Source organism: Streptomyces sp. NPDC052079 (assembly GCF_040680275.1).
Classification (GTDB): domain Bacteria; phylum Actinomycetota; class Actinomycetes; order Streptomycetales; family Streptomycetaceae; genus Streptomyces.
The window spans coordinates 472249-527990 of sequence record NZ_JBFAWL010000001.1; the positions used below are offsets into that span (position 1 = coordinate 472249).

General features: G+C 70.7%; 53 protein-coding genes and 2 pseudogenes (2 of these 55 only partly in view). 32 read left to right on the forward strand and 23 right to left on the reverse strand.

Annotation, left to right across the window (positions count from 1 at the left end; translation table 11 throughout):
* Together AB0L56_RS02350 and AB0L56_RS02355 are read left to right on the forward strand one after the other, a co-directional pair.
* A protein-coding gene (locus AB0L56_RS02350) for a gluconate:H+ symporter (RefSeq protein ID WP_365418020.1) crosses the window boundary here: on the forward strand, positions 1–285 show its 3' end. Its footprint begins 1203 nt before the window's first position; only the last 285 of its 1488 coding nucleotides appear in the window; its start codon lies off the left edge, out of view; its stop codon occupies positions 283–285.
* 83 nt (positions 286–368) lie between these two features.
* Positions 369–1013, forward strand: coding sequence for a hypothetical protein (locus AB0L56_RS02355; RefSeq protein ID WP_365418023.1), 645 nt, complete (start codon positions 369–371; stop codon positions 1011–1013).
* A gap of 31 nt (positions 1014–1044) precedes the next feature.
* Here AB0L56_RS02355 and AB0L56_RS02360 read toward each other — a convergent pair.
* The 3 genes and pseudogenes from AB0L56_RS02360 to AB0L56_RS02370 all read right to left on the reverse strand — a co-directional run.
* Positions 1045–1536, reverse strand: a pseudogene (locus AB0L56_RS02360) (aldehyde dehydrogenase family protein); the annotation flags it as partial.
* Positions 1529–1933, reverse strand: a complete 405-nt coding sequence (locus AB0L56_RS02365) for a nuclear transport factor 2 family protein (protein ID WP_365418025.1) — start codon at positions 1931–1933, stop codon at positions 1529–1531. The gene AB0L56_RS02365 and the pseudogene AB0L56_RS02360, both read right to left, overlap by 8 nt.
* 74 nt (positions 1934–2007) lie before the next feature.
* Positions 2008–3543, reverse strand: coding sequence for a cytosine permease (locus AB0L56_RS02370; RefSeq protein ID WP_365418027.1), 1536 nt, complete (start codon positions 3541–3543; stop codon positions 2008–2010).
* Positions 3544–3642: 99 nt separating this feature from the next.
* Between AB0L56_RS02370 and AB0L56_RS02375 the strand changes: the two genes are divergently transcribed.
* Entirely contained in the window at positions 3643–5094 is a 1452-nt protein-coding gene (locus AB0L56_RS02375; RefSeq protein ID WP_365418030.1) for a PucR family transcriptional regulator ligand-binding domain-containing protein, read from the forward strand.
* A gap of 45 nt (positions 5095–5139) precedes the next feature.
* On the opposite strand, the pseudogene AB0L56_RS02380 reads toward AB0L56_RS02375, so the two are convergent.
* Positions 5140–5287, reverse strand: a pseudogene (locus tag AB0L56_RS02380) (anti-sigma factor); the annotation flags it as partial.
* Between the two features lie 96 nt (positions 5288–5383).
* On the opposite strand from AB0L56_RS02380, the gene AB0L56_RS02385 reads away from it, so the two are divergent.
* The gene (locus tag AB0L56_RS02385) at positions 5384–6706 is read left to right on the forward strand and encodes an Nramp family divalent metal transporter (protein ID WP_361022015.1); all 1323 of its coding nucleotides are present in this window, start codon (positions 5384–5386) and stop codon (positions 6704–6706) included.
* Positions 6707–6782: 76 nt separating this feature from the next.
* On the opposite strand, the gene AB0L56_RS02390 is transcribed toward AB0L56_RS02385, so the two are convergent.
* Positions 6783–8492 (reverse strand): glycoside hydrolase family 18 protein, encoded by a 1710-nt coding sequence (locus AB0L56_RS02390; protein ID WP_365418032.1) that lies wholly within the window; start codon positions 8490–8492, stop codon positions 6783–6785.
* Positions 8493–8930: 438 nt separating this feature from the next.
* On the opposite strand from AB0L56_RS02390, the gene AB0L56_RS02395 reads away from it, so the two are divergent.
* The 8 genes from AB0L56_RS02395 to AB0L56_RS02430 all read left to right on the forward strand — a co-directional run bounded on the left by AB0L56_RS02395 (position 8931) and on the right by AB0L56_RS02430 (position 15832).
* Positions 8931–9764 carry a hypothetical protein gene (locus AB0L56_RS02395; RefSeq protein ID WP_365418826.1) on the forward strand — a complete coding sequence of 278 codons (834 nt, stop codon included), beginning with the start codon at positions 8931–8933 and terminating at the stop codon, positions 9762–9764.
* A gap of 72 nt (positions 9765–9836) precedes the next feature.
* Positions 9837–10544 (forward strand): Flp pilus assembly protein CpaB, encoded by a 708-nt coding sequence (gene cpaB, locus AB0L56_RS02400; RefSeq protein WP_365418034.1) that lies wholly within the window; start codon positions 9837–9839, stop codon positions 10542–10544.
* A 9-nt stretch (positions 10545–10553) separates the two neighbouring features.
* The gene (locus AB0L56_RS02405) at positions 10554–11807 is read left to right on the forward strand and encodes an AAA family ATPase (RefSeq protein WP_365418037.1); all 1254 of its coding nucleotides are present in this window, start codon (positions 10554–10556) and stop codon (positions 11805–11807) included.
* Between the two features lie 14 nt (positions 11808–11821).
* Positions 11822–12217 (forward strand): pilus assembly protein, encoded by a 396-nt coding sequence (locus AB0L56_RS02410; protein ID WP_365418039.1) that lies wholly within the window; start codon positions 11822–11824, stop codon positions 12215–12217.
* 1 nt (position 12218) lies between these two features.
* The gene (locus AB0L56_RS02415) at positions 12219–12596 is read left to right on the forward strand and encodes a TadE/TadG family type IV pilus assembly protein (RefSeq protein ID WP_365418829.1); all 378 of its coding nucleotides are present in this window, start codon (positions 12219–12221) and stop codon (positions 12594–12596) included.
* Between the two features lie 33 nt (positions 12597–12629).
* Complete coding sequence (locus tag AB0L56_RS02420; protein ID WP_365418042.1) at positions 12630–13967, forward strand: CpaF family protein; 1338 nt, start codon at positions 12630–12632, stop codon at positions 13965–13967.
* 11 nt (positions 13968–13978) lie between these two features.
* Positions 13979–14923: a type II secretion system F family protein gene (locus AB0L56_RS02425; RefSeq protein WP_365418045.1), complete on the forward strand. Its 945-nt coding sequence runs from the start codon at positions 13979–13981 to the stop codon at positions 14921–14923.
* Positions 14924–14944: 21 nt separating this feature from the next.
* Positions 14945–15832, forward strand: coding sequence for a DUF5936 domain-containing protein (locus AB0L56_RS02430; protein ID WP_190161366.1), 888 nt, complete (start codon positions 14945–14947; stop codon positions 15830–15832).
* Here the strand turns inward: AB0L56_RS02430 and AB0L56_RS02435 are convergent.
* Positions 15819–16049 carry a hypothetical protein gene (locus AB0L56_RS02435; protein WP_361022034.1) on the reverse strand — a complete coding sequence of 77 codons (231 nt, stop codon included), beginning with the start codon at positions 16047–16049 and terminating at the stop codon, positions 15819–15821. The genes AB0L56_RS02430 and AB0L56_RS02435 overlap by 14 nt on opposite strands.
* Between AB0L56_RS02435 and AB0L56_RS02440 the strand changes: the two genes are divergently transcribed.
* The 6 genes from AB0L56_RS02440 to AB0L56_RS02465 all read left to right on the forward strand — a co-directional run bounded on the left by AB0L56_RS02440 (position 16048) and on the right by AB0L56_RS02465 (position 20459).
* A complete protein-coding gene (locus tag AB0L56_RS02440; protein WP_365418832.1) occupies positions 16048–17445 on the forward strand; it encodes a histidine kinase in 1398 nt (465 codons plus the stop codon). The genes AB0L56_RS02435 and AB0L56_RS02440 overlap by 2 nt on opposite strands.
* Positions 17442–18266, forward strand: a complete 825-nt coding sequence (locus AB0L56_RS02445; protein ID WP_365418047.1) for a response regulator transcription factor — start codon at positions 17442–17444, stop codon at positions 18264–18266. Before AB0L56_RS02440 ends, AB0L56_RS02445 begins: the two co-directional genes overlap by 4 nt.
* A gap of 157 nt (positions 18267–18423) precedes the next feature.
* The gene (locus tag AB0L56_RS02450; RefSeq protein WP_365418050.1) at positions 18424–18621 is read left to right on the forward strand and encodes a hypothetical protein; all 198 of its coding nucleotides are present in this window, start codon (positions 18424–18426) and stop codon (positions 18619–18621) included.
* Positions 18621–19223 carry a pilus assembly protein TadG-related protein gene (locus AB0L56_RS02455; protein WP_365418053.1) on the forward strand — a complete coding sequence of 201 codons (603 nt, stop codon included), beginning with the start codon at positions 18621–18623 and terminating at the stop codon, positions 19221–19223. The genes AB0L56_RS02450 and AB0L56_RS02455 overlap by 1 nt, the downstream gene beginning before the upstream one ends.
* A gap of 34 nt (positions 19224–19257) precedes the next feature.
* Entirely contained in the window at positions 19258–19836 is a 579-nt protein-coding gene (locus tag AB0L56_RS02460) for a hypothetical protein (RefSeq protein ID WP_365418056.1), read from the forward strand.
* A 23-nt stretch (positions 19837–19859) separates the two neighbouring features.
* Entirely contained in the window at positions 19860–20459 is a 600-nt protein-coding gene (locus tag AB0L56_RS02465; protein ID WP_365418059.1) for an OmpA family protein, read from the forward strand.
* Here AB0L56_RS02465 and AB0L56_RS02470 read toward each other — a convergent pair whose 3' ends face one another.
* Complete coding sequence (locus tag AB0L56_RS02470) at positions 20460–20831, reverse strand: DUF192 domain-containing protein (RefSeq protein ID WP_365418062.1); 372 nt, start codon at positions 20829–20831, stop codon at positions 20460–20462.
* Between the two features lie 149 nt (positions 20832–20980).
* Here AB0L56_RS02470 and AB0L56_RS02475 point away from each other — a divergent pair, with 149 nt between their 5' ends.
* The 3 genes from AB0L56_RS02475 to AB0L56_RS02485 all read left to right on the forward strand — a co-directional run bounded on the left by AB0L56_RS02475 (position 20981) and on the right by AB0L56_RS02485 (position 24676).
* On the forward strand, positions 20981–23332 hold the full coding sequence (locus AB0L56_RS02475; protein ID WP_365418065.1) for a Tox-REase-5 domain-containing protein: 2352 nt from the start codon (positions 20981–20983) through the stop codon (positions 23330–23332).
* 100 nt (positions 23333–23432) lie between these two features.
* A complete protein-coding gene (locus AB0L56_RS02480) occupies positions 23433–24167 on the forward strand; it encodes a hypothetical protein (protein ID WP_365418068.1) in 735 nt (244 codons plus the stop codon).
* Complete coding sequence (locus AB0L56_RS02485) at positions 24164–24676, forward strand: hypothetical protein (protein WP_365418070.1); 513 nt, start codon at positions 24164–24166, stop codon at positions 24674–24676. The genes AB0L56_RS02480 and AB0L56_RS02485 overlap by 4 nt, the downstream gene beginning before the upstream one ends.
* 20 nt (positions 24677–24696) lie before the next feature.
* Here AB0L56_RS02485 and AB0L56_RS02490 read toward each other — a convergent pair whose 3' ends face one another.
* On the reverse strand, positions 24697–24876 hold the full coding sequence (locus tag AB0L56_RS02490; RefSeq protein WP_365418892.1) for a hypothetical protein: 180 nt from the start codon (positions 24874–24876) through the stop codon (positions 24697–24699).
* Between AB0L56_RS02490 and AB0L56_RS02495 the strand changes: the two genes are divergently transcribed.
* The 5 genes from AB0L56_RS02495 to AB0L56_RS02515 all read left to right on the forward strand — a co-directional run bounded on the left by AB0L56_RS02495 (position 24875) and on the right by AB0L56_RS02515 (position 31636).
* Positions 24875–25750 carry an LLM class flavin-dependent oxidoreductase gene (locus tag AB0L56_RS02495; RefSeq protein ID WP_365418073.1) on the forward strand — a complete coding sequence of 292 codons (876 nt, stop codon included), beginning with the start codon at positions 24875–24877 and terminating at the stop codon, positions 25748–25750. The two genes, AB0L56_RS02490 and AB0L56_RS02495, sit on opposite strands and share 2 nt — an antisense overlap.
* Before the next feature lie 796 nt (positions 25751–26546).
* Positions 26547–27320 (forward strand): isoprenyl transferase, encoded by a 774-nt coding sequence (locus AB0L56_RS02500; RefSeq protein ID WP_365418076.1) that lies wholly within the window; start codon positions 26547–26549, stop codon positions 27318–27320.
* A gap of 339 nt (positions 27321–27659) precedes the next feature.
* Positions 27660–28985 (forward strand): PhoH family protein, encoded by a 1326-nt coding sequence (locus AB0L56_RS02505; protein ID WP_365418079.1) that lies wholly within the window; start codon positions 27660–27662, stop codon positions 28983–28985.
* Positions 28986–29438: 453 nt separating this feature from the next.
* The gene (locus tag AB0L56_RS02510) at positions 29439–30137 is read left to right on the forward strand and encodes a transglycosylase SLT domain-containing protein (RefSeq protein ID WP_365418082.1); all 699 of its coding nucleotides are present in this window, start codon (positions 29439–29441) and stop codon (positions 30135–30137) included.
* Between the two features lie 146 nt (positions 30138–30283).
* Positions 30284–31636 (forward strand): AI-2E family transporter, encoded by a 1353-nt coding sequence (locus tag AB0L56_RS02515; protein WP_365418085.1) that lies wholly within the window; start codon positions 30284–30286, stop codon positions 31634–31636.
* A gap of 346 nt (positions 31637–31982) precedes the next feature.
* Here the strand turns inward: AB0L56_RS02515 and AB0L56_RS02520 are convergent, their stop codons facing one another.
* Positions 31983–32516, reverse strand: coding sequence for an alkyl hydroperoxide reductase (locus AB0L56_RS02520; RefSeq protein ID WP_361022079.1), 534 nt, complete (start codon positions 32514–32516; stop codon positions 31983–31985).
* A 6-nt stretch (positions 32517–32522) separates the two neighbouring features.
* A complete protein-coding gene (locus AB0L56_RS02525) occupies positions 32523–33077 on the reverse strand; it encodes a peroxiredoxin (RefSeq protein ID WP_365418089.1) in 555 nt (184 codons plus the stop codon).
* 139 nt (positions 33078–33216) lie between these two features.
* On the opposite strand from AB0L56_RS02525, the gene AB0L56_RS02530 reads away from it, so the two are divergent.
* A complete protein-coding gene (locus tag AB0L56_RS02530) occupies positions 33217–34155 on the forward strand; it encodes a hydrogen peroxide-inducible genes activator (protein WP_365418092.1) in 939 nt (312 codons plus the stop codon).
* A gap of 81 nt (positions 34156–34236) precedes the next feature.
* Here the strand turns inward: AB0L56_RS02530 and AB0L56_RS02535 are convergent, their stop codons facing one another.
* The 5 genes from AB0L56_RS02535 to AB0L56_RS02555 form a co-directional block, all read right to left on the reverse strand.
* Entirely contained in the window at positions 34237–36573 is a 2337-nt protein-coding gene (locus tag AB0L56_RS02535) for an FtsX-like permease family protein (RefSeq protein ID WP_365418095.1), read from the reverse strand.
* On the reverse strand, positions 36570–37265 hold the full coding sequence (locus AB0L56_RS02540; protein WP_361022086.1) for an ABC transporter ATP-binding protein: 696 nt from the start codon (positions 37263–37265) through the stop codon (positions 36570–36572). Before AB0L56_RS02540 ends, AB0L56_RS02535 begins: the two co-directional genes overlap by 4 nt.
* Complete coding sequence (locus AB0L56_RS02545; RefSeq protein WP_361022090.1) at positions 37262–37786, reverse strand: PadR family transcriptional regulator; 525 nt, start codon at positions 37784–37786, stop codon at positions 37262–37264. The genes AB0L56_RS02540 and AB0L56_RS02545 overlap by 4 nt, the downstream gene beginning before the upstream one ends.
* A gap of 105 nt (positions 37787–37891) precedes the next feature.
* Positions 37892–38137 carry a hypothetical protein gene (locus AB0L56_RS02550; protein ID WP_365418099.1) on the reverse strand — a complete coding sequence of 82 codons (246 nt, stop codon included), beginning with the start codon at positions 38135–38137 and terminating at the stop codon, positions 37892–37894.
* Positions 38134–39069 carry an SPFH domain-containing protein gene (locus AB0L56_RS02555; protein WP_361022096.1) on the reverse strand — a complete coding sequence of 312 codons (936 nt, stop codon included), beginning with the start codon at positions 39067–39069 and terminating at the stop codon, positions 38134–38136. Before AB0L56_RS02555 ends, AB0L56_RS02550 begins: the two co-directional genes overlap by 4 nt.
* Positions 39070–39343: 274 nt before the next feature.
* On the opposite strand from AB0L56_RS02555, the gene AB0L56_RS02560 reads away from it, so the two are divergent.
* Complete coding sequence (locus AB0L56_RS02560; protein ID WP_365418102.1) at positions 39344–41638, forward strand: transglycosylase domain-containing protein; 2295 nt, start codon at positions 39344–39346, stop codon at positions 41636–41638.
* 81 nt (positions 41639–41719) lie between these two features.
* On the opposite strand, the gene AB0L56_RS02565 is transcribed toward AB0L56_RS02560, so the two are convergent.
* The 5 genes from AB0L56_RS02565 to AB0L56_RS02585 form a co-directional block, all read right to left on the reverse strand.
* A complete protein-coding gene (locus AB0L56_RS02565; RefSeq protein WP_365418105.1) occupies positions 41720–43867 on the reverse strand; it encodes a SpoIIE family protein phosphatase in 2148 nt (715 codons plus the stop codon).
* 275 nt (positions 43868–44142) lie between these two features.
* On the reverse strand, positions 44143–44835 hold the full coding sequence (locus AB0L56_RS02570; protein ID WP_365418108.1) for a DUF402 domain-containing protein: 693 nt from the start codon (positions 44833–44835) through the stop codon (positions 44143–44145).
* Between the two features lie 72 nt (positions 44836–44907).
* Positions 44908–46311 carry a class II fumarate hydratase gene (locus tag AB0L56_RS02575; protein WP_365418111.1) on the reverse strand — a complete coding sequence of 468 codons (1404 nt, stop codon included), beginning with the start codon at positions 46309–46311 and terminating at the stop codon, positions 44908–44910.
* Positions 46312–46423: 112 nt separating this feature from the next.
* Complete coding sequence (locus AB0L56_RS02580; RefSeq protein WP_365418114.1) at positions 46424–47848, reverse strand: M20/M25/M40 family metallo-hydrolase; 1425 nt, start codon at positions 47846–47848, stop codon at positions 46424–46426.
* Between the two features lie 247 nt (positions 47849–48095).
* Positions 48096–49766 carry a fumarate hydratase gene (locus tag AB0L56_RS02585; RefSeq protein WP_365418116.1) on the reverse strand — a complete coding sequence of 557 codons (1671 nt, stop codon included), beginning with the start codon at positions 49764–49766 and terminating at the stop codon, positions 48096–48098.
* A 155-nt stretch (positions 49767–49921) separates the two neighbouring features.
* Here AB0L56_RS02585 and AB0L56_RS02590 point away from each other — a divergent pair, with 155 nt between their 5' ends.
* Entirely contained in the window at positions 49922–50629 is a 708-nt protein-coding gene (locus AB0L56_RS02590) for a DUF1707 domain-containing protein (protein WP_365418118.1), read from the forward strand.
* A gap of 108 nt (positions 50630–50737) precedes the next feature.
* Positions 50738–51109 (forward strand): WhiB family transcriptional regulator, encoded by a 372-nt coding sequence (locus tag AB0L56_RS02595; protein WP_361022120.1) that lies wholly within the window; start codon positions 50738–50740, stop codon positions 51107–51109.
* A gap of 432 nt (positions 51110–51541) precedes the next feature.
* Here the strand turns inward: AB0L56_RS02595 and glpX are convergent, their stop codons facing one another.
* Positions 51542–52576 carry a class II fructose-bisphosphatase gene (gene glpX, locus AB0L56_RS02600; RefSeq protein WP_361022123.1) on the reverse strand — a complete coding sequence of 345 codons (1035 nt, stop codon included), beginning with the start codon at positions 52574–52576 and terminating at the stop codon, positions 51542–51544.
* Positions 52577–52720: 144 nt separating this feature from the next.
* Here glpX and AB0L56_RS02605 point away from each other — a divergent pair, with 144 nt between their 5' ends.
* Positions 52721–53227 carry a DUF4245 domain-containing protein gene (locus AB0L56_RS02605; protein ID WP_365418122.1) on the forward strand — a complete coding sequence of 169 codons (507 nt, stop codon included), beginning with the start codon at positions 52721–52723 and terminating at the stop codon, positions 53225–53227.
* Between the two features lie 30 nt (positions 53228–53257).
* Here AB0L56_RS02605 and AB0L56_RS02610 read toward each other — a convergent pair whose 3' ends face one another.
* Positions 53258–53530: an exodeoxyribonuclease VII small subunit gene (locus AB0L56_RS02610; RefSeq protein WP_365418125.1), complete on the reverse strand. Its 273-nt coding sequence runs from the start codon at positions 53528–53530 to the stop codon at positions 53258–53260.
* A gap of 9 nt (positions 53531–53539) precedes the next feature.
* Positions 53540–54748 carry an exodeoxyribonuclease VII large subunit gene (xseA, locus tag AB0L56_RS02615; protein WP_365418128.1) on the reverse strand — a complete coding sequence of 403 codons (1209 nt, stop codon included), beginning with the start codon at positions 54746–54748 and terminating at the stop codon, positions 53540–53542.
* Positions 54749–54814: 66 nt separating this feature from the next.
* On the opposite strand from xseA, the gene AB0L56_RS02620 reads away from it, so the two are divergent.
* On the forward strand, positions 54815–55742 hold the 5' portion of the coding sequence (locus AB0L56_RS02620; RefSeq protein WP_365418131.1) for a 4-hydroxy-3-methylbut-2-enyl diphosphate reductase. 98 nt of this gene lie beyond the right edge of the window; 928 of the gene's 1026 nt are visible here — the first part of the coding sequence; the start codon lies at positions 54815–54817; its stop codon lies beyond the right edge, outside the window.

A 55742-nucleotide genomic window follows, 5' to 3' on the forward strand; every position in this document is an offset into this window, starting at 1 on the left:
CGGGTCGCGCAGGGCTCGGCGACGGTGGCGATCGTGACGACGGCGGGCATCGTGGCGCCGCTGCTGGCGGAGGGGGACCATTCCCAGGCGTTCGTGGCGCTGGTCATCATGGCCATCTCGGCAGGCTCGATCTTCGCCTCCCACGTCAACGACGGCGGGTTCTGGATGGTCGCCAAGTACTTCGGCATCAGCGAGCGGGACACGCTCAAGACCTGGACGGTGCTGGAGAGCGTGCTGTCCGTGGCCGGCTTCGCGGTCGCCGCGGCGCTCAGCCTGGCGGTGTGAGCCATGGTGCCCGTGTAGGCGTCTGATAACGAAGTTGGGGCTGGCTGTGACCGGCACAGGTTTGTCGACCATACTCCTGCGGTGTGGAGCAGCGCATAGGTTCGAGCAGCCAGCCCCTGGAAGGCGCCGGATTCGACCCGGCATTCATCCCCGGGCTCACCGCGCCCGCGTCCGGCCGGGAGGAGGACGCGAAGGCGAAGGCGGACGGTCCCGAGGAGGACACGGCGCCGGAGGCGGACGCCGGGACGGAACCCGAGGAGGAGGCCGTCGAGGCCGCCGAGGAGCCCCAGGCGTCCGAGGACGGCTCCGAGGCTTCCGAGGAGGACCCGGAGCCCGCCCCCGAAGGCCCCGTCTTCGAGGCGTCCGACCGCCGCGCGAGAATCGTCGCCGACCACAGCGGGGTACGCCTGCGCCTGGACGACCAGGAGTGCGAGTTCCGCTGGGACGAGATCGGGGCGGTGGAGACGGAGACCCCGCGCTTCGGCAAGCGCTACACGGTCACCGTCCACACCCCCGACCGGCGTTGGTACTTCCTCGAGATCGAGGCCGACTCCCGGAACCGGTTCACCGAGTGGGACGCCGGACTGGACGCGGTCCTGGACGAGTACTTCGACGACGAGGCGGACAGGACGGCGGACGACGCGGAGACGGCCGCCGACGACTCCGAGGAGGCGAAGGATTCCCAGGACTCCAAGGACTCCGAGGACTTCAAGGAGCCGGCGTCCTGAGCGGTAGCGGCCCCCCGTCGCCCGCCGGGCCTCAGAGCGAGGTCATGACGTGCTTGATCCGGGTGTAGTCCTCGAAGCCGTACGCGGACAGGTCCTTGCCGTAGCCGGACTTCTTGAACCCGCCGTGCGGCATCTCGGCGACGAGTGCCATGTGGGTGTTGATCCACACACAGCCGAAGTCGAGGTTCTTCGACATCCGCATCGCCCGCGCGTGGTCCTTGGTCCACACCGAGGAAGCGAGCGCGTAGTCGACGCCGTTGGCGTACCGCACGGCCTCGGCCTCGTCCGTGAAGGACTGGACCGTGATGACCGGGCCGAAGACCTCGTTCTGGATGATCTCGTCGTCCTGATGGAGGCCGGAGACCACGGTCGGGGCGTAGAAGTAGCCGCGCTCGCCGACCCGGTGGCCGCCGGTCTCGATCCTCGCGTGCTCGGGCAGGCGCTCGATGAAGCCGCTGACCTGGGCGAGCTGGGCCGCGTTGTTGGGCGGTCCGTACAGCACGCCCTCGTCGCCGTCAGGCTGCTGCGGTACGGGCGGACAGGTGCTCGTGGACGGCGAGCCACCGGCCGTTGCCGGCCCGGCGGAAGACGATGGTCTCCCGTTCGTGGACCGTCTCCTCGCCGGTGTGGGTGGCGACCCGGGTCTCGACGTCGTGGCTGAAGACAGCCGTGTCGCCGAAGGGCTGGATCAGCTGTGCGGACGAGGTGCAGCCGAGGATCCGGAAGCCGTCCTGGTCCACCCACTGCTGCCACAGCGCCCGGTACTCGGCCGTGGAGCCGAGCCGCCGCGGGGTGGTGTGGAAGACGAAGGTCGCGTCGGGCGCGAAGGCGCCGAAGTAGTCGTCGAGGCGGCCCTCGGCGAAGGCGGCGATCAGCGCGTCCGCGGCGGTTCGGACCTCCTGGACGGTGGTGGTGCTCAATGTACGGCTCCTGGTCATGGGCGCTCGGTGGTCGGGCCGCAGCCCGTGTGTCGGGCTGCGGTGGGTGACGGGCGTCAGCGGGCCACGGCGGGCTCGGTCGCGCTCTCCTCGGCGTCGCCGGTGATCGGCGGCACCGGGGCGTCTGAGGCGCGCACGAACCGGGGTCCGGCCGGTCCGTACACGGCGCGCGGTTCGGGGAACAGCGCGAGCAGGGCGAGGTAGAGCACGGTCGCCAGGGTGAGGCCGACCAGCAGCGAGATGTCCGTGCCGCCCGCGAGATCGCCGAGCGGGCCGACGAACTGGCCGGGCAGGTTGGTGAAGAGGACCGCCACGATGGCGGAGACCAGCCAGGTGGCCAAGCCACGCCAGTTCCAGCCGTGCGTGAACCAGTAGCGGCCACCGCGCTGGCGGCGGTTGAAGACCTGCAGCGCCTCCGCGTCGTACCAGCCGCGCCGGGTGACGTAGCCGAGAGCCATGACGATCATCCACGGTGCGGTGCAGGTGATGATCAGCGTGGCGAACGTCGAGATGGACTGGGCGAGGTTGAGCGCGAAGCGGCCGGCGAAGATGAACGCGATGGACAGCACACCGATGAAGACGGTGGCCTGGACGCGGCTGAAACGCGGGAAGACGCTGGAGAAGTCCAGCCCCGTGCCGTACAGGGACGTCGTGCCGGTGGACAGGCCGCCGATCAGGGCGATCAGGCAGAGCGGCAGGAAGTACCAGCCCGGGGAGATCGCGAGCAGACCGCCCACGTAGTTGGGGGCGGCCGGGTCGACGTACTTCTCGGCCTTCGAGGCGATGATCGACGCGGTCGCCAGGCCGAAGAGGAACGGCAGCAGGGTGGCGATCTGGGCGAAGAAGGCGGCCCCCATCACCCGGCGGCGCGACGCCCCGGCCGGGATGTAGCGGGACCAGTCACCGAGGAACGCGCCGAAGGAGACCGGGTTGGAGAGCACGATCAGCGCGGAACCGAAGAACGAGGGCCAGAACAGCGGGTCGGCCGTGGAGGCGAAGGCCCCCGCGTAACCGGCGTCGAAATCGCCGGCGAAGGCGAAGGCGCCGAGCACGAAGAGGGCCGACGCCGCCAGGACCGCGATCTTGTTGACCAGCAGCATGAACCGGAACCCGTACACGCAGACCACCAGGACCAGCCCGGCGAAGATCGCGTACGCGACGGCGTAGGTCAGATTCGACTCGGGGACGTCGGCGAGCCGGTGCGCGCCGCCGACGAGCGCGTCCCCCGAGGACCACACCGAGATCGAGAAGAACGCGATGGCGGTGAGCAGGGACAGGAACGAGCCGACGACCCGGCCGTGGACACCCAGGTGCGCGGAGGACGAGACGGCGTTGTTGGTGCCGTTGGCAGGGCCGAACAGCGCCATCGGGGCCAGGAGCAGCGCACCCGCCAGCAGACCGAGGACGGTCGCCGCGACGCCCTGCCAGAAGGACAGGCCGAAGAGGATCGGGAAGGCGCCCAGCACACAGGTCGCGAACGTGTTGGCACCACCGAAGGCGAGCCGGAACAGATCGATCGGACGGGCCGTGCGGTCCTGGTCCGGGATCCGCTCCACGCCATAGGTCTCGATCTCGGTTATCGACGCCGTCATGGCATCACCTTTCGGTCATACAGGAGGAGGCGTCACAGTCTCATCCACCCGGATGAGCAGCCACAATTGTGTATGTCACAGAGACGTACGCTGTTTTATGTGGCCGAAAACAAACTCACCGTCGGTGATCTGCTGTCCTTCCCCGCGCTCCGGCTCTCCGTGAAGGCCGGCAGCGCCGGTCTCGACCGGTCCGTGTCCTGGGCGCACGCCAGCGAGCTCGCCGATCCCACGCCCTGGCTCCTCGGTGGCGAGGTGATCATGACGGCGGGTCTGGCCGTCCCCCGTACCGCCGCCGGGCAGCGCGCCTACCTGGAGCGGCTGGACGACGCGGGGGTGTCGGCTCTCGCCCTCTCCGCACAGCTGCACATGCCCCCGCTGCACGACACGTTCTTCCAGGCGGCGGACGAGCGGGGCTTCCCGGTCCTCGAGGTGCCGCTCGCCGTCCCGTTCATCGCGGTCGCCCAGGAAGTCGCGGCCGCCGCCAAGGAGGACGCCCGGCACCGGCTGGGCGCGCAGCTCCAGGTCTTCGACGCGCTGCGCTGGCTGGTCGCCGAGGACCTCGACACGCCGTCGCTGCTGCGCCGTCTGGAAGGCCTGTCGGGTTACGAGGTCCATCTGTGCACACCGCAGGGCCGCCCGCTGCTGCCCGGCGTTCCCGTGCCGGATCCGGCCGTCCTGCCCGCTTCCGTCGACGCCCCGCCGACGATTCCCGGCGGATTCGTCCTCCCGGTGCCCGCGCCCGGCGGCCCGGCGGGCTTTCTGGTCGCCTACGAGCGTCAGGGTGCCCAGCCCGGGGGACTCGCCGTCGCCCAGCACATCGCCACCGTGGCGGCGCTGCGGCTGGCGATGGTGCGCACCGAGCGGGAGACGATGCGCCGCGAGGGCGCGGAGACGCTGGCCGAACTGCTGCAGGAGGTGCTCGATCCGGAGACGGCCCGCCGCCGGCTCGCCCGGCACGCGATCGAGGGCGACACCGTGCTCCTCGTGGTGCGCCACACCACCGACGAGGCGCTGCTGCGCTGTCTGGAGGACCAGCCCCATCTGCTGCTCACCCGCGGCGAGGACCGCTACGTCCTCGGGCCGTCGGAGCTGGCGGAGGCCGTCGGTGAGCTGCCGGGCGTGACAGCGGGGGTCAGCCGCCCGTTCCAGCCGGGCGCACCGCTGAAGGTCGCCCAGCGCGAGGCGCTCTGGGCGGTCGCCAAGGCCGGGGAGTCCGGCCGCCCCGTCGTCCGGTACGGCGACGACTCGACCGGGCTGTGGCTGCCCGACGACCCTGCCGTCCTGACCGCGCTGGTCGAGCACGTGCTCGGCGAGGTCCTGCGCTATGACGAGGCCCATGGCTCGCAACTGCTGGTGTCCGCCCGTACCTGGATGGAGCGCGAGCGCCGGACCGAGACGGCCGCGGCGGCGCTCCACATCCACCCCAACACCCTCGCCTACCGGCTGCGCCGGTTCGGCGCGCTCACCGGCCGTGACCTGACCTCGACGGGGGCGCTGGCCGAGGTCTGGCTGGCCATCCAGGCAGCGGGAGCGCTGGGCCTGACCGATTGAGCACGCCGGTGGCCGGCCGGAAGCGGGAAGGTGCGGGAGCCGCGAGCTGGTCGGCTGCTTCGATCCCCATCGGGTTCGACGGTCACGGCCAGGGACGTGGCGGACCGGGCAGCTGCCGTACGCGTCCCCCCGGCGGGTTGCCGTATCCGCTGAGGGTGACGACGGCCCGCCCCTCCTGGGCGGAAGCGATCACTTAGGGTTTTCGCGTCGGGGACCGGTCCATGGGCATCTCGTGAAGATCCCCGCACGCCCTCTTGTCCGGCCGTCACCCATCCGCTTTCTTGACCCCATGGCGGACACCACGGGAAAGACCCAGGACACCGGCGCGGCGAGCGACCCCGGCCCCGACCCGCGCAAGTCCGGTTGGCGCTACATCGGCCCCGGAATCGTCGTCGCCGCGACCGGTGTGGGCGCCGGTGACCTGGTGGCCACGCTCATCGCCGGCAGCAACTTCGGATACACCCTGCTGTGGGCCGCGGTCCTCGGCTGTCTGGTGAAGATCTCCCTCGCCGAGGCGTGCGGCCGGTGGCATCTCGCCACCGGCCGCACCCTCTTCGACGGCTGGGCCGGCATCGGCCGCTGGACGACGTGGTTCTTCGGCGTCTACGCCGTCATCTGGGGCTTCGTCTACGGCGCGGCGGCGATGTCGTCCAGCGGCCTGCCGCTGCAGGCGCTGTTCCCTGACGTGATGGACCTCGAGTACTGGGCCATCGCCTGCGGTCTGGTGGGCCTGGTCTTCGTCTGGTTCAACAAGTACGCCGTCTTCGAGAAGGTCATGACGGTCCTGGTGGGCGTCATGTTCGTGGTGACCGTCTATCTGGCGGTCCGGGTCACCCCGAACCTCGGCGAGGCCTTCGCCGGCCTGCTCCCGGTCCTCCCGGACGAGAAGGACTCGGTCCTCAACACCCTCGGCCTGATCGGCGGCGTCGGCGGCACCATCACGCTGGCCGCGTACGGCTACTGGGTCAACGCCAAGGGCTGGACCGGCACCGGCTGGATGCGGATCATGCGGCTGGACAACCGGGTCGCCTACGCCACCACCGGCATCTTCGTCGTCGCGATGCTCATCGTCGGCGCGGAGCTGCTGCACTCGGCGAACATCGCGATCGCCGGCGGCGACAAGGGCCTGATACAGCTCGGCGACATCCTGGAGGAGGAGTACGGCACGGCCACCGGCAAACTCTTCCTCATCGGCTTCTTCGCCACCTCCTTCACCTCCCTGATCGGTGTCTGGCACGGCGTCAGCCTGATGTTCGCCGACTTCCTCGCCCGGCAGCGGGGCGAGCGCGAGGCGCGGGGCGACGAGCTGGCCTCCGGGCGCCGCGAACGCTCCTGGGCCTTCCGCGCCTATCTCCTCTGGCTCACCTTCCCGCCCATGGTCCTGCTCTTCGAGGACGAACCCTTCCGCCTGATCATCATCTACGGCGTCCTGGGCGCCGCCTTCATGCCGTTCCTCGCCCTGACTCTGATGTGGCTCCTCAACTCCTCCCGTACACCACGCGAATGGCGCAACGGACCCCTGAGCAACACCATGCTCACCATCGCGGGCCTGCTGTTCCTGGTGCTGTGCGTGAAGCAGATCTGGGACCAGCCGTGGTCGGAGTTCTTCTGACGCGCGGCTACCGCAAGAAGGGGCCCCGCCCGCAGTGCTGTGGACGGGGCCCGGGAACCGGGAGCCGGACGACCGGCTACGGCAGGGCGTGCACGTGCGGGCCGACCGCGTTGGACCAGGCGTTGTTCGCCGTGGCGTCCCAGTTGGTGGACCAGGTCATCGCGCCCCGCAGGGACGGGTAGGTCCGGGACGGCTTGAAGCTGCCGCAGCCGGTGCCCCTCGTCAGGCAGTCCAGGGCGTTGTTCACCACGGACGGAGAGACGTAGCCGCTGCCCGCGCCCCGGGTGGAGGCCGGGAGGCCCAGGCCGACCTGGGACGGGTCGAGGCCGCCCTCGAGCTGGATGCAGGCCAGCGCGGTGAGGAAGTCCACCGAGCCCTGGCTGTAGACCTTGCCGTCGCAGCCCAGCATGGAACCGCTGTTGTAGTACTGCATGTTGACGACCGTGAGGATGTCCTTCACGTTCAGCGCGGTGCGGAAGTACGCGTTGGACGTCGACTGCATGTCGATGGTCTGCGGGGCCATCGTCAGGATCATCGACGGGCCCGCCTTCGCCGACAGGGAGCGCAGCGCCTGCGTCATATAGGTCGCGTTGAGGCCGTTCTCCAGGTCGATGTCGACGCCGTCGAAGCCGTACTCCCGCATCAGCGCGTACACCGAGTCGGCGAAGTTCGCCGCGGAGGCAGGGTCGTTCACCGAGACGGTGCCCTTCTCGCCGCCGACCGAGATGATGACCTTCTTCCCGGCCGCCTGCTTGGCGCGGATGTCCGCCTTGAACTGGGCGACGGTGTAGCCGTTCAGGCCCGCCGAGTCCAGGTTGAAGGTCACGGCACCGGGAGTGCCGGTGGCGTCGGCGAAGGCGACCGCGATGATGTCGTACGCGGACGGGACGTCCGAGATCCGCTGGACCGCCGCCCCGTTGTTGAAGTTCTGCCAGTAGCCGGTCACCGCGTGCCGGGGCAGGTCACCGCCGCCGCCCCCGCCGTCGTCCTTCGTCCGCGCGGACACCGCCGTCGACTTCGGCGACTCGCCGGCCGCGTTGGCCGCCGCGACCTGGAAGGAGTACGACGTCGAGGCCGCGAGCCCGGTCACCGTCGCGGACGTGCCCGAGACCGCCGTCACCTTGGTGCCGTCGCGGTAGATCGTGTAGCCCGTGGCCCCCGGCACCGCGTTCCACGCCAGGGACACCGACGACGCCGTCGTACCGGAGACGCTGAGGCCGCCCGGGGTGCCCGGGACCGTGGGGTCCGGGTCACCGCTGCCGCCCCCGTCGGGGCCGAACACCGACAGGTCGTCGGCGTAGTAGGGCTGCTGGCCGTACCAGCCGTGGGTGTAGACCGTCACCGAGGTGGTGTTCGAGCCGGTGGTGAAGGTGGTCGACAGCTGCTTCCAGCTGCCGCTGTCCGGGGTCCAGGTGGACACGTCCGTCGTACCGGTGCCGGTCACGCCCAGGTAGGCGTACCCGCCCCGCACCCAGCCGCTCAGCTTGTACGTCGAGCCGGGCTTCACCGCGACCGTCTGGGTGCAGCGGGCGTTGTCCTGCCCTGCCGGGGTGGCTTTGAGCGCGGCCGTGCCGCCGTGCGCGGGGGAGGAGACGGTGCTGCCGCTGTTCGCGGAGCAGGTCCAGTTGCTCAGGCCCGCCTCGAAACCCGCGTTCTTGGCGTTGTTGACGTCCGCGGCGGACGCCGGGCCCGCGCCGGTGAGGGGCAGGGCGACGGCGAGGGCGGAGACGAGAGCTCCGGCCCGGACGCGTCTGCCGCGGCCGGGCGTTCGGGGTGCGCGGTCCACTTGGGGCCTCCGGTGGGGGAGTTGGGGAAGGCTGGGACGACGGTGGCCACCGTTGGAGACAACGTGGTCCAGACCAATCTTCTTGTCAATAGGTCCAGACCAGAAAGGTCGGCATTCAGGACGGGAGTAGGCCCGGCGCTCGGAGGGAAGCGTGGGCCCAAGGGCCCGGGGTCGGGTCCGGCGTCAAGTCGCGTGCACAGGACTCACACCACTGGGTCCGTATCGAGACCGGCGAGATGCTCAACCTGCCCCGATTTGACGCATCTTGTGCACCAGTAGTTGCTGTACGGCTACACAAACGCTGTTCTCCGGTCACAGGCCCGCGGTTACAGTGCTCACGTAGTCACGCAGTGAAGTCGCCGGGGTGCGTCGGAGTGACGCCCGGCGGGCTGCCGGGATGGGGAGAACGGGGAGCCGCGCGTGCCAACTGCCATTGCCGTGACCGGCGCCGACATGGCGTTGCCGGCCCAGGACGAACGGACCCTGCCCGCCGTCGTGCTGCGGGACGTCGAGACCCGCCCGCTGGACCAGGTGCTGACCGAACTGCAGATGATCCTCGAGCAGCACGGCCATCTCATCGTCGTCTGCTCCCAGGCCGCCCCCACCCCGGTCCAGCGGCGGCTGCACACCCTGCGCTCCCTCCTGGAGAGCGACCGGATAGCCCTCTTCCGGCCCGATCTGCCCCCGCTCGGACTGGCCGTCCTGGCCCGCCAGTTGCGCCAGCTCGCCTCCTGCGACCTCAGCCCCGGCGTCCTCGCCTCGGCCGGCCGCCTGCTGATCCACTACATCCACTCCGGGGCCCTGCTCGGCTCCGTCGCCCGGCTCGACCGCGTCCCGGTGAACCTCAAGCAGCACGCCAAGTCGTGGATGCCCGGCAGCCAGTTCGCCGTACTCGCCCACCCCCAGCCCCAACTCGTCCGCCTCGGCCCCGAAGCCGCCCTCGACGGCCCCGAGTTCGGCACCTGGATGCTGGTCGCCAGAGGACAGCTCCAGTCCGACTGGGTCACCACGACCCTGGCCCCCGCCTGGAAGGTCCAGGGCCTGCGGGAGACACCACTGCCCGCCGCGTCCCCGGGCTGGTGGGGGACCGGCAAGCTCGTCGAGTTCTGCACCTATCTGCCCGACCTGTCCGTCCTGTATCAGCTGGTCACGTCCGTACGTCGGGGCACCTGCCACTGGTGCGGCATCGACGTCATCGGCGACCGCTGCGTGTTCTGCTCCGCCGTACCACCCGCCCCCGAGGGCACACCCGCCCTCGCCCGGCGCACCTGACCCGTCCGCCACCGCACCATCCCGACCGCCCGAGTCCGCTCGACCGCTATCCCCGATGAGGTTGTACGGTTCATGAACTCCCGTCAGCGCCGCGGCGTGATACTCCTGCTCCTGTCGGTCCTGTGCGCCCTCGGCGCGTTCGCCGGCGTGCTCTCCGTCATCAGCGACGTGAAGTCCAAGGTCGGCCCCGAAGTGACCGCCTACCGGCTGAAGTCCGACATCGCGCCCTACACCGCGCTCGGCACGGATCAGTTCGAGAAGATCGAGATGCCCGAGCGGTGGCTGTCCCAGAACGCCGTCACCGACCTCGACGACATCCGCGGCAAGATCGCCGTCACCACCCTGCAGAAGGGCTCCCTGCTGCAGAGCGACATGATCGTGGACCAGCCCGCCCTGCAGCCGGGACAGCAGGAGGTCGCCATCATGATCGACGCGGCCACCGGCGTCGCCGGCAAGATCACCCCCGGCTCGACGGTCAATGTCTACGCCACCTTCGAGGGCGAGGGGGAGGGCGACCCCGCCCAGTCCAAGATCATCGTGACCAACGCCAAGGTCCTGGACGTGGGCCGGCTCACCGCCCTCCAGCCCGACGAGAACGACCGCGGCCGGCAGCCCACCGACGCCGTACCGATCACCTTCGCCCTGTCCGCCATCGACGCCCAGCGCATCACCTACGCCGAGTCGTTCGCCCAGCGGGTCCGGCTCGCGCTGGTCGCACCCGGGGGCGACACCACCGTCCCCGAAGAGGACCGGACGTACGAACTCGCGAAGGACAAGTGAGAGGCCCGCATGCCCACCAGGATCCTCCCGGCAGTCGGCGACGCGGACGCGGTCCGGTCCATCACCACACTGCTCAGCCAGCTCCCGGACGCCGAGCCGGTGGCCCCGGTGGTCGACTCCACCCAGCTCATCGACACCCTCGCGCGCCTGGCCGCCGAGTCCGTCGACGAACTGCCCGAGGTCGTGGTCGTGCATGAGCGGATCGGCCCCGTCCCCGCCCTGGAGCTGATCCGCGAAGTCGCCCTGCGCTTCCCCTCCGTCGGCGTCATCCTCGTCACCTCCGACGCGAGCCCCGGCCTCTTCCAGGCCGCCATGGACTACGGCGCCCGCGGACTGGTGGCCCTCCCGCTCAGCTACGAGGAACTCGCCAGCCGCGTCCAGGCCGTCGCCCAGTGGTCGGTCGGCGTACGCCGCCATCTGGGCGCGGGCGTCGACGTGTTCACCGGCGTCGGCGGCACCGTCGTCACCGTCAGCGGCGCCAAGGGCGGGGTGGGCGCCACCCTGACCGCCATCCAGCTCGCCCTCGCCGCCCAGGCGTCCGGCCGTACCACCGCCCTGGTCGACATGGACCTCCAGACCGGTGACATCGCCTCCTACCTGGACGTCCAGTTCCGGCGGTCCGTCGTCGACCTCGCCGCGGTCGGCGACATCTCACCGCGCGTCCTGGCCGACGCCGTCTTCCGCCACGACACCGGCGTCGCCCTGCTGCTCGCCCCCGCCGAGGGCGAACGCGGCGAGGACGTCACCGACCGCGCCACCCGCCAGATCGTCAGCGCCCTGCGCTCCCGCTACGAGGTCGTCGTCATCGACTGCGGCGCCCAGCTCGGCGGCGCCGGCGCCGCGGCCGTGGAGATGGCCGACCGGGCCCTGCTGGTCACCACCCCCGACGTCATCGCCGTACGCGGCGCGAAGCGGGCGGTGCGGATGTGGGACCGGCTGCAGATCCGCAAGGCCGAGGAGACCACGGTGGTGGTCAACCGCCACACCCGGGCCACGGAGATCCAGCCCCCGCTCATCCAGAAGATCACCGGCACCACGGTGGCGGCCACCACGGTCCCCGCCCACTTCAAGGAGCTCCAGTCGGTCGTGGACGCCGGCCGCGTCCACGAACTGGAGGCCAAGAGCACCGTGAAACAGGCCCTGTGGGGCCTGGCCGGCGAACTCGGCCTGGTCAAGGCCACCGAGGGCGCCCACAGGAGCGGCCGGCTGCGCGGCGACCGGGGGTCGGTGAGCTTCCGGCGGAAGAGGGACGACGGGGGATGAGGGGAGCGAGGGGCATGCGCATGAAGGGCTTACGCGAGCACCGCGACCGGGGCCAGGTCACCGTCGAGTTCCTCGGCATGACCCCGACGATCCTGGTCACGCTGGTGGTGCTGTGGCAGCTCGTCCTCGTGGGATACACGTTCACGCTCGCGGGGAATGCTGCGGACGAGGCGGTACGGGCGGCTACGGCGACGGCACCGGGCGCCCGCCAGGGCGCCTGCCAGCAGGCCGGCCTGGACAAGCTGTCGGGAGCGTGGGCGGGGGGAGCGACCGTGAACTGTGCGACGGCGGGCGGCTTCGTCACCGCCGACGTGGAGCTGGACGTCCCCCTCCTCTTCCCGGGCACCGTCTCCTTCCCCTTCGAGGTGACGGGGCACGCGGGAGCGGTCGAGGAGGAGAAGGGTGACTGAGATGCGGATGCCCTGTCGGCGAAGCCGGCACCTTCCGAAGGAACGGGACCACGGCCAGGCGGCCCTGGAATACCTGGGCTTCCTGCCCATCCTGCTCATCGTCGCCATGGCCGCCGTACAGCTCGGCCTGATCGCCTACACCGCCCAGCAGGCCGGCACCGCCGCGCGGGCGGGAGCGCGCAGCGCGTCGCTGGACGAGGGCGCCCAGGGAGCCTGCACGGCCGCCGTCAGCGCCTGGCTGGCCGACGGCACCGACTGCGGGGAGGCGCAGGGCGGCGACGAGGTCACCGTCACCGCCACGATCGACATCCCCTCGATCGTCCCCGGCTGGGACTTCGACCCCGCCAGCAAGAGCGCCACGATGCCGATGGACCACTGAGGGACCGGGACAAGGACGAGGAGCGCGCGACTCATGAGCCTGCGGGCACGCATCAACTCCCCCGAGGAGACGGCCGGCCGGGGCGAGGACGGCCACCTGGTCGCCTCCTACCGGGCCAAGCTCCTCGAGGAGATCGACCTCGCGGAGATGAGCTCGCTGGCCGCGGCCGAACGCCGGGTCCGGCTGGAGCGCGTCCTGGGCCACATCATCAGCCGCGAGGGCCCGGTCCTGTCGACCGTCGAACGCTCCCAGCTGATCCGCCGCGTGGTCGACGAGGCACTGGGCCTCGGCATCCTGGAGCCCCTGCTGGAGGACGCGTCGATCACCGAGATCATGGTGAACGGGCCCGACGCGATCTTCGTCGAGCGCGGCGGCCGGGTGGAGCAACTCCCCCTGCGGTTCGCCTCCCACGACCAGCTGATGCAGACGATCGAACGCATCGTCTCCACCGTCAACCGCCGCGTCGACGAGTCCAACCCCATGGTCGACGCCCGCCTCCCCTCCGGCGAACGCGTCAACGTCATCATCCCGCCGCTCTCCCTGACCGGCGCCACCCTCACCATCCGCCGCTTCCCGCGGTCCTTCACCCTCCAGGAACTCATCGGCCTGGGCTCGCTCGACGAACACATGCTGTATCTGCTCGCCGGGCTGGTGCAGGCGCGCTTCAACGTCATCGTGTCGGGCGCGACCGGCACCGGCAAGACGACCCTCCTCAACGCCCTCTCCGGCCTGATCCCCGAGGGCGAACGCATCATCACCATCGAGGACTCCGCCGAACTCCAGCTCCAGCAGCCGCACGTCATCCGCCTGGAGTCCCGCCCGCCGAACGTCGAGGGCAAGGGCAAGGTCACCATCCGCGACCTCGTCCGCAACTCCCTGCGCATGCGCCCCGACCGCATCGTCGTCGGTGAGGTCCGCGGCGGGGAGTCGCTGGACATGCTCCAGGCGATGTCGACCGGCCACGACGGCTCCCTCGCCACCGTCCACGCCAACAGCGCCGAGGACGCGCTGATGCGCCTGCAGACCCTCGCCTCCATGTCCGACGTGGAGATCCCCTTCGTCGCCCTGCACGACCAGATCAACAGCGCCGTCGACGTGATCGTCCAGCTCACCCGCTTCGCCGACGGCGCCCGCCGCATCACCGAGATCGCCCTGCTGGAGAGCCACGGCGGCGAACCGTACCGGCTGGCCACGGTCGCCCGCTTCCACGCGCAGCCGATGGCAGCCGACGGACGCGTCCACGGCGTCTTCGACCATTACCCGCTGCCGCGCCGCACCGCCGACCGCCTCTACATGGCGAGCCAGCCCATCCCGCAGGCGTTCGGCATCGCCCAGTCCGCCGACCAGCTCGCCACCAGAGAAGCCAGGTAGGAACCGTCCCCATGGATCTGCAGAACCTGATCACGCTGACCACCGGCATCACACTGCTGACCTGCGTCCTCGCGGTCATCGGGGTGCATTCCTACGCCTCCGGCAGGGCGCAGCGCCAGGCACTGGTGGACCGCCTGACGGCCACCGGTCAGATCCCCGTCGTCGGCCGCCGCCGCCACTTCCCGGCCCTGGACCGCCGCCTGCGCCGCACCGGGCTCGGCCGCAAACTGGAACTCCGCCTGCTGGCCACCGGCCTGGACATCACCCCCGGCGAGTTCTTCGCCGCCATGCTCGCCGCCGTCGCCGGCCTCTGGCTCGTCGGCCAGGCCACCCTCGCCCCGTTCTTCGGCCCGATCGCCGGGCTGCTCGGCATCTGGGCGGCGCTGCAGTTCCTCAACTGGCAGCGCCAGAAACGCATCGAGAAGTTCATCAACCAGCTCCCGGAGCTGGCCCGCATCCTGGCCAACGCCACCCAGGCCGGCCTGGCCCTGCGCACGGCCATCGGCATGGCGGCGGAGGAACTGGAGGCCCCGGCCGGCGAGGAACTGGCCAAGGTCGCCAACCAACTCGCCGTGGGCGCCTCCATGGACGACGCCCTCGGCGAACTCGCCGACCGCCTCCCCTCCCGCGAACTCGTCGTCCTGGTCACCACACTGGTGCTGTCCAACCGGGCGGGCGGCCAGGTGGTGAGCGCGCTCAGGAACCTCACCGAGACCCTGGAGGAGCGGAAGGAGACCCGGCGCGAGGTCCGCACCCAGCTCTCCCAGGTCAGCATGACGTCGTACGCCGTTCCCGTCCTCGGCATCGGCTCGTTGTTCCTGATGAACGGCGTGAAGGACGGCGCCCTGGAACGCATGACCGGCTCCCCGGCCGGACAGGCCGCGGTGATCATCGCCTTCGGGCTGTACGCCGTCGGCTTCGTCCTCATCCGCCGACTGTCCCGCATCGACGTCTGAGCGGCGAGGAGGCTGACTGACATGGGACTCCTGCTCGCCCTGCTGATGGGCCTCGGCGTCTGGGGCATCTTCGCCGGCATCCGCATGTACCGCGCGGAGGCCAAGCTCCCCGGCGACCTGATGCTCGCCCTGGAGGTCGGCTCCACCCGCACCGGCGCGGTCGACTCCCTCGTCGACCGCATGGGCATGCGCTACGCCCCCGCCGTGCTGCGCCTCATGGGCCCCAAGCAGGTCGCCAAGTACCGCCGCAAAATCGACCTGGCGGGCAACCCCGGCGGCCTCACGATCGACCGCTACGCCGCCCGCCGCGCGGTGTACGGCGCGCTCGGCGGGATCGGCTTCCTGGTCTTCCTCATGCGCGGCCAGCTCTTCGTGGCGCTGCTGCTCCTGGCGTTCGGCGCCTTCTGGACGGAGGTCGGCATCTGGTCGGCGATCCGCATCCGCAAGGACGTCATCGAACGCACCCTGCCCGACTTCCTGGACGTACTGGCGGTGGTGGTGAGCGCGGGCCTGGGCTTCCGCCAGGCACTGGACCGGGTGTCGTCGAAGTACGAGGGCCCGTGGGCGGACGAACTGCGCATCACGCTGCGCCAGATGGACCTGGGCATGAGCCGCAGGCAGGCATTCGCGGAACTGCGCCGCCGCAACGACTCCGAGCAGGTGGCGATGTTCGTCACCGCGTTGCAGCAGGGGGAGGAGCTGGGCGCGCCGATCGTCGACACGCTGGTGTCGCTGGCCAAGGACATGCGCCGCACGGACGCGCAGAACGCCCGCCGGAAGGCGGCCCGCGCGGTCCCCAAGGCCACCATGATGATCACCACCTTCATGGTTCCGGCCACGATGATCCTCCTCGGCGCCGGCCTGATCCTCGGCTCCGGCACCGACTTCGGCTCCATCACGGGCGAGTAGGACGGGGGCAGGGTGCGATGACGACGACCAGGGAACGCACGGGGCTGCTGCGCCGCCCGGCGAAGCCGTCCGAGATCACCACACCGCCGGCGGGCACGGTCCTCCCGCCCGACGTGAGGACGGGCGCCCCGGACATCCCGGTGACCTCGGCGACCCCGGCGCTGCCGCCGGGGTGGGAACCGGTGAGGGGTGTTCCGGCGAGGGGACCGGATGCCATCCACGGACGGGATGCCGCCGACGGCGCGGAAGCCCCACAGGGGCCACCCGCACCCGACAACGAATCCCGCATGAGTGGTGCGGGTGGGAACCCCCATCCGGCCGAAGGCCGGATGCACCCCCCACAACCCGCACCGGCACGGGCAACCGCCCCGGACGTCCAAATCCAGGTGAACGCCCTACAAGCCCTGTGCCGGCAGGCCTTCGGCTTCAGACTGGCGATGATCGCCCTGGCGTCCCCCGCCGCACTCCTCAACGCCGGCCCCGGCTGGGGCACCCGACTCGTCGCGACAGCCGTCGTGGTCACCTTCATGGCGTCCTACGTCCTCTTCCGCGACTGGGAACGCTTCGGCCCCCTTCTCCTGCGCCACCCCGCCCTCCTGGCGGTGGACACCCTTTTCGGAGCCCTGCTCCTCGTCTCGGCGGGCCCGGACACCACCCTCGCCTACGTCAGCGTCTGCACCCCCCTCCTCGCCGGCCTGATCTACGGCTGGCGCGGCGCCGCGGTCTTCGCCTCCCTCCAGGGCCTGATCCTCCTGCTGGTCTACGCGACCCTGGAGAACCCGCACGCGGAACTCGCGCAGACGCTGCTCCTGCCGGGCCTGTGCGTCATCGCCGGGGCGGTCGGCTCGAGCCTGCGCAACCTGATGCTCCGCCTCGGCTCGGCGACCCAGGCCCTGACGACGGTCCGGGCCAAGCTGGCCGTCACGGAAGCCGTCAGCGCCGAGCGGGCCCGCCTCGCCCGCGAGATGCACGACTCGGTGGCCAAAACCCTGCACGGGGTGGCCCTGGCGGCGGACGGTCTTGCGGCCACGGCCGGCGCACCCCATATGGACCCGGCCCGGGTGACACAGCAGGCGGAACTGGTGGCCCGCTCGGCCCGCAGAGCCGCTGCCGAATCCCGGGAACTCCTGACCGACCTGCGCAGGGAGTCCGACCCGGGCCAGGGCACGGACGTACTCGTGGAACTCGCGGCCCGCACCAAGAACTTCAGCAAGCGCACCGGCCTGCCGGCGTCCTACAACCCGACCGGCGAGGACACGGTCCCGCCCGTCCCCCCGGCGGTGGCACGCCAACTCCTCACCATCGCCTCCGAGGCGATGGAGAACGCCCACCGCCACGCGAAACCGACCCGCGTCGACGTCCAGGCCGGCGTCCACGGCGACCTGCTCCGCATCAGCGTGTACGACGACGGCACCGGACTCCCCCCGGGCACGAACCTCGCCCACCTGCGCAAGGCCGGCCACTTCGGCCTGGTCGGCATGGTCGAGAGGGCGGCCTCGGTCGGCGCCCGCATCCGCATAGGCCGGGGCACACGGGCCCGGGGCACGGAGGTCCGCCTGGAACTCCCGCTCGCGGCAGTGACACCGGCAATCCCCACGGAGGCCACCCCATGACGACACCGCCGAACCCCTTCGCGAACGTCCCGCCGCCGTCCCCCCTCCGCGTGGTGGTGGCGGACGACAACCCGGTGGTCCGCGCCGGCCTGACCGCCCTCCTCACCGGCCGGGAGGACATCACGGTCGTGGCGGAGGCGGCGGACGGCAGGGAAGCGTACGAGGCGGCCCACAATCACCGCCCCGACGTCGTCCTCCTGGACGTCCGCATGCCCGGCGTGGACGGCATCTCGGCACTGCCGCACCTGGTCGGCATCGCCCCGGTCGTGATGCTGACGTACAGCAGGGAATCGGAGATCGTCCAGGAGGCGCTGCGGCGCGGGGCGGGCGGCTACCTGGTCCATGGCGAGTTCACGGCGGACCAACTCGTATCGGCGGTACGGGACATCAAGGACGGCCGCCCGCACTTCACGCCGACGGCAGCCGGGGCGTTGCTGTCGCAACTGAGGCAAGAGCCACCGGGCGGACACCCACTACCGGACGGACTGGGCGCAACTCAGGCAACACGCCCACCTGCTTCTGCAGAAAACCTTTCGCGACTGCAACCGGATATGGCACAGTCGTCGTCTGGGTGGACAAGCGGCCGCCCGGCCGCTCCCGACAGGTCGAGGTTCCAACTCAGCGCGAGGGAGGCGGAGATCATGGACCTCATCGCATCCGGCATGAACAACCAGCAGATCGCCGCCACGTGCTTCATCAGCGAGAAGACGGTCAAGAACCACATCAACCGCATCTTCGCGAAGCTCCACAGCACGAGCCGCTCCGAGGCCGCGGCAAAGTGGCTCGGCACGGCACCGGCTTCGGACCGGGGAGTGGGGTGACCTGAGATGAGGTCAGGAGGGAAGACGCGGTGGGCCTTGGTTTGGGCCCGGAATTGGGCCCTGGGACCCTCCGACGGACGGGGCACCCGGCCGTACGTTGCTCGTGTCGAAAGCGGCCCCACGAGGAAGGCCGCCACCGCGCCAGAGGGGGAGCCCCATGAGCAACTGGATCAACACGACCGCCCGTTACCTCCAGTCCCGCGCCGCCCGCAACGACAAGGGCCAGACCGCGGTGGAGTACCTGGGCATCATCGCGGTGGTCGTGGCAATCGTGCTGGCGATCACGGGGACGGACATCGGTCAGTCGATCTACGACGCGATCGTGGAGCAGATCGACGAAGTCACCGGTGGTTGATGCGGCAACCCCGTAGGTACGGCGACGCAGGGCAGGCCTTCCCCATCTACATCACGGTGGTGGGGGGCCTGCTCTTTCTCGCGTTCGCGTACTTTGCGGTCGGCCAGGCCGCAGCGAATCGAAACGACGGGCAGACAGCCGCTGACGCGGCCGCCCTTGCAGCTGCTCAGGACAGGCGGGACCAGCTCGCCGGCGCGTGGGTGAAGAACCTGCTCGAGCCGGACAAATGGCAGGCGATCTTCGAGGGCAATGCGGATGGGCTCAGCCCGTCGTGTTGGCGGGCGGACCAACTCGCGGCGCAGAATGACGCTGTTGTTCTGAGCTGCCTTCCTGACGGGCCGCTGGGCTACACGGTGGTGGCCGAAACGAACGACACCGTGGGTGAATCCATCGTGCCTGGCACCGAGGACAAGAAGTCCCAAGAGAAGGCCACTGCCGTGATCGAGCCTGTCTGTGAGTTCGACCTTCCGGTAGAGGAAGCTGCGGAGGACACGCTGCCTCTGCTCACCTGCGAGGGTGCCGAGTGGAAACTGGACCCAAAGGCTCCTGAGGAGCTACTTCCGAAGCCGGAAGACCTCTTCGACGTTCATCTGGCCGACTGACAAGCGAACGACGAGTGATGAAGGAATCAGAGGCATGAGCATGCGGTTCACTACGAAGGCCCGCAGGGGGATGGTCGTGCTGACCGTTGCGGCCGCATTGGCCACCAGTGTGGCAGGGTGCGGCGGGGACGGTGACGACGACAAGAAGCCGAAGACGTCAGCCTCTGCTTCCAAAGGCGGCGGCTCCAACCCGAGTGCTCAGGAAGGATCCGACGATGCCTTGGTAGAACTCAAGGGCGAGGATGGACTGATGCTCAAGATCACCTCCGCCGCAAGGGACGCCGGCGGTTTTGTGACTGTAAGTGGTGAGTTGAAGAACGACGGCTCGGAATCCGTGCGGGTCTCAGTCCGTACCGCGGGTGACGAGACGGAAATCATCAGGCATGGATCATCGCTCGGCGGCGCCACGCTCGTCGACTCGAAGACCAAGAAGCGCTATTACGTTCTGCGGGACACAGACGGGCGCCCCCTGACAACTACGAACATGCCGAGGATCAAGGCCGGGGCATCGATTCCCGTATTCATGCAATTTCCGTCGCCCCCACAGGGGAGCACTGAAGTCACCTTCCAACTGCCCACCTTCGCCAGCGGCACCATCCAGATCTCTGGGTGAGGCAGAAGATGACGCATACGCGCATGATCCTCATCGGAACCGTCGCCTCCCTCCTCGCCGTCACCCCGGGCGTGGTCCACGCGGTCGACGGCCCCAGCGTCCCCCCAGGCACCGAAGCCACCGCCTCGGCTCCCGTGGAACTCGACGCCAACGACCCCGACCTCAAGCTCCCGGACGGCGCCACCCTGGCGGAGCCGAAGGTGCTGGACATCAAGCAGGTCGTCGAAGACCAAAGCGGCGACGAACGCCGCGAGGACACCAACTCCGACGTCACCTTCGCGCTCCAGGCGGAAGTCCTGTTCGGCAAGGACAGCGCCAAGCTCGGTGGAGAGGCGAAGTCCCGTATCGCCGCCATCGCGGACGAGATCAAGACCCAGAACGCGACGAAGATCCGCGTCTTCGGGTTCACCGACAACCTGGGTTCCTCCGCCCACGGCGACGTCCTGTCCCGCAAGCGCGCCAACGCCGTACATGGAGTACTCGTCCAGGAGCTCAGCGACGCGAACGTCACGTACGAGGTCAGGGGCTACGGCGAGCAGTACCCGATCGCCGACAACTCCACGGAGGCCGGCCGCAAGAAGAACCGGAGGGTGGAGATCTCCTTCCCGCGCACACAGAGCTGACTAAACCCGCACTTCCACGCGCGCCCCCGCCCGCAGTCCCCAGCCCTCCATCGCCCCCGCCTCCGCTTCGAGCACGTGCCGTGCCCGGAGCCGGGGCAGTCCGAGCCGCCCCGGTGGCATGGTGCGTACCGCGATGACGCGGAGCCGCCGGTCGAGATAGGCGACGTCGATGGGCATGCGCATCCGGAAGGTGTGCACGCTGTTGGCGGGGGAGAGGAGCAACGCGCCGTCGAGAGAGTCCCGCCCCAGCAAACCTTTGGTGCGGGCTCGGTAAGAGGTCGCGATCTCCAAGCGAACGCGGACGGGTGGCCGCTTCTCCCCGTCCTGCCGCACGGCCAGTTCCCCACGCCCGTCCCGCCAACGGCCCGTCACCGACCGACCCCCTTCGTGAGCTCCTATGGCACGTTGGGCGCTGTTTTGGGCCCACGGGCCCATGCCCCGACCATGCACCCCTTCCTACCCTCAGGGCCTGCCGTGAACCAAACACGGTTGCGAATCGGGGGACTTGAGGAGGGGCGGGCATGGCCTGGATCGGGGGAGGGGCGGAGTCCGGGGCCGTGCCGGGGGCCGGGAGCGGGGGCGGGCGGCGGGACATGCCCCGGCCCCTGTCCCGCGCCCTGCTGCTGGTCCACGCGCTGGCCGGGCTCACCGCGCTCGGCGGTCTGGGTCTGCTGCTGACCGCGGCGTCGCTCGACGCGGTCGACGGCACACTGCTCGCCCAGGTCGCCCACGCAGCCGCTCCCGGCGTGCTCGGCTGGTGGCTGGCCCGCCGCACCTGGCGGGGCGGGGCCCGGGTGTGGGCCGGGCTGATCGCCGTCCAGGCATGGCTGGTCCTCGGCTCCGTGTCCAACCTCGCCGACGGGTCGGCCCGCGGCTTCACCCAGCTGCTCCTTCCGCTCCTCGTCCTCTTCCTCCTGACCCGTCCGGAGAGCCGCGACTGGTACCGCCTCGCCGCACCCGACCGGCGCGAGCACCGCCCCTTCTCCCTGCCCCGGATGATCCGCTGGCGCCGGGACGACGGCCAGACGGCGGTGGAGTACGCGGGTCTGGTCGCGGTCGTCGCGGCGATCATCACGGCCCTCGTCCTCACCGGCCTGGGCGGGCACCTCCTCACCGGCATCCAGGCGCAGGTGTGCCGCGTCACCGGTGCGGCATGTCCGGCGCCCGGGGACGGAGGGGACGGCCAGGTCACGGCGGAGGACGGTGACGGGGACGGCACCGGGGACACGACGACCGGCGGCGACACGGGCAACCCCGGGGGCGACGCCGACGACCCGGGCGACACGGGTCCCGGCGACCCGAACTCGGATGACCCGGGCGGCACGGACGCCGACGACCCGTCGACCGGGCCGACGGACGACGACCCCTCCGCCGTGGACCCCGTGGCCGCCGAGGACGAGATCGACGAGCCGCCGTACGAGGACTCGACCACCGGGGGCGACGACGGCGAGACCGGCGACGAGGGCGACGAAGGGTGCTTCTCCGGCTTCGGTGCCTTCTTCGGATGCGCCGGCGACCAGCTCAAGCAGGTCGGCCAGGGACTGTTCGTCGACGGCATCTGGGGCGACCTCACCGGCATCTGGGACGTGGTGACCAGCCCCGTCGACACCTGGAACGGCCTGATGGACTACGGCAGTTCCCTCGGTGACGAGTGGTGGGACAACACCGCCGACGCCCGCGACAAGTGGGACGACGGCGACTACTTCGGGGCGATCCTCGACTGGGGCGGCGCCTCGCTCGGCACCGGCGGAACCGTCCTGTTCGACTCGTTCATCGGCGACGACGTCGTGGACCAGTGGAACAGCGGCAACGAGACCCGGGCGGTCACCACCGTCATCTGGAACGTCGGCTCCCTCTTCATCCCCGGCTACGGCGAAGCGAAGATCGCCGAGAAGATCGGCTCGCTCGGCCGGCTCAGCAAGGTCGTCGACGACGCCACCGGGGCAGCCGAGGACGCGCGGCGAGCCGCCGAGGCGGGCGACCTCGACGCGCTGGAGGACGCCGCCCGGCGCGCCGACGAGGCCGCGGACGAGGCGGAGGACGCGGCCCGCCGCACCGGCTGCACCCTCTCCGCGCCCGCCCGCGGGATCCCGTACGGCGAAGGCCCCCACCCGGGCATCGGCGGCGGCCCCGGCACGGGCACCACCGTGCTCGCCGCCGGCCCCGTCACGAACCGCCCGTACGTCCTGCTGGCCGAGGGCGGCTGCGACGAGGAGGCCCGGAAGCAGGCCGAGGAGGCCCGCGCCGCCGAGCGCCAGGCCTACCTGGAACGCAAGCGCGCCCAGGAACCGGACCGCGCCCGGGAGGCGCTGGAGAACAGGAAGCAGTACCCCGAGCCCAAGCACGGCGACACGAGCGACCCGCGCAACTACAACCCGCCGGACTGGGCCGACGGCCTGAGCAGTCGCGAGTACGGCGACGCGGACGGCGGCGACGGTTTCTGGGCGAGCCGCGACCGCAACCCCAGCCCCAACTGGCGCAACGAGTCGTGGCTGCGCTACCAGGAACAGGTCACCGGCACCCAGCGCGGATACGAGTACGTCGTCCCCCACCCCGACCCGAAGGTGCCGGACGTCGAGTTCGACGGCTGGGACTCCTCCCGGGAGACCTTCCTGGAGGCCAAGAACGGCTACGACAGCTTCCTGACCTCCGACCGCACGGAACTCACCCCGTCCGGCAGGGAAAAGCTGCTCACCGAGGCACGCCGGCAGGTGAGCGCGGCGAACGGCAAGGACATCGAGTGGCACTTCTCGAACGAGGAGGTCGCCGACGCCGCCCGGGACGCCTTTGAGGACGCCGGCCTGGACATCGAGGTCGTCCACACCGCACCCGACAGGATCGCCGGCGAAAGGAAGCCCGAGGCATTCGACTGACGCCGCTTGAACGGACCAATGACCGCCGCACCGCGCAGGGCATGTCTAAGGTGGTCGCGACGGTGGAAGTGGGCCACGAGCGAGAGCAGAGAGACGGGACATGCGACGCGTGGTGCGGGGCTTCTGGGGCCCCCGGCAGGAGTCGGCGGAGGAACTCGCCGCACGGTGGAGCACGACGTTGGACCGGTTCGCCCTGCTGCTTCCGGAGGCGGCCGGCGGGCCGGGTGAGGCGGCCGGTCACCCGGCATGGACGTGGCGCACCGTTCCCGCCGCCGGGCCCGCCGAAACGATCGGGTCGGACGAGTCGTCGCTGCTGGGCGCGCTGCGTACGGCGCGGGAGGCCGATCCCTGGGCGGCGGCGAACGGCACGTCCCTGCGTCTGCTCGCCACCGGCCTCGCCGACGGCTGGAAGGTGGAGATCGCCGCGCTGGCGGGCGGGACGCCGGACTCCCTGCTCCAGTCGCTGGTCGCCACGATCACCTTTCCCGACGAGGCGTCGCTTCCCGACGCCGCGCTGCTCACCGTCGTCGCGGAGGCCTGGCATCCGGACTACGGGGACGTGAGCGACCGGGCCGTCACCTCCGCCCTGAAGAAGGAGGCGGGCTTCAAGATTGGGACCCCGTCGGTGGGCTGGGTCGGCTATCTGTCGGAGGGCCGCGCCGCGCGCATCCCCGCCGACCTGACAGCCGACCGCGTCGAACTCCCCACCGGGGGCGTCCTCCTCGCCATCGCGTCGCCCGGCGACACCCGGGCCGTCGTCGAGGCGTACAAGACCCTCGAGAAGTCCGGTGCGCTGGAGCCGTTGCCCCGCCCGATGAAGAGGCCCACGCTGTGACAGCCCGCACGGGTGAGCCCTTCGACATGGACCAGGCAGTCTCCGCCGTCGAAGCGGCCCTGTCCGCTTCCCTCCCGGGATCCGGCCCGACAGGCGACGAGGGGGAGCCGGACACCGGCGCCTGGACGTCGACCCGGGGCGAGGGCTTCCTGCTGTTCCCCCTCTGGGAGAGCGCCGCGCTCACGGGTGTGTACGGGCGCGAATGGAACGACGCGGAGGCGACGGCGGAGGCACACCTGGCAACCGTGGTGCGGGAGTTGGACCACCGCTGGGGGCCGCACCGGACGGTGACCATGGGGCCGGCCCTGCTCGGACGCCCGGCGGGCGAGCCCTTCCGCACCCTCGTCGCCAAGGACTGCAACGGCGACCTGTCCGTCTGGGGACCGGTGCCCGCCGCCCCGGGCGCCCGCTGGGCAGCCGTCTCCCTCAACCAGTCCGACGGCGACGCGCCGATGATTCTCACCGCGCTGATCACCGACCGGCCGCTGCCCGATGTGCCTGGGTTGTAGCAGTAGTTGACACCGTTCACTCATCGCGGCGGCCGTATCGGCGAGCCGTACGCGAAGGGCAAGGCGGACCGGACGCCGCCGTGTGGGGTGACGTACCTGCGCTCCTCGGGCGACGGGACGGCGAGTTCGGTGCCACGCAGGACGTCGTCGTCCAGGAAATCCAGGCCGTCGACCGCTGAGGTCGGGTAGGAAGGGCCCATGACCACACTTGGCGCAGTCTTCCGTCCCCAGCTCGCTCCCGAGAAGCTTCGGTCCGTCGCGCGGACCGCGGACGAGAGCGGGCTCGAGGAACTCTGGCTGTGGGAGGACTGTTTCCGGGAGGGCGGGATCTCGACCGGCGCCGCCGCGCTGGCGTGGACGGAACGGGTGCGGGTCGGGGTGGGGCTGCTTCCCGTGCCGTTGCGGAACGTCGCCATCACGGCGATGGAGGCGGCGAGCCTGCACCGTATGTTCCCCGGGCGGGCGACTCTCGGGGTCGGCCACGGGGTGCAGGACTGGATGGGGCAGGTCGGGGCGCGGGTCGAGTCGCCGGTGACCCTGCTGCGGGAGCATCTGGCCGCCCTGCGTGCCCTGCTGGGCGGGGAGCGGGTCACGATCGAGGGGCGGTACGTCATGCTCGACGAGGTCGCCCTCGACTGGCCGCCGCAGGGGCCGGTCGAGATCCTCGCCGGAGCCACCGGGCCCCGCACCGTCCGGCTCACCGGTGAGGCCGCCGACGGGACCATCCTCACCGCGAGTACCTCCCCCGACGGGGTCCGGGATGCGCGTCGGCTCATCGAGGAGGGGCGGGCCGCAGCGGGGCGGACCGGAACGTCCCACAAGGTCGTCGTCTATCTGCTGGCCGCCACCGGGGACGGAGCCGACGAGCGGCTGCGTGCCGAACTGGTCGCCGAGGGGGTCGGTGGGCAGACGGATCTCGGGGTGGCCGGGGACGCCGCCGCCGTGGCGGAGGCGGTGCGGCGGCTGGCCGACGCCGGTGCCGACTCGGTCGTTCTCCAGCCGACCGGTGACGAGCCCGACCCCGAGGGCTTCGTGCGGTTCGTGGCGGAGGACGTACGGCCGCTGGTGCCGTAGCGAGGCGGCGCACACTGGTTTTCGCATTGTTATCGGCCCCGGCTGGCCCCCGGAGCCCGGGATCACATAGGTTCAGACCAAGGTAATTCGCGCCAGCAAAGCTGCGCGGGGTGGTACCGCGCAGTGGAGGGGGCTGCGCGGTGCCGTGCTCAGCGGTCGCTGACTCCGCCGCCGGGTCAAGCGGAGGGCGCCTCCGGGGTCACCCATCAGAGGGACGACCGGAAGAGTGGCGCTGATGGTGTGGCGACGGTGCCACAACCTGCACACAGTCCCCCCAACGCCCCTTTCTCCCCAGGATGTGGCCGTGTTCCGGCCATGAGAAGGCCGTAGAGCGCGCTTTCCGAGGCCGTTCGGGCGTCGTCGGTCGATTCCGGAGAGTAGTTGTGTGCCGCCGATGCGCGCGGCATCACTCACGAAGGGTTATGGTGGAAACCCCCCCTCGGGCCGGTCCGTCTCCCCCCCACGGACCGGCCCGTTTTTCTTGGCGCCCCGGAGGGACCGTGTCGTCCCCTCGCCGCCCGACCCCTACGGCACCCCGCCGGCGCCCGGAGCGCAGCCGCCCCACCCGCAGCAGCCCGCAGCCCGCAAACGGCACCGCACAAACCGCATGCCGCCGCAGCACAGCGACAAACGCACCACTGCGGACTTTGGGGACCCCCGCCCCGGCAGGGGTACGCTTCGCCTTCGGGGACCGCCATACGGACAGGTACCGCCGGCGGCCGAGACCGGGCCGCTTGCCGCGCGACGCGGTGGGGTGCCGCGCCTGTCCGATCCGTACGGAGGGGCTGACGATCACGTGAACCTGCGCGACAAGCTGCGGAGCCTGCTGGTCAGGCTGTACGCGCGCCGGGTGGAAGGCCACCTGGACACCGCTCAGGTGCCCAAGCACATCGGCGTCATCATGGATGGCAACCGCCGCTGGGCGAAGGCCGCGGGTTCCAGCACCGTCCACGGCCACCGGGCCGGCGCGGAGAAGATCGAGGAGTTCCTCGGCTGGTGCAGTGAGACCGACGTCGAGGTCGTCACCCTCTGGCTGCTGTCGACGGACAACTTCGACCGGCCGAAGGAGGAACTCGTCCCGCTCCTCGGCATCATCGAGGACGTGGTGCGCAGCCTAGCCGCCGACGGGCGCTGGCGGGTCCATCACGTGGGCACGCCCGACTTGCTGCCGTCCGGGATGCAGACCACCCTGAAGGAGGCCGAGGCGGCCACCGCGCACATCGACGGCATAGTGGTCAACGTCGCCATCGGCTACGGCGGACGGCAGGAGATCGCCGACGCCGTGCGCTCCATGCTCGTCGACGCCCACGAGAAGGGCACCTCCATGGAGGAGCTCGCCGAGGCCGTCGACGTCGACATGATCGGGCGTCATCTCTACACCGGGGCCCAGCCCGACCCGGACCTCGTGATCCGCACCAGCGGGGAACAGCGGCTGTCGGGATTCATGCTCTGGCAGACCGCCCATTCGGAGTACTACTTCTGCGAGGTTTTCTGGCCGGCCTTCCGCAAGGTCGACTTCCTGCGGGCGCTGCGCGACTACGCCGCCCGCCACCGGCGCTACGGCGGCTGAACGGGCACCGCGCGGAGCCCGTGCGCCCGCGTCTTCCCCGCCTCCCGCACCACTGGTCAGGCACCGTTCACCGGTCCGCCGTCATATGCCATGGCATGGCCTTGCTCGTTCGAGGGAATAAGCCAGGCAGGTCGACACCCGAACCACGGGTGTCGGATCTCAGCGGGCGGCACGGAAGCCGTCCGCCCGGGAGGCCCTTTTGCAGCAGCCCGACCGTGCGGTCACGGCACGGACGAAGCAGCGGAGGGCCGGTTCTCGGCCCGCTGTGCAGAGGGGCCGTCGACCGGTCCAGCTCCGCTCCGTCGCTCCCCGACCTCATCCGAGGGGGTACGTCCTTCCGTGGTGACCAGCGCAAAGCGCCACAAGCCAGACCGGCGCACCTACGTTCTTGACACCAGCGTCCTGCTGGCCGACCCCAATGCCCTGAACCGCTTCGACGAGCACGAGGTCGTGCTCCCCATCGTCGTGGTGACGGAACTGGAGGCCAAGCGGAACCATCCGGAACTCGGCTATTTCGCCCGGCAGGCGCTCCGTCTGCTGGACGACTACCGGGTGCGGTACGGCCGCCTCGACGCCCCCATTCCGACCGGGGACCTCGGCGGAACCGTGCGGGTCGAGCTCAACCACTCGGACCCCAGCGTGCTGCCCAGCGGCTACCGCCTGGGGGACAACGACTCCCGCATCCTGGCGGTGGCCCGCAATCTGCAGGCCGAGGGGTTCGACGTCACCGTGGTGTCCAAGGACCTTCCGCTCAGGATCAAGGCGTCCTCCGTGGGTCTGCTCGCCGAGGAGTACCGGGCGGAACTCGCCATCACGGAATCCTCCGGCTGGACCGGAATGTCCGAACTGACGCTGCCCGGCGAGCAGGTGGACATCCTCTTCGAGGAGGGGCACGTGCACGTGCCCGAGGCGTCCCACCTCCCCGTGCACACCGGCCTGACCATCCAGTCCGAGCGCGGCAAGGCGCTGGGACGGGTCACCGCCGAGGGCGGCGTCCGGCTGGTGCGCGGCGACCGGGAGGCGTTCGGCATCAAGGGCCGCAGTGCCGAGCAGCGCATCGCGCTCGACCTGCTGCTCGACCCGGATGTCGGGATCGTGTCCATGGGCGGCCGGGCCGGCACCGGCAAGTCGGCGCTGGCGCTGTGCGCGGGCCTCGAGGCGGTCCTGGAGCGCCGGCAGCACCAGAAGGTGATGGTCTTCCGTCCGCTGTACGCGGTCGGCGGGCAGGAGCTCGGCTATCTGCCCGGTACCGAGGCGGAGAAGATGGGCCCCTGGGCCCAGGCGGTGTTCGACACCCTGTCGGCCGTCACCAGCCGGGAGGTCATCGAGGAGGTCACCGCGCGCGGCATGCTGGAGGTCCTGCCGCTCACCCACATCCGGGGCCGCTCGCTGCACGACGCGTTCGTGATCGTGGACGAGGCGCAGTCGCTGGAACGGAACGTCCTGTTGACCGTTCTGTCCCGGATCGGGGCGGATTCACGGGTCGTTCTGACCCATGATGTCGCCCAGCGGGACAATCTGAGGGTCGGCAGATACGACGGTGTGGTCGCCGTCGTGGAGAAACTGAAGGGGCATCCGCTCTTCGCCCATGTCACCCTGACGCGGTCCGAGAGGTCCCGGATCGCTGCCCTTGTGACCGAAATGCTCGAAGACGGGCACATCTGACCCAGGAATTCCAACAAGGGTCGGTTACTCAGTAGTTGGCGCCGTCCGGAAAGGCGTAGAGCCTAGCCGGGCGGCGTCGGCGTGCGTGCGGCTTTCCGGCAATCACCGGGGCCAAACGGGATGTGAGCTTTCACACGCAACGGAGAATTGCCTTGCGCCGCTGGGTTACGGCAGAGTCTCACTCCTGTCAGGCCCCGCATACGACACATCTGTACCCCTGGGGGTACCTCCCACGCCCTTTAGGGGCAGTGGGGGAGGTATAGCACCACAGCAGGACACCGTTTCAACTCCATAGCGTCGTCGTATGCCGCCCGAGCACTACGCGGTGCTCCCCTCGCGGGAGTTGCCCACCGGGCCCGTGCCTCCCGTGACCCGAAGTTGGGGAGGCCAGTGTCAGGGGCACGATTGCGTCCGCGAGGGTCACCGAAGCGGGCGATGCTGGAAGGAAACCGTGTGAGCCGGATCTCGGTCCGGGGATTCGCAGTGGCCTCGGCCACGGCGGTCACCGCTGTCGGAAGCGTCGTCGGCGTTGCCTCGGGCAGCACCGCGCAGACCAACGACGTCGAAGCGACGGCAAGCGGCACCACGCTGCTCGCGGACATCCCCGCGGGCCAGCAGGCCCAGGTGCAGACCGCGTCCCTGACGCAGCAGGCCGAAACGATGGCCATCGCGGCGGACGCGAGCGCCAAGAAGGACGCGGAGGAGGCCGCCCGCAAGGCAGCCGCCGAGACCGCGGTCGCCAAGAAGAGGGAAGCGGCCGAGAAGGCGGAGCAGGAGGCCAAGGAGCGCGCGGAGGCCAAGGCCGCCGCCAGCCGTTCCGCGGTCCGCGACGCCTCCACCTTCGCCGTCCAGTCGTCCTACACCGTCGCCGAGGTCCAGGCGATGGCCCGGCAGATCGTCCCGGCGGACCAGTTCCAGTGCTTCAGCAGCATCGTGGAGCGCGAGTCGAGCTGGAACTACCAGGCCGACAACCCCACTTCCGACGCCTACGGCCTGGTGCAGGCGCTCCCGGGTTCCAAGATGGCCTCCGCCGGAGCCGACTGGGCGACGAACCCCGCCACCCAGATCAAGTGGGGTCTGGGCTACATGAACGACCGCTACGGCAGCCCGTGCGGCGCATGGAACTTCTGGCAGGCCAATCACTGGTACTGACAGCACCGGAGCGCCCCTGGCTCCCGGCCGTCGCTCAACCCTGGCGCAGCCCCACACCGTCCTACGGTGCGGGGCTTTCGCCATGTACGGTCTGACCGATGACTCCAGGGGGAGTGGTGGGGAAAGACGGGGGAAGAGGACGGATCATGTCGCGACTGCCAGGATGGCTCGGCCAGGTCGGAGCCCGACTCACCGAGGTCAGCAAGCGGCTGGAGGAGCGCCGCGCCGAGGTGTCGCGGGAGGACCGTCCCGACGAGCAGGACACCGGACGGGAGGCGGCCGGCCCGCGCCTCGACCAGGCGCCGCCGCCGGCCGAGTACGCCGCCGCCCCGGTCCGTCCGGATCCGGCGCAGGCCGTGCCCTGGGGCGTACGGGTCGCCGCCGAGGCCGGCTGGCGGCTGCTGGTGCTGGCCGGCACGGTCTGGGTGCTCATGCGGATCATCAGCGCCGTACAGCTGGTCGTGCTGGCGTTCGTGGCCTCGCTGCTGATCACCGCGCTGCTCCAGCCGACGGTGGCCCGGCTGAGGCGGGTCGGCGTGCCGCGCGGTCCGGCCACGGCGCTGACGGCGCTGTTCGGGTTCGTGGTGATCGGCCTCATAGGCTGGTTCGTGACCTGGCAGGTCATGGAGAACATCGACAACCTCTCCGACCAGGTCCAGGACGGCATCGACGAGCTGCGCAACTGGCTGCTCAACAGCCCCTTCCACGTCACTGACAAGCAGATCAACGAGATCGCCAAGAACCTGCGGGAGGCGGTCGGCGCCAACACCGAGCAGATCACCTCGGCGGGCCTGGAGGGCGTGACGGTCGTCGTCGAGGCACTCACCGGCATCCTGCTGGCGGTCTTCTCGACGCTGTTCCTGCTCTACGACGGCAAGCGGATCTGGGAGTGGTCGCTCAAGCTCGTTCCCGCCGCGGCCCGTCCGGGGGTCGCCGGTGCCGGACCGGCGGCGTGGCGGACGCTGACGGCGTATGTGCGCGGCACGGTGATAGTGGCTCTGATCGACGCGATCTTCATCGGGCTCGGCATCTACTTCCTCGATGTGCCGATGGCGGTGCCGCTCGCCGTCTTCATCTTTCTGTTCTCGTTCGTCCCGCTCGTGGGTGCGGTGGTGTCGGGAGCGCTGGCGGTGGTCGTCGCGCTCGTCACCCAGGGGGTGTTCACCGGCGTGATGACGCTGGTGGTGGTGCTGGCCGTGCAGCAGATCGAGGGGCACATCCTCCAGCCGTTCATCCTGGGGCGCGCGGTCCGGGTCCATCCGCTGGCCGTGGTGCTGGCGGTGGCCTCCGGCGGCATGGTGGCGGGGATCGGCGGTGCGGTGGTCGCCGTGCCGCTGGTCGCGGTCACGAACACGGTGGTCGGCTACCTCCGCGCATACGCCGCCGAGCCGACGGTCCATCAGACCCCCCGCCCACGCGGCGCGACGGCGCTGTCCGCCCCGCAGCCTCCGGCGCCGGCGTCCGAGGCCGAGCAACGCCGGGACCCCGGCGAGGACTAACGCTGCCGCCCCAGCTGCGGGCCTGCGCCCGGTCCCGCGTCTCCGCGGGCAGTCGTGCCGCAGGGCGGCACGGGTGGGCGCGACGGCGCCCCGTTGACGCCGAGCTGCGTGACACCCCCCGGCCACACCAACACCGCTCACGGCGCTGGCCAGGTGCCGCTGCGCCCACCCGTGCCGCCCCAGCGGCACGACTGCCCGCAGCTGCGGCGGCGGCGGGATGCGGCGCGGCGTGCGGATCGCGGAGTGCGCGGGGGTGCCGAGCGCGGTGCGCGGAAACGGCCGAGTGTGGGGCGGGCCCGGCCACTGAAGTAGTGGGCGGGCCCGGGGGTGTGGCAGGCGGGCGGAGTTAGTCCGCGAGGGCCGCTTCTGCGTCCAGGGTTGCGGCGACCGCCTGGATCACCGCGGCGATCTTGAACGCCTCCTGCACCGCCTCACGCTCCACACCGGCCTTGCGCAGCACCTGCTCGTGCGAGTCAAGGCACATACCGCAGCCGTTGATCGCGGAGACCGCAAACGACCAGAACTCGAAGTCGACCTTGTCGACACCCGGGTTGCCGATGACGTTCATCCGCAGACCGGCCCGCAGGTTGCCGTACTCGTGGTCCGACAGCAGATGACGCGTGCGGTAGAAGACGTTGTTCATCGCCATCACCGCGGCGGCGGCCTTCGCGGCCGTGTACGCCTCCGGCGACAGGTTCGCCTTCGCCTCCGGCTCCAGCTCGCGCAGCACGATCGCCGAGCGCGAGGCAATCGCCGTCGACAGCACCGTGCCCCACAGCTGCTGGGCCGGCAGGTCGGAGTTCCCGATGACCGAGCCCAGGTTGAGCTTCAGGTCCTTGGCGTAGTCCGGTATACGGGACTTCAGGGAGTCGAGGGACATGTCAGCTCACTCCCCCGCCAGCAGCGCGACCGGGTCCAGCGTCTCGTCGCCCTTGCTCCAGTTGCACGGGCAGAGCTCGTCCGTCTGCAGGGCGTCCAGCACCCGCAGGACCTCCTTGGGGTTACGGCCGACGGAGCCGGCGGTCACCATGGAGAACTGGATCTCGTTGTTCTGGTCCACGATGAACACGGCGCGCTTGGCGAAGCCGTCCTCGCCCTCGATGCCCAGGTCGCGCATGAGCTCGTGCCTGGAGTCCGCCATCATCGGGAACGGCAGGTCGCGCAGGTCGTCGTGGTCCTTGCGCCATGCGTGGTGGACGAACTCGGAGTCGCCGGAGAAACCGAGGACCTGGGCGTCACGGTCGGCGAACTCGTCGTTCAGCTTACCGAAGGCGGCGATTTCGGTCGGGCACACGAAGGTGAAGTCCTTGGGCCACGCGAACACGATTTTCCACTTGCCCTCGTAGGTCTTGTGGTTGATCGTCTCGAACTCCTTGCCCTTCTCCAGCGAGACGCAGGCGGTCAGTTCGAACTCGGGGAACTTGTCACCGACAGTGAGCACACGCTCTCCTTGCAGCGAAGAAACACCCACTTTGCGAGTGTTTCCCATGGGTTGGACCTGATTGATGTTGGCACAGCGTGCATTGATTAGTGAAATAGCTACACTCGGTCGTGTTGATCGGAGGGACCTATTAGTGACTGTGGGTAATAGACCCAGGCAGCCCAGCCTTGCGCAGCTCCGGGCGTTCGCCGCGGTGGCCGAGCATCTGCACTTCCGGGACGCCGCGTCGGCGATGGGGATGAGCCAGCCGGCGCTGTCGGGGGCCGTTTCGGCGCTCGAGGGGACACTGGGTGTCACCCTCGTGGAGCGTACGACGCGCAAGGTGCTGCTCTCGCCGGCCGGCGAGCGGCTCGCCGTACGCGCCAAGGCCGTACTGGCGGACGTCGGCGCGCTGATGGAGGAGGCGGACGCGCTGCGGGCGCCGTTCACCGGGGCGCTGCGCCTCGGCGTGATCCCGACCGTCGCGCCCTATCTGCTGCCGACGGTCCTGCGGCTGGTGCACGACCGCTACCCGCACCTCGACCTCCAGGTGCACGAGGAGCAGACGGCGAACCTGCTGGAGGGCCTGGCCGGCGGGCGGCTCGACCTGCTGCTGCTCGCCGTGCCCCTCGGTGTGCCGGGCGTGAGTGAACTCCCCCTCTTCGACGAGGACTTCGTGCTCGTCACCCCGCTCGGCCACCGGCTCGGCGGGCGGCAGGGCATCCCACGAGAGGTGCTGCGCGAGCTGAACCTGCTGCTGCTCGACGAGGGGCACTGCCTGCGCGACCAGGCCCTGGACATCTGCCGCGAGGCGGGCCGCGGCGGAGTACCGGCCACCACCACGGCGGCCGGACTGTCCACGCTGGTGCAGCTGGTGGCGGGCGGCCTCGGGGTGACGCTGCTCCCGCGTACCGCCGTCGACGTCGAGACCAGCCGCTCCAGCCGGCTGCTCACCGCCTGCTTCACCGACCCGGCCCCCACCCGCCGCATCGCCCTCGCCATGCGCACGGGCGCAGCCAGGGCGGCGGAGTACGAGCAGCTGGCGGCGGCCCTGCGCGAGGCGATGGGGGACCTCCCGGTGCGGATCGTCGAGAGCTGACGGACCGTCCCAAGCTCATGCTGGTACGTGAGCTGACGGACATTCGGGAACGGACCGAACGCCCCGCCGCCGGCCGCGGACCTACTCCGTGCGCAGCCCGTCCGGGCGCATCATGCGCAGCAGCGGGGGGAGGCTCAGCAGGGTCACCACGAGGACCACCCCCGCGCCGATGCCCGTCATCCGCAGGATGCTCGGCCAGTCCACGCTCACCGGTGTCGCCGTCATCCGCAGCAGCACCGCGCCCAGGGCCATCCCCACCGCCGAGGCGAGCAGCAGTCCCAGACCGATCGGGATCGCCGTCTGCCACAGCACCGACAGGCTCAGCGTGCGCCGCCGGGTGCCGAAGGCGATCAGGGCCGCCAGCAGTTTCCGGCGTTCCCGCAGCTGCTCCAGCTGCGAGACCAGCAGGCTCGCCCCGATCAGCGCCAGGACGGCGGCGGCACCGGCGAACAGACCCGTGCGGATGGCGTCGAAGCGCTGGGTCCGCTCGGTGGCGGCCCATGTCGCCGGATGGGACAGCGGGTCGATCGCGAACGCCGTGTTGCGCACGTACTCGCGGGCGTCGGGCACCGAGTCGTCGACCGCCAGATACAGCTCGCCCCTGACCGCCTTCGCCACGTCCGCGGGCACCGCGCCCGGAGTCATCAGGAAGCCGCCGCGCTTCGTCCCGGTCGGGTCCTCGACGGAGGCGGCCTCCTTCAGCGTGCTGGGGAGGGTCCAGACGACTTCCTCCGCCTTGTCCTGGGCGCTGGACATCTCCAGGTACAGCTTCTGGCCCGGCCTGCTCAGCGACGGGGTGTCGGTGTCGTACTCGCCGCCCCGGAGCGAGAACACGTCGCCGTCCGCGCAGGAGGGGAGCTTCGCCACCTGGCGCAGGGTCACGCAGTCGCCGATGGTCAGTTCGGCGGAGCGCTCCGGGTCCTTCGTCCAGGAGCGGTCGCCGAGGTACCCCTCGGACAGCGCGTAGACCTTGCGGACGCCCTTGGTCTCCTCGAGCTTCGCGGTGGCCGCGGCGAGCTGAGTGCCGTCCGGCACCCGTACCTGCATCTGCGCCCGCGACACGTCGAAGCCGGTCTCCGTGGTGTAGTCGCCCTCGACCCCGGCGAACAGCATCTGCAGCGCGATCGCGCCGGCCACGGCCACCGCGATGCCGTTGACCATGCGGGCCGCCGCGCCGCTGCTCAGCTGCAGGCGGCGCACCGCCAGCTGCCAGGACACACTGCCCGAGCCAAGCCGGGCGACGACCGTCTCCACGATCCAGGGGAGCAGCGCCGTGACCCCGACGAGCAGGCAGATGACACCGCCGGTGACCAGGTAGCCGTTGAAGCCCCCGTTCTCCCGGCCCTGGCCGAGCATGGGGGCCAGCATGCCGATCCCGGCGACCGGCAGCAGCAGCCGCCACCAGAGCCGGCGGCGGGCCGGCCGTGCCGTGCGGACCACGCCCAGCGGTTCGATGACCACCCCGCGCAGTGCCAGCAGGGTCACCAGCACCGCGGCCCCCGGGACCGCCACCGCGACCAGCAGCGCCAGCAGCGGCGAGGGGTTCAGATAGCTCGGGAAGACACTGACGTCGAACACCTCGAAGGATGCCGCTAGTTCGCGTCCCGCCAGGAAGAACCCGGTGCCGAACACCAGGCCCAGCAGTGCCCCGCCGAGCGCCTCGCCCGCGGCGATCCGCCGGGTCATGCCGCCGTCGGAGCCGACCAGCCGCAGCGCGGCCAGCCTGCGGTCGCGCCGTTCGCCGCCGAACCGCACCGCCGCGGCGATGAACACGGCGACCGGCATCAGCAGCACCACGAACACGACCAGGACGAGCAGCACGAGGACCGGGTCCGTCTCCTCCTCCGTCGGGTACGGGTCCCCGAAGCGGTCGATACGGCCGACCATCCCGTCGCCGATCCGTTCCGCGAGGCCCTCGGCGCCCGCGTAGTAGGCGAGCTCCTGGGAGCCGATCAGTCCCTGTTCGCCGATCGTCCCCACGATGTCGTAGGCCAGCCGGTCGCGCAGCAGCGCGCCGCCGTCCGAGTCGAGGAGTTCCTTCAGCGCGGGGGAGACCACCATGTCACCGGGCGCGGGGAATTCCCGCAGACCGGGCGGCAGCGGGGCCCGGTCGCCCTCCGGTTCCACCAGCCGTCCGCGGATGTCGTGTTGATCGAACTCGGTGCCGGTGTCCGCGATCACGAGGGTGTTGTCGGCCGGGGACTCGATGGTGTCGCCGAAGGTGTAGTCGAGGCGGGCGTCCCCCCGCCGGTCGCGCTCCGCCAGCGCACCGGGCAGGGCGGTGGTGAGCAGCAGCAGCGCCACCCCCAGCCCGACACCGACGGCGGTGAGCAGCGCCCGGATCCATCCCTCGCGTCCGCCGGCGAAGGCGAACCGTAGGCCCATGCCGAGGTCGCGCCCCCACTGACGCGCACTCATACGACGCGCTCCATGTCCCGGGACCTGCCGTCGCGTACGACGATCTCGCGGTCGGAGTACGCGGCCACCCGCGCCTCGTGCGTGACGAGGACGACGGCGGCGTTGGCGGACCGGGCGGCGTCGGTGAGCAGTTCCATGACGCGCTCGCCGTTGAGGGAGTCCAGGGCGCCGGTCGGCTCGTCGGCGAACAGCACCCGCGGGCCGGTGACCAGAGCGCGGGCCACGGCGACCCGCTGGCCCTGGCCGCCCGACACCTCGCCGGGCCGCTTCTTGCGGACGTCGTCGACCTCGAGGCGCTCCATCCAGGTCAGGGCGGCCCGCTCGGCCTCCTTGCGGGGCGTGCCGTTCAGCCGCAGCGGCAGGGCGACGTTCTCCACGCAGGTGAGCTCCGGCACGAGCTGCCCGAACTGGAAGACGAAGCCGAACTCCGAGCGCCGCAGCGCGCTGCGCTCGGCGTCGCTCATGGTGGTCAGCTCACGCCCGTCGTAGGTGATCGAGCCGGAGTCGGGGGTGACGATCCCGGCGAGGCAGTGCAGCAGCGTCGACTTGCCCGAGCCGGAGGGCCCCATCACGGCGACGACCTCCCCGGGGTGGATGGAGAAACCGGCGCCGTCGAGCGCGGTGGTCGGGCCGTAGACCTTGCGCAGATCCTGGGCGGTGAGCAGCGAGCCGGGGGGAGGGGATGCGGTCATCGGGTCACCTCCGCACGGAGCCTGTCCAGACGCGCCGCGGTCAGCTCCAGCCAGCGCAGATCGGCCTCGAGGTGGAACAGCGCGTGGTCGCAGATGAGCTGGTCGGCGAGGTCCCCCTTGCGCTTGCGGTCGGTGAGGATCCGCATGCTGCGCAGATGCTCCGAGCGCTGTGTGTCGAGGATGTCGGCGGCGTCGCGGCGGGTGAGCAGCGCCAGGACGACCTTGGTGTAGAGCGTCGACTGGAGGTACGGCTCCGGCTTCTCCGGCGTGGCGAGCCAGCGCTCGACATCGGTGATGCCGGCCTCGGTGATCGCGTACCGCTTCCGCTCGGGGCCGTCGCCGGCCTCGATGCCGTCGACTTCGACGAGCCCGTGCTTCAGCAGGCGGGACATCGTCGAGTAGACCTGGCCGTAGTGCAGCGGCCGGTCGTGACCGAACTTCTCGTCGAAGGCCCGCTTCAGGTCGTAACCGTGGCGCGGGCCGGACTCCAGGAGCCCCAGGAGAGTGTGACCGATGGACATGTGCAGCACTCTACACAGCGTGTATACGCGGTATGTATACGCCGAGTGTGTACCTCATGGCGGGGTGTAGGAGGGCCCAGGTGGGGGCCGATTGTCACGGTTCTGCTACTGAGGCCGTGCGGAGTCCCCGGGCGGCCGCCCGCGGCGGGGCATCGGCCCGGCGTCACCGGGCAGCCGCCCCGCCTCCGCGAGCGCGCGCCGCAGCAGGAACTCGATCTGCGCGTTCGCCGAGCGCAGTTCGTCGTTGGCCCAGCGCGCCAGCGCCTCGTACACCGACGGGTCGAGCCGCAGCAGCACCTGCTTGCGCTGCGGTCGACCCTTAGGGGCCGGGCCCCCGGACGAGGCCGTCACTGGTAGAGCGTCCCGGTGTTGAGGACCGGCTGCGCCGACCGGTCGCCGCACAGCACCACCATCAGGTTGGACACCATCGCCGCCTTCCGTTCCGGGTCCAGCTCCACGATGCCCTGCTCGGCGATCCGGGTCAGCGCCGACTCGACCATGCCCACGGCGCCCTCCACGATCTGCTGCCGCGCCGCCACGACCGCGCCCGCCTGCTGCCGCTGGAGCATCGCCGAGGCGATCTCGGGGGCGTACGCGAGGTGCGTGAAGCGGGACTCGATGATCTGCACACCGGCCGCCTCCACGCGCGCGTGCAGTTCGACGGCGAGCTTCTCGGTGATCTCCTCCGCGTTGCCGCGCAGCGAGAGGCCGTCCTCGTCGTGGGCGTCGTAGGGGTACTCGATGGCGATGTGCCGCACGGCCGCCTCGGTCTGGGTGGAGACGAATTCGACGTAGTCGTCCACCTCGAAGGTGGCCTGTGCGGTGTCCTCCACCCGCCACACCACGACCGCGGCCAGCTCGATCGGGTTGCCGTAGGCGTCGTTCACCTTCAGCACGGCGGTCTCGTGGTTGCGTACGCGCGTGGATATCTTGGTGCGCGAGGTGAAGGGGTTCACCCAGCGCAGGCCGTCCTGGCGGATCGTGCCCCGGTAGCGGCCGAAGAGCTGCACCACCCGGGCCTCGCCCGGCGCCACCATGTTCAGCCCGCACATCGCGAGGAACGCGGCGATCGCGACCAGGATGCCGCCGACGATCAGGACCGCCTTGGCGCCGGCCCCGGAGACCGCCGTGGCGGAAATGACCAGCGCCGCGCCGGCGAGCAGTCCGAGCAGTCCCAGCAGCAGCGCAAGACCGCCGCCGATGCTGTGCGCCGCGACCTCCCGTACGCGCGGGGCCGGCATCTCGGGCACATCGGCGGTGACCTGTGTGTCGTGCGTGGACATGGGTGATCCCCCCCATTTTCTCGTGCGCCTCCGCGCGGGGGTTTCCGCGCGGCTAGCGTCTGCTAACTAAGTGCTATCACATTACCCGCTCCCGGCAACCTCAACCGTCTCTCATACGTCGGTTCCTTTGGGGCGGGTGCTGATTGTCACGTCCGTAAAGGCCGGATCGGCAGTCCTTTGTCATAGCTCCCGGTGTTAGCTTTCTGAGCTGACCTGGGCGGCGAACCTGTGTGGCAGGTGAGCACACACCAACGAAGCGGAGCGGAACGGGCGTATGGGACGAGCGGAAGAAAGACGCGCACGACAGCGCGGTGGGCGCCGTGGGGCACCCCAGGGCCGCTCGTCGGGCGCGGCCGGCCGCACCGGCATACGCCGCCTCTTCACCTGGAAGAAGATCGTCGGCACCTTCTTCGGCCTCTGCCTGCTCGGCATGGGCGCCTTCATCGTGCTGTACATGATGATCGACATCCCCGAGGGGAACGCCGACGCCAAGCGGCAGAGCAACATCTACAAGTACGGCGACGGCTCGATCATGGCCCGCGACGGCCAGGTCAACCGTGAGGTCGTCGACCTGGCGCAGATCCCCAAGCCGGTGCAGCGCACCTTCGTCGCCGCCGAGAACAAGACCTTCTACAAGGACGCCGGCGTCGACATCAAGGGCACCACGCGGGGTGTGGTCAACACCCTCGCCGGCAAGGGCGCGCAGGGCGGTTCGACGATCACCCAGCAGTACGTCAAGAACTACTACCTGACGCAGGAACGGACCGTCACCCGCAAGCTGAAGGAACTGGTCATCTCCCTGAAGCTGGACCGGGAGAAGTCCAAGGACTACATCCTCGCCGGGTACATCAACACCAGCTACTACGGCCGCAACGCCTACGGGATCCAGGCCGCCGCGCAGGCCTACTACCGGGTCGACGCCGAGGACCTCTCGGTCGAGCAGGGCGCCTATCTCGCCGCGCTGCTCCAGGCGCCGAGCCAGTACGACTGGGCGGTCGCCTCCGAGAACAGCAGGAAGCTGGTCAAGGCGCGCTGGAACTACGTCCTGGACAACATGGTCGAGGAGGGCTGGCTGAAGCGGTCCGAGCGCTCCGGCATGAAGTTCCCCGTGCCCGAGGAACCCAAGGGCGCCCCGGGCATGGCCGGCCAGACCGGCTACCTGGTGCAGGCCGCCGGCAACGAGCTGAAGAGGCAGCTCGTCGCCGACGGCACCGCGGAGGACGTCAAGGAGGCCGACGCGCTCGTCGACGCCGGAGGCTGGACGATCACCCTCAACATCGACAAGAAGAAGCAGGCCGCGCTGGAGAAGGCGGCCAAGACCCAGCTCACCGGCAGGCTCGACCCGAAGGCACGCAAGGTGGACGCCGACGTCCAGGCCGGCGCCGTCTCCGTGAACCCGAAGAACGGCGCGGTCGTCGCGATGTACGGCGGCGTGGACTACCTCAAGCACTTCACCAACAACGCCACCCGCAAGGACTACCAGCCCGCGTCCACCTTCAAGCCGGTGATCCTCGCCGCCGCGCTCGAGGAGCAGTCCGAAACCCAGGACGGGCGGCCGATCACGGCCAACACCGTCTACGACGGCACCAGCGAGCGCCCGGTCGTCGAGAACGGCAAGAAGGTCGGCTTCGCCCCCGAGAACGAGGACGACCGGAACTACGGCGACATCACCGTCCAGACGGCGATGAACAAGTCCGTCAACTCCGTCTTCGCGCAGATGGGCGTCGACGTCGGCATGGACAAGGTGATGGAGACGGCGGGCGATCTCGGCATGGACGTCGAGGGCCTGGAGGCCGTGCCCGCCCAGACCCTGGGCTCCATGGGCGCCAGCCCGCTCCAGATGGCCGGGGTCTACGCCACTCTCGACAACCACGGCAAGAAGACCACCCCGACGATCATCAAGTCGGCGGAGCACCGCAGCCGCACGGTCACCATGCCCGACGCGATCGGCGAACAGGTCATCAGCCGTCAGGCCGCCGACACCGTGACCTCCGTACTGACCGGCGTGGTCGACGACGGTACGGCCCGGACGGCGGTGCGGGACAACCCGCTGCGCGGCGGCCAGCAGGTCGCCGGCAAGACCGGTACCTCCGACGACAACAAGTCGGCCTGGTTCACCGGCTTCACACCCGGCCTGGTGACCTCCGTCGGACTGTTCGGCGAGGACGACAAGCCCCCGCACAAGCAGGTCGAGATGTACGGAGCCCTCGGCGAGGACCGCATCAACGGCGGTGGGCCGCCCGCCCAGATCTGGTCGGCGTACACCTTCGGCGTCCAGGACGAGGTCACCACGTTCGACCTGGACACCGACCAGGGCGCGGCCGTGAAGCCGACCCGGTCGCCGTCCCCGTCGCAGACGCCCTCGCAGACACCCAGCGAGGAGCCGACGACCCAGGAGCCCACCACCGAGGCGCCCCCGGAGACCTCCTCCGCGCCGCCGACCTCGGAGCCGCCGACCGAGACCCCGACGACTCCGCCGCCGACGAAGACGCCCTCGAACTCGCCGACCTTCGGTATCCCGGGAGACCCGGACGACCCGGACGACCCGCAGCTCGACGGCATCGAGTAGACGGCACGCAGGAGGGGCGCCCGGTGACCACACCGGGCGCCCCTCCTGTCGTACGACGGGCCCGTCCTGTCGTACGACCGCTCAGCCGCGGTTGAGCTCGAACCACACCACCTTGCCCGTGCTCAGCCGGGTGGCGCCCCAGCGCCGGGCCAGCCGGTTCACCAGATACAGCCCGCGCCCGCCCTCGTCCGTGGCGCGCGCCTGCCGCAGCCGGGGCAGCTGCGGCACGTCGTCACCGACCTCGCAGCGCAGCACGTCGGTGCGCAGCAGCCGGAGGGTGACCGGCCGCGTCGCGTACCGCACGGCGTTGGTCACCACCTCGCTGACCAGCAGCTCCACCGAGTCGCTCAGGTCCTCCATGCCCCAGCGGGACAGCGCCCGCCGGGCGAGCCGGCGGGCCCGGCCGGGGGCCGAGTCCTCCGGCTCCAGGAACCAGTACGCCACATCGTTCGGCGCGATCCCGTCGAACCGGGCGGCCAGCAGCGCGATGTCGTCGTCCCGGTCGCCCGGGCCGAGCATGTCGAGCACCTCGTCGCACAGCGCCTCCAGCGGCGGCGGATGGTCCGGGCCGGTCAGCTGCGCGGTCGCGGCGAGCTTCTCGCGCAGCTGCTCGATACCGGTCCACACGTCCCGCAGCCGGGACTCCACCAGGCCGTCGGTGTACAGCAGCAGGGTCGCACCGGCGGGCGCGTCCAGCTCCACGGCCTCGAAGTCCACCCCGCCCACGCCGATCGGGGCGCCCGCGGGCACCCGCAGCACCTCGGCCCGGCCGCCCAGCTCCAGCAGGATCGGCGGCGGATGACCGGCGTTGGCGATGGTGATGCGATGCGCGACCGGGTCGTACACCGCGTACAGACAGGTCGCCATGCGGTCCACACCGAGCCGCTGCGCCTGCTCGTCGAGGTGGTGCAGCACCTCCTGCGGCGGCAGGTCGAGACCGGCCAGGGTCTGCGCGGTGGTGCGCAGCTGGCCCATGATCGCCGCCGACGTCATGGAGTGCCCCATCACGTCACCGACCACCAGCGCCACCCGGCTGCCCGGCAGCGGGATCGCGTCGTACCAGTCGCCGCCGACCCGCGCGGTCTCCGCGGCCGGAAGGTAGCGGGAGGCCAGCCGCACACCGGTGCACCGCGGCAGGTTCTCCGGCAGCATCGTGCGCTGCAGCTCGTCCGCGATGTACGCCTCCCGCCCGTACAGCACCGCCTTGTCGATGCCGAGGGCGCTGTGCGTGGCGAGCTGGGCGGCGACCAGCAGGTCGTCGGCCTCGAACGGGATGCGCTCCGGACGGCGCAGGAACAGCGCCGCGCCGATCACCCGGCGCCGGCCGCGCAGCGGCGCGAGGATCGCCCGCTGTCCGTCCGGGACCGCCGGCGCGCCGTCCTCGCCGAGCAGTTCGGGCAGCGCGGCACGGGCGGCCGGCGCGTCCGTGAACACCGGCCGCACCCCGCGCAGCACCTCGGCGAGCGCGCTGCCCGGCCGCACCGTGCACAGCTCCTCGCCGACCGAGTCCAGCTCGGACGGCTCCGGCGGGGCGGCGACCGGCGCGAACCCGCCCTCGGTGTCCCGCTCGGCCGGAATCCGGTCGGTGCGGCGCAGCCGCAGCACCAGCGGGCCCGTCGGCCGTTCGTCGCCGACCGGCAGCGGATCGCGCAGATAGACCAGGATCGCGTCGGAGAAGGTGGGCACGGTGGCCCGGCACAGCCCCATCACGATCTCGTCCAGGTCGATGCCGCGGGCGATCCGCCGGGTGGCGGCGCCGACGAACCGCAGCCGGTCGCCGTCCCGCCGCATCGGCGTCGGCCGCCCGGGCTGCGTCGGCTGCCCGGTGCGGCGTTCCTTCCCGTCGGGTGCCCGCGCCGGTGCCGGCCCGTCCTGTCCCGCGGCCGGCTGCACCGGGATGCCCTCCGGCGCGGGACGCGGGCGGTGCGTGTCCGGTCCGGCGCCCTCCCCGGTGCCCGGCTGGGAATGCTCCGAGGCCGGTCCGTCAGCCGGGTCCCCGCCGGTGCCGTCCGGCGCCACCGTGCCCGGCGTGGCACCCGGGGCGCCCGGGGACGCCCCGGGCACAGGTGGCTCACCGCCAGAGCCCTGTACCGGTAAGGCGGCCCCGGTGCCCGGCACGTGGGCCGGTGGCGGGGTATGCAGGAGCGCCCCGCGGGGATCCGCGGGGGTCACGCCCGGCTGCGGGCGCTCGAAGGAGGTCGGCTGCTCCGTCACGCGTGTCGAGTCCATCCGTCCGGCGCACGCCGTGCGCGCGGTTCGTCCCGCCGAAACTCCGATACCCGGAACACATGCCCCCGGAACGGATTTCGCGTGTGGTCAGAGGTTGTTCCTGCGCCGCCGGCTGACCGTCCTCGGCCGGTACCGGTGTTTCCGTACCCCTCGCTCACGTCCTTGCCGCCCCTCGGTGACGTTTGGTCAAGCCCAGCGCGCGCTCCGGTAGTTGTCACTCCGCGCCCTTGCGGACGACGATCCTACGTTTCCCGCCCGGGGGTGCAGCAAGGGTCTCACGAGGACACCTGTGTGGGAGTGCGGTGCCAGTCCTGTGGCAGTGACGGTACCGCCCAGGACGGATCGGGGCGCCAGTTCTCCCAGCCGTCGGAGAACGGCGGCCCCCAGGCGCCGATCACCCCGATCGCCGCCCGCCCGGCCTCCCGCACCCTTCCGGCCAGCGCGGAGTCCACCAGCCCGTCCCGCTGTGCCTGCGCGAACTCGTCCTCGTCCCGCCAGTGCCAGCCCCGGTCCGGGTGCACGGAGATGTCCAGGAAGTGATCCTCGGAATCCACTCCGCCCGCCCAACGGGCCAGCGGCTCCTCCAGGTTCACGTACCAGTTCTTGAACCGCCAGCCCGGGTCCCAGAACAGCCACACCGACCAGGGGTCGCCGGGCCGGGCCAGCTTCAGCACACCGGTGCCGAACCAGCGGTCCCGCTGCACCGTGCGCGGCTTGGTGTACCGGGTGGCGAGCGGCTCCCGGTGCACGGGTGTGCCGTCGGCGAGCACCGGCTTCACGCACTCGGTGCCGGGCGCCATCCACACGGCGAGCAGCTCCGGTTCGTCGCGTACGACCGTGACGGGGCGCGCGATACGTATGCGCGCGCCGCCGTTCTCCCGGTAACGCCACAGGATTTGTGTCCCAGGCTCCCAGTGGCCGGCCGCTCGCCCCGCTTCCTCGCGCTTCATCGCTCCACCCTCCGCCATGACGAGACAGGAAAGTGCCCCGGGCATACGACGCCGCGGCGCCGGTCACGGTTCTCGCCCGGGGCACGGGCTTCACGGGTGCGTCATCCGCAGGACGTCCAGGGCCTCGTCGAGCTGCTCGACGGTGAGGTCGCCGCGCTCGACGTAGCCGCCCTCCAGGACCACCTGCCGGATGGTCTTCCGCTCCGCCAGGGACTTCTTGGCGACCTTCGCGGCCTCCTCGTAGCCGAGGTACTTGTTGAGCGGGGTGACCACGGACGGCGAGGACTCGGCGTACTCCCGGGCCCGCTCCCGGTCGGCGACGATCCCGTCGACGGTGCGGTCGGCGAGCAGGCGGGAGGCGTTGGCCAGCAGCCGCACCGACTCCAGGACGTTCTTCGCGATCACCGGAAGCATCACGTTGAGCTCGAAGTTGCCCGCGGCGCCGGCCGCGGCGACGGTCGCGTCGTTGCCGGTGACCTGGGCGCAGACCATCAGCACGGCCTCCGGGACCACCGGATTGACCTTGCCGGGCATGATCGAGGAGCCGGGCTGGAGATCGGGGAGGCGGATCTCCGCGAGGCCGGTGCGGGGGCCCGACGCCATCCACCGCAGATCGTTCGCGATCTTCGTCAGTCCCACGGCGATGGTTCGCAGCTGCCCGCTGGTCTCCACGATGCCGTCCCGGGCGCCCTGCGCCTCGAAGTGGTCGCGCGCCTCGGTCAGCGGCAGTCCCGTGACGCGGGCGACCTCCTCGATGACGGCGGCGGAGAACCCGGGCGGGGTGTTGATGCCGGTGCCGACGGCGGTGCCGCCCAGCGGCAGCTCGGCGAGGCGCGGCAGGGAGGCGTTCAGCCGCTCGATCCCGTACCGCACCTGGGCCGCGTACCCGCCGAACTCCTGGCCCAGCGTCACGGGCGTGGCGTCCATCAGATGAGTCCGCCCAGACTTCACCACATCGGCGAACTCGTCCGCCTTGCGCTCGAGGGAGGCGGCGAGGTGGTCGAGGGCGGGAATCAGATCGCGGGTGACGGCGGCGGTGGCGGCGATGTGGATCGACGACGGGAAGACGTCGTTGGACGACTGCGAGGCGTTGACATGGTCGTTCGGGTGCACATCCCGTCCCAGCCGCTCGGTGGCGAGCGTGGCGAGGACCTCGTTGGTGTTCATGTTGGACGAGGTCCCCGACCCCGTCTGGAACACGTCCACCGGGAAGTGCTCGTCCCACCGGCCCTCGGCGACCTCGCCGGCCGCCGCCTGGATCGCCTCGGCGATGTCCTTGTCCAGCACCCCGAGCCGCGCGTTCACCTTGGCCGCGGCGCCCTTGATACGGGCCAGCGCCTCGATATGGGCCCGCTCCAGGCGCTGCCCGGAGACCGGGAAGTTCTCCACGGCGCGCTGGGTCTGCGCACGCCACTTGGCGTCCGCCGGAACCTTCACCTCCCCCATGGAGTCGTGCTCGACGCGGTAGTGCCGGTCGTCGTCCGTGGTCGTCATCGTGGTACCTCCGAGGAGTCACAGCAGCGGTCCCGAACGGCGTATTCCCGGACATGCCCTCCGCCCCGCCGCGCGAGCGCGCGACGGGGCGGAGGGTCCGTGGGGGGAAGGGTCAGCCGTTCCGCAGGGTGACGTCGTCCAGGAGGAAGCTGGTCCGCAGGCTGTAGTCCTCGCTCGCGGTGAAGGTCACGGTGACCGTCTGTCCCGCGTACGCCGAGAGATCCACCGACCGCTGCACATAGCCGCTGCCGGCGTCGACGTTGGACAGGGTGGAGAGCGTGGTGCCGCCGGCCCGCACGGTGAACCTGTCGTACGCGCGGGAGCCGGACTCGTCGGTGTCGATGTGCAGCCAGTAGCTCAGCGACGCCTGGGAGCAGCCGGACGGAAGAGTCACCGTCTGGCTGATCGACTCGGTGCTCGTGGACCCGTTCCCGCCGAGCCAGGCGAACCGGGTTCCGCCGTGGGCCGGCCCGCCCGTGTGGGCGCCGATGACACCGGTGTTCCCGGTCCACGGCGAAGTCCCGGTCTCGAACCCGCCGTTGACGACGGCGCCGGCGGTGTCGCAGTCGCCGCCCGTGCCGGTGTCCACGGCCCGCTGCCAGAGGGTGTACGCGATGCCGTCGGAGGCGCGGTCGAGTCCGGTGGTGTTGATGTTGGTGAGGGTGTCGCAGGACCGGTGGTAGCAGGGGTCGTAGGCGGACCCGGAGGTCCCGCCCCACTTGGCGGCCTGCGCGGAGGTCTTCCGGGCACTGGCGCCCATGGCGTAGCCGGAGGTGGGGATCCCGTACCGCTCGAAGGAGTAGTCGTCGCTGCGCCCGGCGCCCTCGGTGTTCTCCTCGGGCTTCAGGCCCAGCGAGTCCCAGTACGCCTTCATCGGCGCGGCGGCCGCGGAGGTGATGTGGTTGATGAAGTAGCCGCCGTTGGTGGAGGCGACCATGTCGAAGTTGTAGTACGCCTTGATCTTGGCGCGCTCGCCCGACGACAGCGAACGGACGTAGAAGTCGGACCCGTTGAGGCCCTGCTCCTCGTCGGTCCACCAGGCGAAGCGGACCCGGTTGCGCATCGCCGGGTTCTGCTGGGCCAGTGTCAGGGCGGTCTCGAGCAGGGCGGCGGAGCCGGAGCCGTTGTCGTTCATGCCGGGCCCGGCGGAGACGCCGTCGAGGTGGGCGCCGAACATGTACACGTTGTTGGCGTCGCCGTGGGGCCACTCGGCGATCAGATTGGGGCCGGCCCCGCTGGTGCAGCCGGAGGTGCACGGCTGCTCGGTCACGGCGTATCCGGCGGCCTGCAGCTTGCCCTTCACATAGGCGACGGAGTCGTCGTAACCCTGTCCGGTGGACCGGCGGTTGCCGCCGTTCCGCCCGGCGATGGCGCTGAGCTCACTGAGGTGCGCCTTCACCTTGTTCACGTCGACATCGGGCGCGGCGCTGATGGTGGTGTCCGTGGTGGTCGGGGAGTCGGCGGCCACGGCGGGGAGTGTTCCGGGGCCCAGCACGACGGCGAGCGAGACGCCCGCGACGGCGAATCTTCGTTTCACCTTGTCTCCTCCGGGAGGTGGCTGTGGGGTGAGCCACGCAAGGATTGACATGGCATGTGCATGTCGGAGTGACGGGAAGAAGATTCGCAGCGATAGTTGATACCGTCAACGGAAAAGGCAGGGCGGAACCCGCATTGTCCGAAAGAAGCACACCAAGTCCGTAATCCGGACAGCGGGTTGAGGGAACGTCAGACCGGTACGGGGCGGGCGGGGGACGGAAGAACCGTCCCCCGCCCGTCCCGGAGGGCTATGCCAGCCCCGGCCCCCGCACGGGGATCGACGTGAACGTCGGCTGCTGCGGCGAGGGGTCCTGGAAGAAGTCGTTGCCCTTGTCGTCCACGACGATGAACGCCGGGAAGTCCTCGACCTCGATCTTCCAGACGGCCTCCATGCCGAGCTCCTCGTACTCGACGACCTCGACCTTCTTGATGCAGTCCTGCGCGAGCCGGGCCGCGGGACCGCCGATGGACCCCAGGTAGAAGCCGCCGTGCCCGGCACACGCGTCGGTGACCTGCTTGCTGCGGTTGCCCTTCGCCAGCATCACCAACGACCCGCCGGCCGCCTGGAACTGCTCCACGTAGGAGTCCATCCGCCCGGCCGTGGTCGGCCCGAAGGACCCGGACGCGTACCCCTCGGGGGTCTTCGCGGGGCCGGCGTAGTACACCGGGTGGTCCTTGAGGTACTGCGGCATCTCCTCGCCCGCGTCCAGCCGCTCCTTGATCTTCGCGTGCGCGATGTCGCGCGCGACGACCAGCGGGCCGGACAGCGACAGCCGGGTCTTCACCGGGTACTTGGTGAGCTCCGCGAGGATCGTCTTCATCGGCTGGTTGAGGTCGATCCGCACGACGTCGCCGGACTCGTCCAGCTGCTCGTCCGTGGTCTCCGGCAGGAACCGCGCCGGGTCCGTCTCCAGCTGCTCCAGGAAGACGCCCTCGGCGGTGATCTTCGCTACGGCCTGGCGGTCGGCGGAGCAGGACACGGCGATGGCGACCGGGCAGGACGCGCCGTGCCGCGGCAGGCGGACCACGCGCACGTCGTGGCAGAAGTACTTGCCGCCGAACTGCGCGCCGATGCCGATCTTCTGCGTCAGCTCGAAGACCTTCTCCTCCAGCTCCTTGTCGCGGAAGCCGTGCCCGAGGGGTGACCCCTCGGAGGGGATCTCGTCCAGGTAGTGCGCGGAGGCGTACTTCGCGGTCTTCAGCGCGTACTCGGCCGACGTACCGCCGACCACGATCGCCAGGTGGTACGGCGGGCAGGCGGCCGTGCCCAGCGAACGGATCTTCTCCTCCAGGAACTTCATCATGGAGGCCTCGTTCAGGATGGCCTTGGTCTCCTGGTAGAGGAAGCTCTTGTTGGCCGAGCCGCCGCCCTTGGCCATGAACAGGAACTTGTACGCCCCGCCGTCCGTCGCGTAGAGCTCGATCTGCGCCGGCAGGTTCGACCCGGTGTTCTTCTCCTCCCACATGGTGAGCGGAGCCATCTGCGAGTACCGCAAATTCAGGTTCTTGTACGCGTCGTAGATGCCCTTGCTCAGGGCCTCCTCGTCACGTCCCGACGTCAGCACGTTCTGCCCGCGCTTGCCCATGACGATCGCCGTGCCGGTGTCCTGGCACATGGGCAGCACGCCCGCCGCCGCGATGTTCGCGTTCTTCAGCAGGTCCAGCGCGACGAACTTGTCGTTGCCCGACGCCTCCGGGTCGTCGATGATCCGGCGCAGCTGCGCCAGGTGGGCGGGGCGCAGATAGTGCTGGATGTCGCGGATGGCCTCCTCCGCGAGCTTGCGCAGCGCCTCCGGCTCCACCTTGAGGAACGTCCGTCCGTCGGCCTCGAAGGTGGACACACCCTCGGAGGTCACCAGCCGGTAGGGGGTGGTGTCCTCTCCCATGGGGAGCAGATCGGCGTACTCGAACTCAGGCATCTCGCCCATTCCTCACTCGACGGAAGACCACCCGCCTCCGTTGGCGGGCGCTCAACAGCGTAGAACCTGCCTTCGGCGGCGAAACCGTGAGGTTGTCCTCAGTTGTCCGCCCCGGAGGGTAGTCGCGATCTATCGCGTTTGGGTACGCTGCTGCCGTGGACCTTCAGAAGCACGCCCAGCAGCCGGACTCCGCACCCGACACCGGGGCGGGGGCCGCCGAGCTGCGCGCCTCCGACGCCGACCGGGACCGTATCGCCGACCTCCTGCGCGAGGCACTCGCCGAGGGCCGGCTGACCGCCGACGAGCATGCGGAGCGCGTCGAGGGCGTGCTGGCCGCCAAGACGGTGGGGGAGCTGGACGTGTTCGTCCAGGACCTGCCGATAGCCCACCAGCAGCGCGCGGCCCACTCCTCCGCCCCCAGCCGCCCCACCGTGGGCGCGATCCCCGTGGACCCCGACGACAACGTGGTCGCGGTGTTCAGCGCCGCCGCCCGCAAGGGCCGCTGGCGCACCGGCCGCCGTATCCACGCGTACGCGGTCTTCGGGAGCGTGGAGATCGACCTCAGCGAGGCGCTGTTCGACCACCAGCAGGTGATGATCAAGGCGTTCTCCGTCTTCGGCAGCGTCGAGATCCGCGTCCCGGAGAACGTGTCGCTGCGCGGCACCGGCGGCGGTGTGCTCGGCGCCTTCGAGGTGGACACCCTCGACGCGACCGACGAGGAGGCCCCGGTGGTCTACGTCGACGGCTGGGCGGTGCTGGGCAGCGTCGAGGCGCGGCCCCGGCGCGGCAAGCTCGTCGCGGACATCCACGACCGGGTGCAGCGCACGGTCCACAAGAGCAGGCGCAGGCATCTCGGCCACTGACCCGGCACCGGCGGAGTCCGGTCGGGGACTCAGTGCATAGGCGCGCGTACATCGGGTAAGCCTTGCTGCATCGTCTCTCGCTCGCGAAGCCGTCGTCAGGAGTAGACCGTGCTGCAACCGCCGCATTCGTCCCTGCAGGTAGCCGCCGTTCCGGCCCAGCGAGCGGCAGCGCGGGAGAGGGACCAGGACGCCCCCTGGCACACGGAGGCCGTGTGCCGGCGCGACGAGGCGGGGCTGTTCTTCGCACCGTCGAAGGAGCCCACCGCCGCCAGGCTCTCCCGCGAGGAGGCGGCCAAGCGGGTCTGCGCCCGCTGCCCCGTCATGGTCGAGTGCCGCGAGCACGCCCTGCTCCAGCCCGAGCCCTACGGCGTCTGGGGCGGCCTCACCGCGGCGGAACGCCGCGTAGTCCTGGCCCGCCGCAGGCGCCGCGAAATGGAACTGAAAAAAACCGGCCAGCCCCGCATAGCAGCAGCGGGCTAACGGCCCGCCCCCAACAGGGGGCGCCCTATCAGCACCGGGTGGAACTCCACACCTCATGGGCGCGGGGAACTGCGCGACCAGCCACAAACCCTGCCGCACCCACCCACGCGCCGAAGGCACCCCCTCCGCACAGGGGGCGCCCCTTTCCGGCGCCGGGTGGAACTTCACACCTGAGGGGCGCGGGGAACTGCGCGACCAGCCACAAACCCTGCCGCACCCACCCACGCGCCGAAGGCACCCCCTCCGCACAGGGGGCGCCCCTTTCCAGCGCCGGGTGGAACTTCACACCTGAGGGGCGCGGGGAACTGCGCGACCAGCCACAAACCCTGCCGCACCCACCCACGCGCCGACGGCACCCCCTCCGCACAGAGGGCGCCCTTTCAGCGCCGGGGTGGAACTACGCACCCCGCAGGGAACTACGCGACGGCGACGTCACTTAGCCCGATCGAAATCGATCGCGCTATACGCCCGCAGCTTGCTCAAACGGTGCTCGGAGTCAATCTTCCGCACCGTCCCCGACTTCGACCGCATCACGATCGAATCGGTCGTCGCCGTCTCCGACCGATACCGCACCCCCCGCAGCAACTCACCGTCGGTGATCCCGGTCGCCACGAAGAACACATTGTCCCCGGTGACCAGATCCTCCGTGGTCAGCACCCGGTCAAGGTCGTGCCCCGCGTCGATCGCCCGCTGCCGCTCCTCCTCGTCCTTCGGCCACAGCTTGCCCTGAATGGTGCCGCCCAGGCACTTCACGGCGCAGGCCGAGATGATGCCCTCGGGGGTGCCGCCGACGCCGAGCAGCAGGTCGATGCCGGTGCCCTCGCGCAGCGCGAGGATCGAGCCGGCCACGTCGCCGTCGGAGATCAGCTTGATGCGCGCGCCGGTCTCCCGGATCTCCGTGATGATGCCCTCGTGCCGCGGCCGGTCGAGGATCACCACGGTGACGTCCTCGGGGGTGCCCCGCTTGGCCTTGGCGACCCGGCGGATGTTCACGCTCACCGGGGCGTCGATGTCGACGAAGTCGGCGGCCTCCGGTCCGGTGACCAGCTTGTCCATGTAGAACACGGCCGACGGGTCGAACATGGAGCCGCGCTCGGCGGCGGCCAGCACCGCGATGGCGTTCGTCATGCCCTTGGCGGTCAGCGTGGTGCCGTCGATCGGGTCCACGGCGATGTCGCACTCGGGCCCGGTCCCGTCGCCCACGTGCTCTCCGTTGAAGAGCATCGGGGCCTCGTCCTTCTCCCCCTCGCCGATGACGACGACGCCGTTCATCGAGACGGTGGAGACGAGGGTGCGCATGGCGCGCACCGCGGCACCGTCGGCGCCGTTCTTGTCACCGCGCCCTACCCAGCGGCCCGCGGCCATCGCCGCTGCCTCGGTGACCCGTACGAGCTCCAGGGCGAGGTTGCGGTCGGGGGCCTCGGAGGGGACATCAAGCTCGGACGGCAAGTGATGGTGTTCGGTCATCGGAGCGCACCTTTCTGTACGACGACGGCCGGATGAGGGTGTGACTCATGACTCTATCGTCAGATAGACAAAATGAGCAGGGCCCCCCACGGATGAGCGCTTCGGGCACCTGCGACGATAGGGGGCGTGGCAGGAACGAGCAGCATGCAGAAATCGGCCCGGGACATGATCCTTTCCCTGGCTCTCATCGTGCTCGCCGCGGGAGTCGTCTGGCTGTTCATCCCGCACGAGGACGGCGAACCCGACATCAAGCGGGTCGACTACCGGGTCGACCTGCTCACGGCCCGCCGGGCCGCCTCCTATCCCGTGGCCGCGCCGGAGGGGCTGCCCGAGGCGTGGAAGCCCACCTCCGTCCGCTTCCAGGGCGCCGAGGCCGACGCCTGGCACCTCGGCTTCCACGCCCCCGACGGGGAGTACGTGGCGGTCGAGCAGTCCGCGGGCAAGCGAGCGGCGTTCATCGAGGACACCACGCAGGGCGCGGCGAAGACCGAGGCCACCCAGCAGATCGACGGCAGGACGTGGACGCGCTACGAGGGCGACCACTACGACGCGCTGGTCCTGGAGGACACCGAGGGCTCGACCACAGTCGTGACGGGCACGGCGTCGTTCGGGCAGCTGACGGAGATGGCCGAGGCCCTGCGCACCGAGTGAGCCCTCTTTGCCCATCCGGCGCCACCCGGCTCAGCCCTCCTCGGCCTCCCCGGACTCCCCGGCCTCCTCCGCCCCGGCCTCCTCCGCGAGCGCCGCGTCCAGCCGGGCCCGTGCCCCGTCCAGCCAGCGCCGGCACACCTTGGCCAGTTCCTCGCCCCGCTCCCAGAGCGCCAGGGACTCCTCCAGCGTCGTCCCGCCCGCCTCCAGCCGCCGTACGACCTCGATCAGCTCGTCCCGCGCCTGCTCGTACCCGAGCGCCTCGGCCATCCCCGCCGTCTGCCCGGTTTCCGTCTTGCTGGTCATTCCGCCACCCTACGCATCGACCCGTACCGTGAACTCCCCCTCTGACACCCGCGCCCGCAGCTCCTCACCGGCCTCCACTTCGCCCGGAGCGCGCACCGCGTGCCCGTCCGCCCGCTGGAGCACCGCGTACCCCCGCTTCAGCGTCGCCGCGGGGGACAGCGCCACCACGCGCGCACGCGTGTGCGTCAGCTCGGAGTCCGCCCGGTCCAGCTGGTGCCGCAGCGAGCGCCGTCCCCGCTCCAGCAGCGCGGTGACCTCCTCGGCCCGGCCGTCGATCATCCGGTGCGGATCCTGTATCGCGGGCCGGGCCAGCGCGTGGCCGAGCCCGCGCTCCTCCCGGTCCAGCAGCGCCTCGACGCAGCGCCGCGCGCGGTCGCGCAGCAACCGCACCCGCTCGTACTCCTCGCCCACGTCCGGCACCACCTTCTTCGCCGCGTCGGTGGGCGTGGAGGCACGCAGGTCGGCCACATGGTCGAGAAGCGGATTGTCCGGCTCGTGCCCGATCGCCGACACGACCGGCGTCCGGCACGCCGCCACCGCCCGCACCAGCTGCTCGTCGGAGAACGGCAGCAGGTCCTCCACGCTGCCGCCGCCGCGCGCCACGACGATCACGTCCACCTCGTCGACCGCGTCCAGCTCCTTGACCGCCTGGACCACCTGCGGCACCGCGTGCACCCCCTGCACGGCCACGTTGCGCACCTCGAAGCGCACGGCGGGCCAGCGGTGCCGCGCGTTCTCCAGCACGTCCCGCTCGGCCGCCGACGCCCGCCCGCACACAAGACCGATCAGCTGCGGCAGGAACGGCAGCGGCTTCTTCCGCTCCAGCGCGAACAGCCCCTCCCGCGCGAGAGTCTTCTTCAGCTGCTCCAGCCGGGCCAGCAGCTCCCCGACCCCCACGGGCCGGATCTCCGCCGCCCGCAGCGACAGCTGCCCGCGCGGCGCGTACCACTCCGGCTTGCAGTGGACCACCACCCGCGCGCCCTCGCTCACGACGTCCGCGACGGCGTCGAACACCTGCCGGTAGCAGGTCACGCCCACCGAGATGTCGTACGAGGGGTCGCGCAGCGTCAGGAACACCACCCCGGCGCCGGGCCGCCGCGACAGCTGGGTGATCTGCCCCTCCACCCACACCGCGCCGAGCCGGTCGATCCACCCGCCGATGAGCCGCGACACCTCCCCGACCGGGATGGGAGCTTCCGCAGACGTATTGACAGCCATGCCGCGAGGGTAGTGCGCCCCACTGACAACGCACCGTGACCGGACCCCGTGGACAGGGCCCTTACGATGGGAGGCATGACAGCTTCGCCTGGCCGCCGTGTCCTGCTCGCCGCCCCCCGTGGCTACTGCGCGGGTGTGGACCGCGCGGTGATCGCCGTCGAGAAGGCCCTGGAACAGTACGGGGCCCCCGTCTACGTGCGGCACGAGATCGTGCACAACAAGTACGTGGTGCAGACGCTGGAAAGGAAGGGCGCGATCTTCGTCGAACGGACGGAGGAGGTCCCTCCGGGCAACATCGTGATGTTCTCCGCGCACGGCGTCGCCCCCGTCGTCCACGAGGAGGCCCGGCGCGGCCGGCTCGCCACCATCGACGCCACGTGCCCGCTGGTCACCAAGGTCCACAAGGAAGCCGTCCGCTTCGCCGACGACGACTACGACATCCTCCTGATCGGCCACGAGGGCCACGAGGAGGTCATCGGCACCTCCGGCGAGGCCCCCGACCACATCCAGCTCGTCGACGGCCCCGGTGACGTGGACAAGGTCGAGGTCCGCGACCCGTCGAAGGTCGTCTGGCTCTCCCAGACCACCCTCTCCGTCGACGAGACCATGGAGACCGTCGACGCCCTCAAGGAGAAGTTCCCCCAGCTGATCTCCCCGCCCAGCGACGACATCTGCTACGCCACGCAGAACCGTCAGCTCGCGGTCAAGCAGATGGGCGCCGAGGCGGACCTGGTGATCGTGGTCGGCTCGCGCAACTCCTCCAACTCCAAGCGGCTGGTGGAGGTCGCCAAGCTGGCCGGCGCCCGCGCGGCCCATCTGGTCGACTTCGCAGACGAGATCGACGAGGCCTGGCTGGAGGGCGTCTCCACGGTCGGCGTCACCTCGGGTGCCTCGGTGCCGGAGATCCTGGTCGAGCAGGTGCTGGAGTGGCTGGCGCAGCGCGGCTTCGAGGACGTCGAGATCGTCAAGGCGGCCGAGGAGTCGATCGTCTTCT

Excerpts from the sequence above, each read along its gene's own strand:
- AB0L56_RS02420 (WP_365418042.1), top strand. The coding sequence starts at position 12,630 with ATGAGCCTGCGGGCACGCATCAACTCCCCCGAGGAGACGGCCGGCCGG.
- AB0L56_RS02370 (WP_365418027.1), bottom strand. The coding sequence starts at position 3,543 with ATGACGGCGTCGATAACCGAGATCGAGACCTATGGCGTGGAGCGGATC.
- AB0L56_RS02545 (WP_361022090.1), bottom strand. The coding sequence starts at position 37,786 with ATGTCCATCGGTCACACTCTCCTGGGGCTCCTGGAGTCCGGCCCGCGC.
- AB0L56_RS02585 (WP_365418116.1), bottom strand. The coding sequence starts at position 49,766 with ATGCCTGAGTTCGAGTACGCCGATCTGCTCCCCATGGGAGAGGACACC.
- AB0L56_RS02555 (WP_361022096.1), bottom strand. The coding sequence starts at position 39,069 with ATGTCCACGCACGACACACAGGTCACCGCCGATGTGCCCGAGATGCCG.
- AB0L56_RS02605 (WP_365418122.1), top strand. The coding sequence starts at position 52,721 with ATGCAGAAATCGGCCCGGGACATGATCCTTTCCCTGGCTCTCATCGTG.
- AB0L56_RS02570 (WP_365418108.1), bottom strand. The coding sequence starts at position 44,835 with ATGGCGGAGGGTGGAGCGATGAAGCGCGAGGAAGCGGGGCGAGCGGCC.
- AB0L56_RS02610 (WP_365418125.1), bottom strand. The coding sequence starts at position 53,530 with ATGACCAGCAAGACGGAAACCGGGCAGACGGCGGGGATGGCCGAGGCG.
- AB0L56_RS02520 (WP_361022079.1), bottom strand. The coding sequence starts at position 32,516 with ATGTCCCTCGACTCCCTGAAGTCCCGTATACCGGACTACGCCAAGGAC.
- AB0L56_RS02430 (WP_190161366.1), top strand. The coding sequence starts at position 14,945 with ATGGGACTCCTGCTCGCCCTGCTGATGGGCCTCGGCGTCTGGGGCATC.
- AB0L56_RS02480 (WP_365418068.1), top strand. The coding sequence starts at position 23,433 with ATGCGACGCGTGGTGCGGGGCTTCTGGGGCCCCCGGCAGGAGTCGGCG.
- cpaB (WP_365418034.1), top strand. The coding sequence starts at position 9,837 with ATGAACTCCCGTCAGCGCCGCGGCGTGATACTCCTGCTCCTGTCGGTC.
- AB0L56_RS02460 (WP_365418056.1), top strand. The coding sequence starts at position 19,258 with ATGAGCATGCGGTTCACTACGAAGGCCCGCAGGGGGATGGTCGTGCTG.
- glpX (WP_361022123.1), bottom strand. The coding sequence starts at position 52,576 with ATGACCGAACACCATCACTTGCCGTCCGAGCTTGATGTCCCCTCCGAG.
- AB0L56_RS02475 (WP_365418065.1), top strand. The coding sequence starts at position 20,981 with ATGGCCTGGATCGGGGGAGGGGCGGAGTCCGGGGCCGTGCCGGGGGCC.
- AB0L56_RS02435 (WP_361022034.1), bottom strand. The coding sequence starts at position 16,049 with ATGGCATCCGGTCCCCTCGCCGGAACACCCCTCACCGGTTCCCACCCC.
- AB0L56_RS02450 (WP_365418050.1), top strand. The coding sequence starts at position 18,424 with ATGAGCAACTGGATCAACACGACCGCCCGTTACCTCCAGTCCCGCGCC.
- xseA (WP_365418128.1), bottom strand. The coding sequence starts at position 54,748 with ATGGCTGTCAATACGTCTGCGGAAGCTCCCATCCCGGTCGGGGAGGTG.
- AB0L56_RS02445 (WP_365418047.1), top strand. The coding sequence starts at position 17,442 with ATGACGACACCGCCGAACCCCTTCGCGAACGTCCCGCCGCCGTCCCCC.
- AB0L56_RS02515 (WP_365418085.1), top strand. The coding sequence starts at position 30,284 with ATGTCGCGACTGCCAGGATGGCTCGGCCAGGTCGGAGCCCGACTCACC.
- AB0L56_RS02490 (WP_365418892.1), bottom strand. The coding sequence starts at position 24,876 with ATGGGCCCTTCCTACCCGACCTCAGCGGTCGACGGCCTGGATTTCCTG.
- AB0L56_RS02575 (WP_365418111.1), bottom strand. The coding sequence starts at position 46,311 with ATGACGACCACGGACGACGACCGGCACTACCGCGTCGAGCACGACTCC.
- AB0L56_RS02565 (WP_365418105.1), bottom strand. The coding sequence starts at position 43,867 with ATGGACTCGACACGCGTGACGGAGCAGCCGACCTCCTTCGAGCGCCCG.
- AB0L56_RS02410 (WP_365418039.1), top strand. The coding sequence starts at position 11,822 with ATGCGCATGAAGGGCTTACGCGAGCACCGCGACCGGGGCCAGGTCACC.
- AB0L56_RS02385 (WP_361022015.1), top strand. The coding sequence starts at position 5,384 with ATGGCGGACACCACGGGAAAGACCCAGGACACCGGCGCGGCGAGCGAC.
- AB0L56_RS02415 (WP_365418829.1), top strand. The coding sequence starts at position 12,219 with ATGCGGATGCCCTGTCGGCGAAGCCGGCACCTTCCGAAGGAACGGGAC.
- AB0L56_RS02495 (WP_365418073.1), top strand. The coding sequence starts at position 24,875 with ATGACCACACTTGGCGCAGTCTTCCGTCCCCAGCTCGCTCCCGAGAAG.
- AB0L56_RS02405 (WP_365418037.1), top strand. The coding sequence starts at position 10,554 with ATGCCCACCAGGATCCTCCCGGCAGTCGGCGACGCGGACGCGGTCCGG.
- AB0L56_RS02455 (WP_365418053.1), top strand. The coding sequence starts at position 18,621 with ATGCGGCAACCCCGTAGGTACGGCGACGCAGGGCAGGCCTTCCCCATC.
- AB0L56_RS02560 (WP_365418102.1), top strand. The coding sequence starts at position 39,344 with ATGGGACGAGCGGAAGAAAGACGCGCACGACAGCGCGGTGGGCGCCGT.
- AB0L56_RS02540 (WP_361022086.1), bottom strand. The coding sequence starts at position 37,265 with ATGACCGCATCCCCTCCCCCCGGCTCGCTGCTCACCGCCCAGGATCTG.
- AB0L56_RS02425 (WP_365418045.1), top strand. The coding sequence starts at position 13,979 with ATGGATCTGCAGAACCTGATCACGCTGACCACCGGCATCACACTGCTG.
- AB0L56_RS02535 (WP_365418095.1), bottom strand. The coding sequence starts at position 36,573 with ATGAGTGCGCGTCAGTGGGGGCGCGACCTCGGCATGGGCCTACGGTTC.
- AB0L56_RS02465 (WP_365418059.1), top strand. The coding sequence starts at position 19,860 with ATGATCCTCATCGGAACCGTCGCCTCCCTCCTCGCCGTCACCCCGGGC.